The sequence below is a fragment of the Croceicoccus esteveae genome, assembly GCF_031846435.1.
In the GTDB taxonomy this organism is placed as follows: Bacteria; Pseudomonadota; Alphaproteobacteria; order Sphingomonadales; family Sphingomonadaceae; genus Croceicoccus; species Croceicoccus esteveae.
The window spans coordinates 457,239-510,676 of the sequence record NZ_JAVRHS010000002.1; the positions used below are offsets into that span (position 1 = coordinate 457,239).

The window sequence follows — 53,438 nt, forward strand, 5'->3', positions numbered from 1 at the left end:
AGCATCAGTGCAAAGGACGAGTCGCCTGCAATGTTGATCGTGGGCATCGGGTCCATCTGAAACGCGATCTTGAGAGGTTGGGGCACTGTGCAGGACCTTTACGGCAATGGGCGGTTCCAGGATGGGATCGGTTCTCGACCCGGTGTGGCCTTAGAACTGGCCTACGTTTTCCAGATGGCGCGGCCGCTGTCCGGGTGCAAGCAGGATCACATCGATGCGGCAATCATCGCCTGCATTCATGAACCGGTGCATTTCCGCTTCCGCCGCGGCGGCAACGCGCCCCAGCCGTCGTGAATCGATCGCAAGATCAAGGTCGGCAACAGCTGCTCTCCACTTTACTTCCACGAAGGCCACCATGCCTGCACGCCGTGCCACGATGTCGATCTCGCCAGCCTTGTTGCGAACCCGCCGGGCAAGGATCTGCCAGCCGTCAGCCTCGAGATGCCGCGCAGCCGCGTCCTCGCCATGGCGTCCCTCGCGCTCGGAACGCTGGCGCCTCACGCTTCCTTCATCTTCAGCGCGCGTTCGTAAAGGGTCTTGCGATCAAGCCCGTGCAGCCGCGCCAGATACGCCGCTGCCTGACTGGCCTTCTTGTCCAAAAGCTGCTCACGCAACATGGCATCAATGTCGAGATCAGCTGTGGATGGAGCGGCGGGCGGGCCGACCAGCAGGACGATTTCTCCTCTGGGTGGGTGCGCGGTGTAGTGTTCTGCAAGCGCCTGCGCGGTGCCAACGCGGCATTCCTCGAATTTCTTGGTGAGTTCGCGCGCCACAGCGACATCGCGCGCGGGCCATGCGCCTGCCAGCGCCAGCAGCGAGGACACCAGCCGCGGTGCCGTTTCGTAAAATATCAGCGTTGCCCGCAGCCCTGCCAGTTCGGTCATAATATCGCTGCGGGCCTTGTCTTTTACCGGCATGAACCCTGCAAACAGGAACCGATCGGTAGGCAATCCCGATAACGTCAGCGCCATTATCGCAGCGCTTGGTCCCGGCAGAGCGGTGAGTGCAATGCCCTGCTGATGCGCGGCACGCACCAGCCGGTATCCGGGGTCCGAGACCAGCGGTGTGCCGGCATCCGACACCAGCGCAACCGCCTGGGTAGCCATGAGGCCGAGCAGACGATCACGCGAGACATCATCGGCATGATCGTCGTAGCGGATCATGCGCTTGTGCAGACCCATATGATGAAGCAGCCTGCCGGTGACGCGCGTATCCTCGCATGCGATCACATCGCATCTCGCCAACGCATCTGCGGCACGCTGCGTGATATCACCAAGATTGCCAATCGGTGTCGCCACGATATACAGACCCGGCTCAAGACTTGTATCCGGCAAAGGGGTGCTGGATGCTTGTTCATCGGGCGCGGGGTATTGGGTCGCTGGATCCGGCATTCCGGCGTGATGCACGTGAACATCGGGGAGTTGCAAGAGATGATCGCACAGCCTGTTCTGCCAGATTGCCACAAGCACCGATCGATGATCGCCTGCAAAACGGTTAACGGGCTGCGCCACGCGTTCGTCGCCATGGGCGCGCTGCTCCTTGCAGGCTGCGCAGGCGTGATCCCGCAGAGCAAGCCTGCACCGCCCGTGGCGCCGCCTCCTGTTGACGTCGGGCCTTCTGCAGAACGACTGCCGGATGCCGACGAGGACAGGCATCGCATCGCGTTGCTGGTGCCGCTTTCGGGCAGCAATGGCGCGGTTGGTCAGTCGCTTGCCAATGCCACCACGATGGCCCTGCTCGATACCAACACGTCGAACATCCGCATCACGACCTATGATACTGCCGACAGCCCTGCGGCTGCCGCCAGCCGGGCAATTGCCGATGGCAACCGGCTGATCCTGGGGCCGTTGCTGTCAGACGATGTCGATGATGTGGTGGGGATTGCACGACCGGCGCGGGTTCCGCTCGTGAGCTTTTCCAATGATACGCAAGCTGCCGGAGATGGCGTCTACATCATGGGTCAGGTGCCGAAGCAGTCGATTGCCCGCACGCTGGGCTATGCTGCATCGAAGGGCGTGACCAGCGTTGCCGGATTGATGCCGCAAGGAGAGTACGGCAAGCGTGCGGCATCGGCCTTGCTTGATACATCGCGCGATCTCGACGTGCGGGTCACAACGATCGAGACTTACGATCGCAGCGATGCCTCGATCGCGGCGGCAGCAGCCAGAGTGAGCGCGGATGGAACTACCGGTGCCGTATTGGTGGCCGACGCCACGCGCATGGCCGTGCGCGCGGCCCCCCTGCTCAAGGCACAGCAGAAAGACGTGCGCATCCTCGGCACCGAACTGTGGAGCGGGGAAGCCGATGTCGTCCGGAGCGCCGCGTTGCGTGGCGCATGGTTTTCCGCCCTTTCCGACCAGCGTTACCGCCAGTTTTCGCAAAGCTATCGCACGCGCTTCGGCAATGCGCCGTTTCGCATTGCGACCTTGGGTTACGATGCCGTCCTTCTGGCCATCAATCTTGCGCGTGACTGGGAATTCGGCGAGGCATTTCCAATCGCCGAACTGCATGATGAAAACGGGTTTGTGGGCCTTGACGGCGCATTCCGTTTCAATCGGCAGGGGCAGGTCGAACGCATGTTCGAAGTGCGCGAGGTGACTGCGACCGGCATACAGATCGTGTCCCCGGCACCTGAACGGTTCTGATCACATCGGCTGCAATGGGCTTGCGGGCTTTCGCCTGATCACGCTTGATTGCGCCGCATAAAGGCGCTTACCTCTACCCGATGGCCAATGACGATCTGTTCAAGAACCCCCTTCCTCCTTCCGAGGACGACTATGACGGCTCCGCGATCGAGGTACTGGAAGGGCTTGAACCTGTTCGCCGCCGCCCGGGCATGTACATCGGCGGCACCGACGAACGCGCGCTGCACCACCTCGCCGCCGAGGTCATCGACAACGCCATGGACGAAGCGGTGGCGGGCCATGCCACCCGCATCGAAGTCACGCTGGAGGAAGGCGATGGCGGCATCGGGCGCCTGACCGTCAGCGACAACGGGCGCGGCATTCCGGTTGACGAGCATCCCCGCTATCCCGGCCAGTCGGCGCTCGAGGTGATCCTCACCACGCTGCATTCGGGCGGCAAGTTTTCAGGCAAGGCCTATGCGACCAGCGGCGGCCTGCACGGGGTCGGCGTCTCGGTCGTCAATGCACTGTCGGTCAACACGAGGGTGGAGGTTGCCCGCAACCGCGAGTTGTTCGCACAGGAATTTTCGCGCGGGCTGCCGACCGGTCCGCTGGAGCGCGTCGGCGCTGCGCCCAACCGGCGCGGAACGACGGTGGCGTTCACGCCCGATCCGGACATATTCGGCAAGCAGAAGTTCAAGGCGTCGCGATTGTTCCGCCTTGCCCGTTCGAAGGCGTATCTGTTTGCCGGGGTGGAAATCCGCTGGAAATGCTCACCCGCGCTGGCAGGGGACGATATCCCGCAAGAAGCTGTGTTCCAGTTTCCAGGCGGGCTTGCCGACCATCTGAAGGAACAGATCGGCACTCGCGAATGCGTCACGGCCGAGTTCTTCGCGGGGTCGCAGGACTTTCCCGCAACGGATGGCGTGCAGCAGGGCCGCGTCGAATGGGCGATTGCATGGCCGCTTTATGGCGAAGGCGCTTACAGCTGGTACTGCAACACCATTCCGACGCCCGATGGTGGCACCCATGAACAGGGATTGCGGGCTGCGCTGACCAAATCGCTGCGTGCCTTTGCCGAGCTGACAGGTGCGAAGAAGGCGCGGGACATGACGCCTGACGATGTCACCAACGGCAGCGAAATCATGCTGTCGCTGTTCATCCGCGATCCGCAGTTCCAGTCGCAGACGAAGGACCGGCTCACCTCCGCCGACGCGGCCCGGCTGGTGGAAAATGCCGTGCGCGACCATTTCGACCATTTCCTAACCGACAACATGGAACGCGGCAAGGCCCTGCTCGGCTATGTGCTCGAACGCATGGACGAACGGCTGCGCCGCAAGCAGGAGCGGGAAATAAAGCGCAAGAGCGCAACCAACGCACGCAAGCTGCGCCTGCCTGGCAAGCTCACCGACTGTTCGGGCGAAGGCAGCGGCGATACCGAACTGTTCATCGTCGAAGGCGATTCGGCCGGCGGCAGTGCCAAGCAGGCGCGCGACCGCAAGACGCAGGCGATCCTGCCGATCCGCGGCAAGATCCTGAACGTGGCCAGCGCCAGTGCCGACAAGATCCGCGGCAATCAGGAAATTGCTGACCTGCTGCTGGCGATGGGGTGCGGCAGCCGGCAGGACTGCAACCCTGACAATCTGCGTTACGACCGCATCATCATCATGACCGACGCCGACGTGGATGGCGCGCATATCGCGACCTTGCTGATGACGTTTTTCTTTCAGGAGATGCCCGAAATCGTGCGCGGCGGGCATTTGTTCCTGGCGCAGCCGCCGCTTTACCGGCTCACTGCGGGTAAGGAGAGCCGCTATGCTCGTGATGATGCCCATCGGGCAGAGCTCGAGCGCAGTGTCTTCAAAGGCAAGAAAGTCGATGTCGGCAGGTTCAAGGGGCTTGGCGAGATGAACCCGCAGCAATTGCGCGAAACCACGATGAGCCCTGCCAGCCGCAGCCTCATTCGCATTACCTTGCCACCTGAATATGAGCAGCGCGCCGCGGTCAAGGAGCTGGTCGATCAGCTGATGGGCCGCAACCCCGAACACCGCTTCAACTTCATTCAGAACCGCGCTGGCGAGATCGACCGCGACATGATCGATGCGTAGCAGGGCGGCACAAGTTGCAGCACCGCATTGCCTTGAACCAGTGCATCGGTATAGTTGCCGACAAAGTTTACCCGTGGCATTTTACCCGTAGCAAGGGCACGTTAGCTATGCGCATTACCAGTTTTACACGCATGATGGTCATGGGACTCGCCATGCTGGCCGCAGCATGCAGCGGCAACATTCCTCCGCTGGCAGAAGATGGTTATGACGCACCCGAATATCGGCTGGCCTCAGGCGACCGGCTGAACATCACGGTGTTTGGCGAAGACGCATTGAGCAAGGAATATCTCGTCACGGCTGCAGGTGCAGTGTCCTTTCCGCTGATCGGCGATTTGCCTGCGGTGGGCAAGACCAGCGCGCAACTGCAGAACGACATCACAGCGGGGCTCAGTCAGGGTTATCTCAACGACCCGCGTGTAAACGTCGAAATTCTGAATTTCCGGCCGTTCTTCATTCTTGGCGAGGTGAACAATTCCGGAGAATATCCTTACAGCAGCAATTTGACCGTGATGCAGGCGGTCGCGCTGGCAAAAGGCTTTACGTACCGAGCTGAAAAGGACCGGGTGTTCATCAGAAGAGCCGGCACCGATGAAGAGCGCACCTACAAGCTTAACTCGGGTCGGCCGGTATATGTTGCGCCGGGCGATACAATTCGGGTCGGCGAACGCTACTTCTGATCGTTTGTGCATGTGCCTGCGCGAAATGCAGGCACTGGCCGCGCGGTGCAGAATGGGCCTGGTACTCTGCGACAGCTTCCCTTCCGGCAGCGTGGAAGATGCGACACCAGCGTGCTGTCAGTCGAAGACAGGGGCCGGATGTAAAAGGTGAGTTGACCTTAGGGAAGACTAAGCTGATGCGGGGTTGTCGAAGCCTTTGCCAGTCTTCCGACCAAAGAAAGAAGCGCAAACCTGCTCATGTTATTCATGTAACAAACACGGGATGCACGCCTGCCAGTCACATTGAAAAGCCCGGCGCGAAACCCAATTGGCCTGCACCGGGCTTTGTCAGATGTCAGGCGGCGGCTTCCTTGCCTTTATGAACCTTGATCGGCTCCTTGAGCCCTTCGACCACGTCCTTGTCGACCACCACCTTGCTCACACCCTCAAGCGTTGGCAAGTCGAACATCGTGTCGAGGAGAATAGCCTCAACGATCGAACGCAGCCCGCGGGCTCCTGTCTTGCGCTTGATGCCCTTGTTGGCGATGGCGACAAGAGCATCGTCAGTAAAGGCAAGCTCCACTTCCTCGAGTTCGAACAGCTTCTGGTACTGCTTTACCAAAGCGTTCTTCGGCTCTTGCAAGATGCGCACCAGCGCAGTTTCGTCAAGATCTTCAAGCGTTGCGATTACTGGCAGTCGGCCAACGAATTCGGGGATCAATCCGAACTTCAGCAGATCTTCAGGCTCCGCCTTGCTCAGCAACTCGCCGACCTGCTTTTTTTCCGGATTGGCGACATGCGCGCCGAACCCGATTGAACGCTTGGCCATGCGATCAGAGATCAGCTTCTCAAGCCCTGCAAAGGCTCCGCCGCAGATGAACAGAATGTTGGTGGTGTCCACCTGCAGGAACTCCTGCTGCGGGTGCTTGCGGCCGCCTTGTGGCGGGACCGAAGCGGTGGTGCCCTCCATCAGCTTGAGCAGTGCCTGCTGCACGCCCTCGCCCGACACATCGCGTGTGATCGAAGGATTTTCGGCCTTGCGGGTGATCTTGTCGATTTCATCGATGTAGACAATGCCGTGCTGGGCCTTTTCCACATTGTAGTCACTGGCCTGCAACAGCTTGAGGATGATGTTCTCCACATCCTCGCCAACATAACCTGCCTCGGTCAGAGTTGTCGCATCCGCCATCGTGAACGGCACGTCAAAAGTGCGGGCGAGCGTCTGCGCCAGCAAGGTCTTGCCCGACCCTGTCGGACCCACCAGCAGGATGTTCGACTTGGCAAGTTCCACATCGTCGGTCTTGCCGGAGTATTTCAGCCGCTTGTAATGGTTGTGTACCGCAACCGCGAGAACCCGCTTGGCGCGGTCCTGGCCAATCACATAATCGTTGAGCGTGGTGAAGATTTCAACAGGCGTCGGAACGCCGCCGTCCTTCTTGCCCACCATACCCGCTTTGGTTTCCTCGCGGATGATGTCGTTGCACAATTCCACGCATTCATCGCAGATGAACACCGTAGGTCCTGCGATCAGCTTGCGCACCTCATGCTGCGATTTACCGCAAAAACTGCAGTAAAGCGTGCTCTTGGTGTCGGATCCGCTCACTTTGGTCATAATCTTTCCTGATTCAGCCGCCCTGGAGCGGGGCCTGTTCCATCCGGATCGGAACATGCCGAATCCGAACAGGATCGGGGAAACTTACCCGCTCGAACATGATAATCAACCATGCGCGTCCCTCAACGCCAAGCGCGTGCCCTGTTGAAACATTGCTCGATGCAGCACCACAGCATAAACGTACGTCTTTGCGTTTAACTCGGCGTCGCATTCTCGGCATCGGCGCGGGATACAAACACCTGATCGACGATGCCGAATTCCTTCGCTTCATCGGCCTCGAGAAAGGTGTCGCGATCCATCCTTCTCTCGATCTCGTCCAGCGGCTGACCGGTGTACTGCGCATAGAGGTCATTCATCCGCCGCCTGATCCGCAGGATCTCACGCGCCTGGATCTCGATGTCGGATGCCATGCCGCGCGCTCCACCCGATGGCTGGTGGACCATGATGCGCGCGTTGGGGAGCGCTATACGCATTCCCGGTTCACCCGACGCCAGCAGGAAGCTTCCCATTGATGCCGCCTGACCAATGCAGACCGTGCTCACGCGCGGTTTCACATATTGCATGGTGTCGTGGATCGCCATCCCGGCAGTAACCACCCCGCCGGGCGAGTTGATGTACATGGAGATATCCTTGGAGGAATCTTCCGATTCGAGGAACAACAGCTGCGCCACGATCAGCGACGCCATGCCGTCTTCGACCTGCCCTGTGACAAACACGATCCGTTCACGCAGCAGCCGGGAAAAAATATCGAAGCTGCGCTCGCCCCTGCTCGTCTGCTCCACAACTACAGGAACCAACCCGCCTGTCAGCGGATCGATCTGCATGCTTGCCTGTCCGTTTGCCATGTATTCCTCTGGTAATCCTTGGTGCCGCCTATGTCGCGATCATTGCCTCTATCTTCAAGACCATTAACACGCTCGTAAAACTGCGACTGGCAGCGGCAACAAAGCTGCGGTCAGAAGGAAAATTTCCGGCACAGCACAGCCGGCAGGCTGCACCCGGCACGTGGCCAGACCGCTGCCCATCCGGCTATGGCCTGCCGCCAATCACCCTATTCGGCAGTCTTCTTGGCAGCAGGCTTCTTGGTCGCGGCCTTCTTCTTGACCGGCGCGGCTTCGGCATCCTTGTCATCGCTCTCGGGCTTGGCGTTGCTGGCTGGCGTGTCGCCCTCGCCAGCAGGCTTGGCGGCTGACTTTTTAGCGCCGCCTTTCTGGGCAGCCGCGGGCTTCTTTGCCTTGGCATCGCTGTCTGATGCGTCTGCCTGCTCCTCGCCGGCAGGTGCATCCTTGCTGGCGTCGGCTTCATCTGCCTCAATCGCTGCCTGCAGTTCGTCGCGCGTGACTTCCCGTTCGGTAACTTCGGCCTTGTCAAACAGGAAATCGACTACCTTGTCCTCGTAGAGCGGTGCTCGCAACTGCGCTGCCGCCATCGGATCCTGCCGGACATATTGCACAAAGCGGTCACGATCTTCAGGGCGGTACTGCTGGGCCGCCTGCTGGATCAGCATGGACATTTCCTGTCCGCTGACCTCAACACCATTTGCCTGGCCGATTTCCGACAGCAGCAAACCAAGACGCACGCGTCGCTGCGCGATCCGACGGTAATCCTCACGCTCTGCGGCCAGCTCATCGAGGGCAGCCTGCGGGTCTTCCTCACGATTGGCTTCCTGCTCCAGCTGACTCCAGATCTGCTGGAACTCTGCCTCCACCATCGCCGGAGGAACCTCAAAATCATGTCCGGCTGCAAGCTGATCCAGCAAGGCGCGCTTCATCTGCGTACGGGTCATGCCGTCGGTTTCCTGCTGCAACTGCCCGCGCAGCAGTTCCTTCAGCTTATCAAGCCCTTCCAGCCCCAGCGACTTTGCAAAGTCATCATCGACCCTGGTCTGCGAAGGCACCTTCACTTCCTTGACGGTCACGTCGAAGGTCGCTTCCTGGCCCTTCAGATTTTCAGCCGGATATTCATCGGGGAACTTGACCGTGATGGTCTTTTCCTCACCTGCCACCACGTCCAGAAGCTGCTCTTCAAAGCCTGGAATGAAGCGTCCTGCACCCAGCTCAAGCGCCTGATCCTCGCCGGCGCCGCCTTCGAACGGCTCACCGTCAAGCTTGCCCACAAAGTCGATGATCAGCTGATCGCCGTCTTCGGCCTTCTTTGCTTCGGCTGCCGGCTCAAAGCTCTTCTGCTGAGTGGCGATCCGCTCCAGCGCTTCGTCCATCTGGGCATCCCCTACAGGAACCACGAGCTTTTCCAGCTTCAGCCCGTCGAGCGATGGCACCTCGACCTTGGGCAGCACTTCAAGCTCGATCCCGACCTCGGCATCCTTGCCCTGTTCATAGCCGTCGCCGAGCGCGACCGTCGGCTGCATCGCGGGGCGCAGCTTGTGCTCTGCGACAACCTTGTCGACGCTTTCACGCACGACGTTGTTCAGCGCGTCGGCGTGCAGCGCCTCGCCATGCATCTTCCTGACCAGATTGGCCGGCACCTTGCCGGGGCGGAAACCAGGCATTTTCACCTGCGGCGCGATGCGCTTTACTTCGGCCGCGACACGCGATTCGATCTCGCTGGCGGGAATTGTCACGTTGTAAGCGCGGGCAAGGCCTTCGTTCTTGGTTTCGGCAATCTGCATGGATGTCTCTTTCGAACAGGATCGTAAAAGCCGCAAGGATCAGCAATGGCATGCCAGCGCCTGAGGCTGGTGCGGGCGAAGGGACTCGAACCCCCACATCTTGCGATACCAGAACCTAAATCTGGCGCGTCTACCAGTTCCGCCACGCCCGCGACATACCTTATCCCTGCGGCAGGAAATCGGCAGTGCGCGTGTATCCAAGCTCCTGCCGAAGCGCAAGCTTGATGGCAGGGCTCATGGAACGTACCGCCCAAGCAGTGCGTTTCAAAATGATGACTAAGCAAACATCCGCAAACGCGAACAGCACGCCACCTGACCGCATCGATCCCGGCGCGCCGCCGGAGACCCCGGCTTCGCCTCCCCCGATCGAAGAACCGATGCGGCAGCCTGGCGAATTCGATCCTCCCGCGCCCGATACCACGGTGCCAGGCGGCACCCCGATGGAAACGCCGCCTCCGCCCGATTGAGCTTTGCCGGTGTTGTTCGCGTCACCGGCTCACATCCATGCGGCGATCGAGCCTCAGCCGGCGGCGAACAGCATTCTGGCGATCTGCATCATGTAAGACCCTTGCACGGTTGCCCCCCACATCTGCGGGGCCGCTCCCCCGATTTCTGGCGCGCGCAGCGCTACGGGGCATTCCATGCAGCGTGCCTGCACCCCGGGAGTAGCAAACAGCCGGTTTGTGTCTGCCGCGATCCGGGACACCATGGCGCTGCGACCGGCGGCCAGATGCGCAAACAGATCCGCGCCACCGCCGCGTCGGGATTGCTTTTCGGGCGCTGCCATGTCGACAAACAGGGAGGTCAGGAAATCGGGCTCCGGCGCCAGGAACCGGGTGTGATACGCCCCCTCCTTCAGCTCGGCGCGACCGGCAGCATAGGCAACCGCTTCTTCCAGCCCGCCAAATCGGTCGACAAGACCGAGCTGTCTTGCTGTTCCGCCGGCCCAGACCCGCCCTTCGGCGACAGGAGCAACCCGTTGCAGGGGCAAGCCGCGCGATGTCGCGACCAGGCTCAGGAACCGGCCGTAGACGCCTTCGATCTGCGCCTGCATCACCCGCTCGAGTTCCGGCGTGAAGCCACCAAGGATGTCAGGCTGTCCCGATAGCACCGTGGTCTGCACCCCATCGGCATTGATCCCGATCGCCCCCAAGGAGTCCTCCAATGTGGGAACGACGGCAAATACCCCGATGGATCCCGTGATCGTCGAGGGTTCGGCAAAGATCGCCTCGGCAGGGGTTGCCACCCAGTAACCGCCGCTCGCGGCGACATTGGCCATGGAAACAACGATCGGAATGCCTTTGGCCTTGTGCCGCAAGATAGCCTGACGGATCTGTTCCGAGGCCAGTACCGAACCGCCCGGGGAATCGACGCGCACGACCAGGGCGGCAAGCTCGTCGTCCAGCGCTTCGTCCAGCAGCGCGGCAATGCTTTCTCCTCCCGCCGCGCCCGGTCCTGCCTTGCCGTCGACGATCTCTCCGGCGATGGTGACCACGCCGATCGCCGCGCCATCGTTCTCCAGCGGGTTTGCAGCCAGCCAGGCATCATAGGCTGTGTGGGCATAGGCACCCGGCATTTCGGTAAGGACGGGATCGGGTCCTGCAATGCCGGCTACATGCGCACCGAAAGCTTCGCGCGTCCCGAGCTTGTCGACCAGCCCTGCCGTGAGCGCGGCGCGCGCGGGATCGCCGCCTGCCGCCTCGATAAGGCGGGCAGGCTCGCTGGCCGCCAGGTCGATCTGCGCTTGCGGACGGGCACGCTTCACCTCGTCCTGCCAGTTGGTCCACAAACTGTCGTACAAGGCGCGTGCGGCCTGTTCGGCGGCAGGCGATTGATCATTGCGCTCGAACGGCTCTACTGCGCTTTTGTAAGTGCCCACGCGATAGATGTGTACATTCACTTTCAACCGTTCAAGCAAGTCTCCGTAATAAAGGCTGGTGCCACCGGGGCCTGCGACCAGCGCGCCGCCCAAGGGGTCAAGCCAGACTTCATCGGCATGCGCGGCAAGCTGGAACGCATCATCGGCATAATAGATCGCATGAGTCAGCACCGGCTTGCCCGCAGCCCGCACCTTGTCCATTGCTTCGCCGATACGGGACAGATGCACGCTTCCGCCGCCCAGAAAATAATCGAGGTCGAGCACGACGAGCTTGATGCGCTCATCGCTGGCCGCCCCTTCTATGGCACGCACCACGTCAAGCGCCCGATGCTCCTGCACATTTGCGCGCGACGACAGCAGCAACGACAGCGGGTCGATGGTCTGCGGCTCTTCCACCACCACGCCGTCAAGCGCGACCAGCAGGGCACCATCGCGCACCAGCGCCGGTTTGGGAGAATAGCTGAGTGCAGCATAAAGCAGGCCGAAAAACAGAAGCAGGAGCAGCAGGACCAGACCATCCTTGATCCCGACCAGCAGTTTCCAGACCTTGCGTGCAAAAGCCATGTTGTATCCTTGAGCGGGAGCGGACGTGTACCCGGGGGCGAACCGGAAAGAAGCCTTTGCTGCGTGATGCCACCAGCCGGAGCGGGTTGCGCGCCTTATTAGGCAATTGCCGGTCTGCCCGCAAATGCGAATGACACAACAGGATGCTGACGGCGATGACGGTGGCTTTGCACGCTCCTTGCGCTGTTCAAGCCGCATTGATAGGAATTGCGGCAGATGCGCGACACGCCCCTGCCCGACCCTGCTCAACCGCCTGCTGTTCGTGCTGATCAGTATCCTGCCGGAAGGGCTGCTTTCCCGCACAAGGATCTTGTCGGCATCTCCAGCCTGGCGCCCTGGGAAATCCTTTATCTGCTGGATGAGGCGGAGCAATATGTCGCATTGAACCGCCAGCGCCACAAACATGTGGACACGCTGGCCGGGCTCACCATCATCAACGCTTTTTTCGAAAACAGCACCCGCACGCTTCTGTCGTTCGAGATTGCGGGAAAGCGGTTGGGCGCTGATGTCGTCAATATGCATGCCGCCACATCCAGCGTGAAAAAAGGCGAAACGCTGATCGATACGGCCACTACATTGAACGCGATGCGGGCCGACGCGATCGTCATCCGCCATGCCAGTTCGGGCGCGGTGCAGCTCATCGCGGACAAGGTCGACTGCCCTGTCATCAATGCAGGCGACGGGCGCCATGAACATCCCACGCAAGCCTTGCTGGACGCATTGACGATGCGCCACTGGATGCAGGGGCGCATCGTGCCGGATGGCACAAAGCCCCTGCACGAACAGGGCGCAGGAGGCTTTGCCGGGCTCAAGGTCGTGATCTGCGGCGACATCCTGCACAGCCGGGTCGCGCGTTCCAATATCCTGCTGCTGTCCGCACTTGGCGCGCAGATCCGCGTCTGCGCGGCGCCTGCGCTGATGCCGGCCGCCATGGAACGGATGCGAGTGGAACCGTTCAACAATTTTGACGCTGCCATTGCGGGTGTGGACGTGGTCATGATGCTGCGGCTTCAGCAGGAGCGAATGGCTGGCTCGTTCATTCCCTCGGCAGGGGAATATCGCGCACTCTACGGCCTGACGCCGGAACGCCTGGCGCTGGCTGCGCCGCATGCGCTTGTGATGCATCCCGGGCCCATGAACCGCGGCGTGGAGATCGATTCGGTCGTGGCAGACATGCTTGGCCGCTCGGCAATCACGCAACAGGTAGAGATGGGTGTCGCGATCCGCATGGCCTGCCTCGACGTTCTGACCCGACGGGCTCGGCATGTGCCGGGCTGGCGTTTGCCCGAGCGAGATCCGGCGGCGGGGAATGCAGCGGTGGGCGATCCGGCGGCTGCGGACAGGCCGCAGGACCCCTCATGAAGCCTGCACCCCCTCTGACGATCACGAATGGCCGGCTGCTGTGCACAGATGGCATCAGCGATGCCGCATCGCCGGTTGTTCTGCTTTGCCAAGGTGATCGGATTGTTGGCACCAGCCGCCAGATAGACAGCGGTGAGACCAGTGCAGCTGGCCATCGCGTATTCGACGCGCGTGGCATGGTGGTGATGCCCGGTATTGTCGATCTCGGCGTGTTCGAGATCGACAAGCCTGCCTTTCATTTCGGCGGTATCACCCGTGCCGCGCTGATGCCCGATCAGGCGCCCCCGCTCGATTACCCTGCCCGCGTGCGCTTTGCCGCTGCTTTTGGCAAACCTGACCTGTGGGTTCACCCCTTGGCGGCCGCAACCAGGGGCTTGGCTGGAACGCAGCTGGCGGAAATGGCGCTGATGAAGGAAGCAGGCGCCAGGGCGGTGGCAACCGGCCGCAGCTGGATAGCGGATAGCGGCGTGATGTTGCGCGTGATGCAATATGCAGCGATGCTTGACCTTCCCGTGATCACCCATGCCGAAGATACCGGGCTTGCAGGAGATGCAGTCGCAACAGCCGGCGAAATAGCGACGCGCCTTGGCCTACCTGCGGCGCCTGCCGAAGCAGAAGCGCTGGCAATTGCGCGTGATCTGATGCTGGCAGCGATGAGCGGCGTACATCTGCACATCAGGCAGGTGACGACACGCGCCGGGCTGGATCTGGTCCGCAAGGCGAAGGCCGGCGGAACGCGCGTCACCTGCGGCGTCACGCCTGCGCATTTCATGCTTTCTGATATCGCGATGGCGGATTTTCGCACCTTTGCCCGCCTGTCGCCCCCGCTGCGCAGCGAGGAAGACCGGCAGGCTGTGCGTGAAGCGCTTGCCGACGGCACGATCGACGTGATTGCATCGGGCCATGACCCACGCGGACCGGAAGACAAGCGCCTGCCTTTTGCCGATGCAGCGCCCGGTATGGCGGGTGCCGAAACGCTGCTTCCGCTCACCCTTGCACTGGTGAGGGACGGGTTGATCGGCCTGCCGCGCGTCTGCGCCCTGCTCTGCACCAATCCTGCCACCATTCTGGGCATTGCGGCAGGCGTGCTTGAGAAAGGTTACGAAGCGGATGTGGCCATCGTGGATGTGGACCGGCCGTGGATCGTCGATTCGGACCGCATGCAGGCGCAGGCAGGTAACACGCCGTTTGACCGGCAGCCGCTGCAGGGCCGCACAGCTGCTCTGTTCAAGGGCGGCATGCAGGTGGGGCAGTAGACCGGACGTGCATGGCAGGAAGAAAAGCGGCGTGACCCTTGCGCTCTGCATGGCGACGCTTGCCGCCTGCTCTCCTCCTCCCGGCGGCTCTGCCTCCGACGCTGTCGCGGTATCGCAGCAACAGACCCGACGCGACCCGGTCCTTACTGGCAGCAAGACAGCGGCTGTGGGGCAGGCAACGGCTGATCGCAGCGCCTTGGCGCAATTTGCCCGCTCCGAACTGCAGGTGGAGCGGTTCCAGTCAGCCCGCGCTGACCTTGATGGCGACGGCGTGGCTGAAACGCTGCTGTATGCACAAAGCGGCGGGTGGTGCGGCAGCGGCGGCTGTACATTGTTCGTGCTGCAACAGGAAAACGGGTTCTATCGCACCATCAGTCAGACAACCATCGTCCGCCCGCCCGTTCGCGTGCTCGACAGCAGCAGCAATGGCTGGCGCGATCTCGCCGTTCGCGTATCGGGGGGTGGTGCGGCAGGAAAAACGGTGCGGCTCTCTCACGATGGATCGGCCTACCCGCTCAACCCTTCAATCCTGCCTGCCCTGTCTTTGCCCGGCGGCACTGCCGGACAGACATTGATCGCGGAGTAAACTGACCTGGCGTTTGCCAACGCACACGAACCGGCCGGCAGATATGCAAAGCTGTAGATGGCTTCAGCGTTGCTTGCGCACCAAAAGGACAGGCGCCTCGACCGTGCGCACAAGTGCGGTGGTGGTCGACCCCACGATCAGGCTGCGCAGCGGCGAATGGCCATAAGCGCCCATCACCAGCATGGCGCCCGGTGTCCTTGCTACAATCGCGGGCAGCACTTCTTCCGGATCACCGCGCTCCAGCAGCCTTGTCACTGCAAAGCTGCCAGCAAGGCGCGCGCTGCCTTCATCGAGCAGGCGGCGGTTCACCGCATCATCGGCACCCACTGTCACCATCGTCGCCGGCAGCCCGGCAAAAGCCGGTGATTGCAGCAGGCGGTCGATAGCCAGATCGGCCGCCTCGCTGCCGTCATAGGCGATGACGATATGCCGAGGCGCGGATCCGTCGAGCCCGGCCACCAGCACTGGCCGGTCGCTGGCACGCACGACGCGCTCGACCTTGGACCCGATGTGCCCTTGCGCAAACCGGTGACTTGCCCCGCGCCGGCCGATGACTACGCAGCGCGCATGTACTTCGCGCTCCAGAATGGTCTCTACAATGCCACCGTGCCGATGCAGCAACCGGACCGACGGCGCGCCAGCAGCAAGCGCTGTTTCCCGCGCGGCCTCGAGCAGGAGTCGACCATGCTCGACTTCCAGGCGGGCTGAACGCTCCTCCATTTCGGTAAGCTCTTCAAGGAGGGCGCTCTTCACCCCGAGACCGATCGCACCCGACAGGTCCCGGCGGCGCGCTACCGCCGCGTGTCGCTGCACCACGCGCAGGATCTCGACCGGCAGGCCAAGCCGCTGCGCTGCCCATGCGGCCAGTTGCACGACTGGCGCTGAGTATGGCGAGTCGTCAATGCAGGCGAGGATGCACTCTTCATCCGCCGCCTCAACGTTGGCGAGATCGTTCGTCAATGCGCTCCTCCGGCAGCGGCGGCTTCCTTGTCGTGCGTTGCATAGCGTTCGATCATGCGCGCACTGTCGGGGTTGAGGCCGATGATGTCCACCTCTGCCCCTTCGCGGCGGAACCGGTGCACGACCTTGTCGAGAACGTCGACACCGGTGATATCCCAAAGATGCGCGGCAGAAACGTCGATCGTGATGCGGTCCAGCACTTCTGAAAAATCGAAGGCCGAAATGAAGCGGTCCGAGCTGGCAAAGAACAGCTGTCCACCGACGCTGTAAGTGCGATGACGGCCATCGGGAGACAGCTGCGATGCGACGTCGAACAGGCGCGTCACCTTGCCGGCAAAGAACAGTCCTGACAGGATCACGCCGACAAGCACGCCCTGCGCAAGGTTGTGCGTCCACACGACCACCGCGACGGTCACGATCATCACCACGCTCGACTGCCAGGGATTGAAGCGCAAATCGCGGATCGACCGCCATGAAAAGGTGCCGATCGACACCATGATCATGACTGCCACCAGGCTGGGCATGGGGATTTGCGCGACCCAGGGTCCAAGCACGATAATCAGGAACAGCAGCGTCACGCCGGCGGTCAGCGCGGACAGCCGGGTCGAGCCGCCCGACTTCACATTGATGACCGATTGCCCGATCATCGCGCAGCCGCCCATGCCGCCAAGAAAGCCGGTGAAGAAATTGGCGATGCCCTGCCCCTTCATCTCGCGCCGCTTGTCAGATCCGGTGTCGGTCAGTTCGTCCACGATCTGCGCGGTCAGCATCGATTCCAGCAGGCCAACCGCCGCCATGGTCAGCGAGAACGGCAGGATGATGCGCAGGGTCTCAAGCGTGAGCGGCACATCGGGCAGCGCGAAGAAAGGCATTGTGCGCGGCAGTTCACCCATGTCGCCGACGGTGAACACCCTTGTCCCGGTAAAGATCGTGAATGCGGTCAGCACGACGATGGCAATCAACGGCGATGGTACAAGCCGCGTCACCCGCGGCAGGCCATAGATTATCGCCAGCCCGGCAGCGACGAGCGCGTAGGTTTCCCAGCCAACGCCCACCAGCTGCGGCCATTGCGCCATGAAGATGAGGATGGCGAGCGCGTTCACGAACCCCGTCACCACTGAGCGCGAGACATATTGCATCAACAGATCGAGGCGCAGGAAACCGGCGATGATCTGGATGATGCCCATGAGTATGGTGGCAGCGAACAGATAGCCGACGCCATATTGCTGCACCAGCGGCACGACGATCACCGCCACTGCTGCCGTTGCGGCAGAAATCATGCCGGGGCGTCCGCCGGTAAAGGCAATGATGACGGCAATGGTGAAGCTGGCATAAAGGCCGATCGCGGGATCCACTCCGGCAATGATCGAAAAGCCGATCGCTTCGGGGATCAGCGCCAGCGCCACGACCAGCCCGGCCAGCACGTCCTTGCGCGGCGATGACAGCCATTCCCGGCTGATGGCGTCAAGAGAGGGCATGAAGATACCTTTGCAAGCAGCCGCGGTGAAGAGAGCCACCCTTCAGTCCGACTGAAACACAGCACCGGCCGACGGCCGGTCGAAACCAAAAGCGTGCGGAGCAGCCGTAAGGATCGCGTGCTGGCACCGCAAGGGTGTCGTGCCTTATCGCAACGTCGCTTCGGCAGGTGGGGTGCCGCTATCTGACGGCAAGGTCCAGATCCCCACATTGACGCCTATGGCGAGCGCCAGCACGAGCATCAGCGCCATGCGTTTCATGTCATTCTGCCTGAACGCAAGCCACGCACCAACCAGCAGGAGAATGCCAGCCAGCATTAAAACAGAAAGGACGAGGTTCAGCATCATTCCACATTAGCCACATGGCGGCGCCGTGACAAAGGGAAGAACGCACGCAAGCATCGCGCAGGAACAAAATGCAAGCCTTGAACGCTGGCACAGATGACAACCGGATCCATCCTGCAACCGGTCATATCAAGAAAGAACCATGTGCATGAGCATCTTCGGCAAGATCAAGGACGCCATATTCGGCGCTGACGACAATGATGATACGCAAACCGCCACTCGCACAGCGACAGCGCCGTCAACCCGCAGCGCTGTGCCGCCACCGGCTGCACAACCGCGCACGACCACTTTCAGCCGCGCACCGGTCAAGGAAGTCGATGTCGAGGAACGGCTTGGCAAAAGGGGTGAAGGCCAGGATCTGAACTGGCGCAGTTCGATTGTCGACCTGATGAAGCTGCTGGGGATCGATTCCAGCTATGACAACCGCAAGGAACTGGCCGAAGAACTGGGGCGCAGCGACTATTCAGGATCGGCGGAAGACAACATCTGGCTGCACAAGGCAACGATGAAGGAGCTTGCGAAAAACGGTGGCCGGGTGCCGGCGTCCATGCTGGACTGATGCTCTTGAATGCCGAACGCCCCGACCTGACCACAGGCCGGGGCGTTTGTACCTCGTTAAAATCGCCAGATCAGGCGGCGCTTGGCGCCGCCTTGCGCACGCCTTCGTCCACGTGATCCTCGAACTGGGCGAAATTGTCGACGAACAGCTTGACGAGCTTCTGGGCTGTGCGGTCGTACTCATCCTTGTCGGCCCAGGTCGAACGCGGATCAAGAATGCTGCTGTCCACGCCATTGACGGCAACCGGCACGTCGAAACCGAAGTTGGGGTCCTTGCGGAACTCGGCATCGTTCAGCGATCCGTCCAGGGCCGCGTTCAGCAACGCACGGGTTGCCTTGATCGGCATGCGGCTGCCAGTTCCATATTTGCCGCCGGTCCAGCCGGTGTTGACCAGCCAGCATGACACGCCGCCCTTGGCAATGCGCTCCTTCAGCAGGTTGCCGTATACCGAAGGATGGCGCGGCATGAACGGCGCGCCAAAGCAGGTGGAGAACGTTGCTTCGGGTTCGGTCACGCCGATCTCGGTCCCTGCCACTTTCGCGGTATAGCCCGACAGGAAGTGGTACATGGCCTGATCCGGTGTCATGCGCGAAATCGGGGGCAGCACACCGAAGGCATCGGCAGTCAGCATGATGACGTTGGACGGCACCGGGCCCATGTTGTCCGCAGAAGTGTTGGGAATTGCTTCCAGCGGATAGGCGCCGCGTGTGTTCTCGGCCAGGGCATTGTCATCGAGGTCGAGCGCGCGGGTATCCGGATCCATGACCACGTTTTCCAACACCGTACCGAAGCGCCGCGTCGTGTTGTAGATCTCCGGTTCCGCTTCCTCTGACAGGCGGATCATCTTGGCGTAGCAACCGCCTTCGAAATTGAAGACCGCCGTGTCCGACCAGCCATGTTCGTCATCGCCGATCAGCGTACGGCTGGCATCGGCGGACAGCGTCGTCTTGCCGGTGCCGGACAGGCCGAAGAACACCGCTGTCTTGCCATCGGGGCCGATATTGGCCGAACAATGCATCGGCATCACCTTGCGCGGGGGCAGCAGGTAATTGAGGATGCCGAACACGCTCTTCTTCATCTCGCCCGCGTAACGGGTGCCACCGATGAGGACGAGCTTTTCGGTGAAATTCACCGCCACGATCGTTTCACTGCGCGAGCCGTGCCGTTCGGGATCCGCCTGGAAGCTGGGCAGGTCGATGATGGTGTATTCCGGCGTAAACTTGGCCAGTTCGGCTTCTGTAGGACGCACCAGCAGCGTGCGGATGAACAGATTATGCCATGCCAGCTCGTTGATGACGCGGACGCTGACCCGGTATTCTGGCTGCGATCCACCAAACAGATCGGCGACATACAAGGTGTCCTGCTTGCCCACCGCCTTGAAGAAATCCTCCTTCAGATTGGCGAAATGTTCAGGCGTCATCGACACATTGGTCTTGCCCCACCAGATCGTGTCTTCTGTTTCGGCATCACGGACGATGAACTTGTCCTTGGCCGACCGTCCAGTGTGCGACCCTGTTTCCACCACCAGCGGGCCGGATGCGGCAAGCTTGCCTTCACCATTTGCCAGCGCATGTTCCACAAGCTGGGCGGTGCCGAGATTACCGTGGATGGTTGCGGAAGTTTCGATGCTCAACGCAGTGTTCAGCGGCACGCGTATTCTCCTAAGATCATTGCCCAAGACATGAAGGGGCAGACAGAACGGGCATTTGATGTCGATTGAACGGGTCGACACGCAGAACAGGTCGCAGCCGGATGAAAAAACATGGTGCTGCAAGGCGTTCTGCCTGCGTGCGATCATGCGCCGAACGGACGGATCCTGCTGCCGGACTCGGACCTGCGCATACCTTGAGGTGCAGCTTTGGTCAAATTGCACGTCGGAACGCCTGATTACGGGACATCTTGCAATTGGATTGGCAAAGCGTCTCAAGGCAAGCTCATGCAACCACAATTGCTGAACATGCATGGCATCCGCCTGGCCATTGCGGTAATCCTGCGCCGCGCGCATATGGCGCATGGCGAACGGATCGCTTGATCGACCGGCCGTGCAGTGGTGCAAGGCCAACGGCAACAGCAGTTCTTCAGGGAAAGCACATCGAATGCCGCACACTGTCGCCCTAGTCGATGACGATCGCAACATTCTTACCGGATTGTCCATCGCGCTGCAGGCAGAAGGCTTCGAGACACGCAGCTATCTGGATGGCGCGGCCGCGCTTGATGCGTTGCTCGACAATCCGCCAGACCTGGTGGTGTGCGACATCAAGATGCCGCGCATGGACGGACTGGAACTGTTGCGGCGCCTCCGGATGAAATCCACTCTGCCGGTGATACTGCTGACATCGCGAACGGATGAGCAGGACGAGGCGCTCGGCCTGTCGACAGGCGCTGACGATTACATCGCCAAGCCGTTCTCGCAACGTCTCCTCATTGCCCGTATCAATGCACTGCTGCGTCGCGAGGAGATGATCCGGCGTCGTCTGGCAGGCACGGAAGCTCCCGGCAGCGCAGAGAAAATCGTGCGCGGGCGCCTCGTGCTTGAGCCGGAGCGTCATTGTGTCAGCTGGGACGGGCATGCAATATCGCTGACGGTCACGGAATTTCTCATCCTGGAGGCGCTTGCGCAGCGGCCAGGGGTAGTGAAGACGAGAGACCAGCTGATGAACGCCGCTTACAAGGATGACGTTTTTGTCGACGATCGCACGATCGACAGCCATATCAAGAGGTTGCGCCGCAAGTTCAAAGATGTGGACGATGATTTTTCCGGCATCGCAACGCTGTATGGGGCAGGCTACAGCTTTGCAGGCGACTGATCCCCGGACGCCCGGCGACCAAGCGTCAGGTCGCGCTGACACGATTGCACCGGACCGGAATGCCAGCCACATCGATGTGAGCCTCAACCTTGCCGGACGCAAGGGTGCAGATACAAGCAGAACAGCAGCGCCGGCCAGTCCAAGCCCGCTGTTCTGGACCCGCGGCTTTTCACTCACCACACGCATTCTGGCGGTCAATATCCTCATCGTTGGACTGTTCGCCGGGGGGCTGTTTTTCCTTGATTCCTACCGCAAGCAATTGCTGGCAGAGCGCTTCAAGCTCGCACGCTCCGAAGTCGAGATCATTGCCAATGCTCTGGCAGAAGCCCCATCAAGCGAACATGCAGCCCTGCTTGCCAGGATCGGTGCCGAGCAGCAGTTGCGCCTGCGCACTTTCGATGCAAAAGGCGCGCTCCAGACCGACAGCTTCGTGATCGCAGAGCCCAGCTTTGCCTTTGCCGACCCGGCAGAAGCAGGAGCCGACGAGGCGTTTGCCCGCTGGCTTGATCGCGGCGTCGATTTTCTTGTCGGTGCGCCGCCGGTGCTGCCGTACGAACCTCAAGCAGACGCGGTTGATCGTGCCGTTCCGCACAAGAAGGATCAGTTTGCCGAAATCTTCGTTGCCGAACAGGCGGGATCAGGTGCCGTGCGGCTGCGCTACGCACCCGATCGCACACCCGTCATCACTGCGGCCGCACCTTACGGAGCGCAGGGTGAAACCGTACTGACGCTGCGCAATGCAACCGACATCACGCAGGCGATCCGCTCTGCACGGCAGACCTTGCTCATCGTGCTTGCGCTGGTCATTCTGCTGTCGGTGCAGATGTCGCTGTTCCTTGCGCGCACTATCGTTCAGCCGCTCAAGCTGCTGGCCGGGGCAGCGGCGCGGGTGCGGCTGGGCCGGGAGCGCGAAGTGGTGGTGCCGCGCCTGCCGGAACGGGGGGACGAGATCGGCCTGCTCGCGCGGGCATTGTCGGACATGACCGGTGCCTTGCGCGAACGCATCGACGCAGGCGAAGCCTTTGCCGCAGATGTCAGCCACGAGTTGAAGAACCCGCTGGCGTCGCTTCGCTCTGCGCTCGAGACGTTGACGAATGTCGACGATCCCGATCTCCGCTCCCAACTGATGGATATTGCCCAGCAGGACGTGCGAAGGATCGACCGGCTCATCACCGAAATCGCCGATGCAAATCGGGTGGATGCGGAACTGAGCCGTGCCACTTTCCTGCCGGTCGACCTGTTCGCACTCGCACAAAGCGTCATTGGCGGCCGCACCGCTGCCACGCGGATCGGAGAAGAGCGGCAACTCTCCTTTGCCGTCCGGGGTGCACCGGCAAGCGCAACGATGGTGACAGGCGATGCCGCAAGGCTTGAGCGGGTCCTGGAAAACCTCATCGACAATGCGGCCAGCTTCTCGCCGCCGCAAGGTTCGGTCGTGGTTGCTTTCAATGAGCGCCGCGACTGGGTTGAAATGACTGTGACGGACGATGGCCCCGGAATAGAGCCTGCGGACCGGGAAAGGATCTTCGAACGCTTCCATTCTCATCGCCCGGACGAGGACAGCTTCGGTTCGCACAGCGGACTTGGCCTTGCGATTGCCCGCGCGATCGTCATTGGCCACGGCGGCAGTATCCACGTGCGCGACCGCAAGGATGAAGCCCCCGGCGCCGAAATGGTGATTACCCTGCCAGCCATGACGACATGATGTGCACACCGGGCGCTGCGGATGGCAACCGGACGGTGCGTGACGAATGCGTACCCCACCAGGCGACAGCGCTTGCAATAGCGCGCCGTGCGATCCTGATAGAGGGGGACCCGGGAGCAGGCAAATCGTCGCTGGCACTGGGCCTGATTGATCGCGGCGCCGTCCTGATCGGCGATGATGGCGTGCTGCTGTGCCGGCGTAATGGTATGTTGTGGGCGGTGCCGCATCCCAACACGCGCGGCATGATCGAGGTTCGCAATGTCGGGATCATCACCTTGCCAGTGACAGAAGCGCCCGTCGCGCTGGTCATTCGCCTCGACGTGCAGGCACCGCGCTATGTCGAACAGGCACCGCAGGTGGTGCGCGCCGCGACCGTTCTGCCCTGCATCAGCCTTTCGCCCGATGCTGCAAACCTGCCGATCCGGACCGAATTGGCCCTGTCGCTTCATGGAAAATTGGCTAGAACGGTCGCCATGGGCAAGGACGGATCTGTACCAGCGGGCGGATCGCACGATCTCGGAAAAGGCTGATGGCCGACGACGCTCAGGTCAGAACTCGGGTGCTGTTGGTCACCGGCATGCTGGGAGCGGGCAAGACGACTGCACTGCGCACGCTTGAGGATCTTGGCTGGCAGCCGATCGACAATTTCCCTGCCCGCCTGTTGTCACAGCTTCTCCGCAAGCCGCCTCACGTGCCCGCCCCGGCGCCGCTGGCGATCGGGCTTGACGCACGCACACCCGAATTTGATCCTGCTGCTCTCATCATCGAAGTGCAGGCCATTGCCAAACAGGGTGTGGCTTCCTTTTCGACCCTGTTTCTGGATTGCGCGTCTGACGAACTGGAACGGCGCTATAATGAAACCCGGCGGCGCCACCCACTTGCCGCTCAGCGCCCTGTGGCGGCGGGTATTGCAACAGAACGCGATCTTGTGGAGCCGCTGCGGGGCTGGTCCGACATGATCATATCGACGACCCGCCTTTCGGCCCATCAGCTTGAAAAGACGATCCGGGCATCGTTCAGCCTTGAGATCGCGCAGCGTACCACCGTGACGGTCTCCAGCTTCGGCTTTTCGCGTGGCATGCCACCTGTCGCCGATCTCGTCTTTGACATGCGCTTCCTTGACAACCCTTATTGGGTCGATGCGCTGCGCCTGCTTGATGGCCGCGACGAGGCTGTGGCCGATCACATCCGCAATGATCCCGCCTGGTCGCAAGCATTTGCCCGCATCCGCGACCTCGTCCTGACTTTGCTGCCGCTTTATGAGGCGCAGGGCAGAAGCTATCTCAATATGGCATTTGGCTGCACCGGTGGCCGGCATCGCTCCGTGTTCAGCGCGCAAACCATGGCCTGCGTCCTGCGCGATGCAGGGTATCATCCCGTCACCCTGCATCGTGACCTTGACTTGCCTACCGGTGATCTCAAGGAGGACACAGGGTGATGCGGTGGACGGCAAGGCAAGGCCGCAGTATCGCTCCACCTGCACGGTGCAGGGCTTCAGACTGATGCTGTGGACAAATGCGAGAAGAGAAATGATCGGGCTGATACTCGTAACCCATGGCGACCTTGCGCAGGAGTTCGTCCATGCAATGGAGCATGTCGTCGGTCCGCAGGACAGGATTGTGCCGGTGTGCATCGGTCCCAATGACGACATGGAAGCGCGACGCGCGCAAATCAGGGAAGCGATCGTTCAGGTAAACGATGGCCGCGGCGTCATCATCCTTACCGATCTGTTCGGCGGAACGCCTTCCAATCTGGCCATATCGCTCCTGCAGGCAGGGACGGTGGAAGTGATCGCGGGGTTGAACCTGCCCATGTTGATACGATTGGCCGGGTTACGCAGGGATACGCCAATTACCGAGGCAATACTTGCCGCGCGGGAAGCCGGGCGCAATTACATCACCATTGCGTCACAATATCTGGACCAGGAGGCGTCAAGATGAGAGAGGCGACCCCGATCCCCACAGCGCGGCGTGTTGTCGAAGTTGTCAATCAGCGCGGCCTGCATGCCCGCGCCAGCGCGAGATTTGTCAATCTGGTGCAGGAATTGCCCGCCGGCACCAACGTGAAAGTGGTGCGTGACAACAACAGTGCTGCCGGCGGATCAATTCTTGGGCTGATGATGCTTGGCGCCGCCCGCGGCGATACCATCGAAATCGTGACCAGCGGCGCTCATGCGCAGGATGCGCTTGAGAAGCTTTGCGCATTGGTGGCCGATCATTTCGGCGAGAACTGATCGCGCGGATGTTGCTGCACTCATGATCGAGCCCATCACCGGCCTGTCCAACCCGGCTGTAAAATATCTGCGTTCTTTGCGCGACAAGAAGCATCGCCGGCGCGAGAGGCGTTTCATGGCCGAAGGGTTGCGCCTGCTTACAGATGCGCGTGTCACCGGGCATCTGCCTGTCATCCTCGCCATGGCGGCATCGCGTGACCCGCATCCCCTGCTCGACACTCTTATTGGCGAGGTTGCGGCAGGCGGTGGCAGGGTTCTGGAACTCTCCGAAGCAGCGCTGACCAAGGTTACCGGCAAAGACAATCCACAAGCCGTCTGCGGTGTCTTTGATGAATTTGATACAGCACTGAACCGGATCGACCGCAGTTCGTCATCGATTGTTCTTGTTACGCAGGCGATGCGTGACCCGGGCAATCTGGGCACCATGCTGCGAACGGCCGATGCTGTGGGGGCTGGCGGGCTGGTGCTTGTCGACGGTTGCGCCGATCCGTTTTCCGTTGAAGCGGTGCGCGCCAGCATGGGCGCGATCTTCACTGTACCCCTGGCAGTCGCCCCGTGGAGCGATTTTCGAGAATGGCTTCGCAGCGGCCCCGGCCAACTCGTCGGTGCATCGCTGCGCAATGCGCAAGAGTACCGCGGGGCTCCCTACCAAAGCCCCTGCTTCGTCATGGTTGGCAACGAGTCGCGCGGGCTTCCTCAGGATCTTGAAGACGAGTGCGACCTGCGCGTCACCATCCCCATGCATGGCCGCGCCGACAGCCTCAACGCCGCCATTGCAGGAGCCGTGCTTTCCTATGAGGCCGTTGCCGTGCTTTGTCGCGATAGGGGCTGATCCGGCATTTGCCCGTCACTTATCGACCTGTCACTCATCGACCTGTCGCTGATCTGCCTGTCGCTGATCTCCCCTTCACCGATCTCCCCTTCACTGGCAGTGGAACCGGGTTGTAGCTCGGCAGCGTCCTGATCCGGATCCGGGAAATTGCCCAGGCGGCGCGGGATCGAATTGAGCGGCGCAGCTTCGTGGAGCTCTCTTGCCGTGGTGTCGATCGACAACTCCTCGAACCGCTCCCCGGTTTTTCGCAAATTGGTGTCAAACGATCCCACCAGTGCGTCAAAATGCTGATTTGTGGATTGAAGGCTTTTACGCAGACTTGAAATATGGCGCGCCACAACAGACAGGCGATCGTAAAGCTGCTTGCCGAGTTCGGCGATTTCGGTCGCGTCCGCCTGCACTCCTGCCTGCCGCCACACGGTTGCGACAGTCAACGCAATGGACATGAAATTGAGTGGCGAGGCAAGCACCACTTGCCGCTTCAAGGCATAATCCAGTAGATTGTTATCCTGCGTCAGCGCGGCATAGAGCACATGTTCACCCGGAATGAACATGATCACGAAATCCGCCGAGCCCTTCACGAAATCCTGATATCGCTTCGCCGACAGCGCATCGATATGTGTCCGCACCTCACGCGCATGACCGCGCAGCAGTTCCTGCCGCTCCTCTTCGGTGTCGGCTTCATTGGCCCGCGCATAGGTGTTGAACACGTTCTTGACGTCAACGACCAGGCGCCGACCGCCTGGAATGTTGATTATGGCGTCCGGGCGCAAAGCCCCGTCATCCCCCGCAACGCTGAACTGGGCATTGAAATCCGCCTTGTCGTAAAGGCCGCAGCTTTCCAGCAGGTTTTGCAACTGCAATTCGCCCCAATCGCCCCGCGCCTTGGTCGCACCGCGCAGCGTGGTGGCAATGCGGTTCGCGCCTTCGAGCACCCGGTCCTGCCCCGCTCGAACCTCGCCAATAACGCCTTTGAGCTGCTCGAAACCCGAAGCGTTGTTCTTCTCGATTTCCTCCATGCGCTTGCGGTAACGGTCCAGCGTCTCACCAACCGGCGCCACTTTCTTTTCAAGCGCTGCCAGGCTTTCCTTGTTGAGCGCATCAAAATCGGTCTTTGCGCGCTCCATGAAGCGGTTCTGCGCTCCTGCAAGCAGCTTTTCCGCGATTTCGTTGAACTTGGTCTGCAGCTTTTCCTCCGCTTCTGCCAAGCGGCCGTATTCACGGGCAAAAGCTTCTTCCCGCTCCTTGTCACGCAAGCGCGCTGCCTGTTCTTTTTCCTCGGCTCCGCTTTGCTGCTGGGCGACCAGCCGTTCTGCCTTGTGGCGGGCAGCATCGCTTTCCAGAAGGCTGGCGCGCAGGTTGGCGATGTCGCTGCGCAGCGTTTCGGCGCTGTTGCTTCGTTCAACGGTTTCGCTGCGCAGGCCTGCAACCTGCGCCTGAGCATCGCGCAGACGTTCTTCGCGATCAAGCAGGCGCTGCTCCAGTTCGCCGGCCCGTGCCGCACGCTCGCTCATCGTTGCCAGCTCACCGATGGCGGCACGAAAGCGATCGTCCAGATCCCTGGCGCGCGTTTCCGCCTCGGCATGGCGGTCGCGCCAGGCGGCGCTGGACTTTGCTCCGACGAACCAGCCCGCCGCTGCTCCGATAAGAAGCGCGGCGATGATGATGATTGCAATGATCAGATCCATCGTTCCGAACATACAGTGAACGATGGGGGTCGCAAGACCTTTTGCCGACTAGCCCCCGAGGGCGTTGCGGCACCTGTTCTGCATCACGCCGCCTTGCGCAGCTTGTCGAGCTTCTTCAAGGCCATCTGCCGCTTCAGGCGAGAAAGATGATCTATAAACACAATACCTTCGAGATGATCCATCTCGTGCTGAAGACAGATAGCCATCAACCCGTCCAGATCTTCTTCATGCGTCTTGCCGTCAAGGTCCTGCCATCTGGCGCGGACGCGAGCCGGTCGTTCCACCTCGGCATATATCTCGGGAAGCGACAGGCAGCCCTCGGTATAACCCTGCCGCTCGTCCGACGGATCGGTTATTTCAGGATTGATGAAGACGCGCGGCAATTTCTTCACCGGTCGGTGGTCGTGACCGCAGCCATGATCATCGCAGTCCTGCGCTGGTGCGTCGCCATCCGGCTCCTGCAGATCGATCACCAGCACGCGCAGTGGCACACCGACCTGGATTGCCGCCAAGCCGATGCCGGGTGCGTCATACATGGTTTCAAACATGTCTTCGACCAGGGTTCTGAGCGTGTCGTCGAAGCTTTCGACAGGCCTGGAAACCTGTTTCAGCAACGGATCGGGTACTTCAATGATTTCGCGAATGGCCATAAGCTTCATGATAGTGCGCCTGGCTCGCCTCGACAAGCCACAGCCGAGTTAACATTCACGCGATCAGAAAAAATCAAACGGGCAGAAACAATCAGACGGGTCGGCGCGCGCGCAGGGCCTGTGCAAGCGTACCCTCGTCAAGATAATCCAGCTCTCCGCCCACTGGCAGCCCGTGTGCAAGCTGGGTTACCCGCACCGGCCGGTTTTCCAGCCGCTCGGCGATGTAATGTGCGGTCGTCTGCCCCTCCAGCGTCGCATTCATCGCCAGCACGACCTCCTCGATGTGGCTTTCGTCGCCACTTTCCCCGCCTGTCTGGCCGCGCATGTCGATCCGTTCAAGCAAGCGACCGATCGACAGATCCTCGGGACGCACACCATCAAGTGCGGACAGCCGCCCTCCCAGCACGTGGTATCGCCCTGCAAACAGCCGCGCCCGATCGAGTGCCCACAGATCGGCCACATCCTCCACCACGCAGAGCAGGCGACGGTCCCGGCGTGGGTCGGCGCAGATACCGCACGGATCACATGTATCGACATTGCCGCAAAGATGACATTCAACCAGAGTGGTGCGCACCGCTTCAAGGCTGTGCAACAGCTCCGGCAGCGCGTTTTGCCGGCGCTTGATCAGCCACAGGACAGCCCTGCGCGCAGAGCGCGGCCCCAGCCCCGGCAGTCTGGCCAGCGCGCCGGCCAATGCTTCGATCTCTTGCGATGCCATCGCGCCGCAGATAGGGATTGCCCCGCCGATAAGGAAGCCTGCACACCATGCGCATCATTTTCATGGGTACCCCCGCCTTCGCCGTGCCCACGCTGGAGGCGATCCTGAACGCTGGTCACGATGTCCTCGCCGTTTATGCGCAGCCGCCCCGACGGGCAGGTCGCGGCAAGAAGCTGCAGCCATCGCCGGTGCAGATCGTGGCGCAGGATAACGGTATCCCGGTGTGCACGCCGGTCACGCTGAAGGGCGCAGGAGAACAAGCGGAGTTTGCAGCGTTGGGAGCAGATGTCGCAGTGGTTGCGGCATACGGCCTCATCCTGCCGGCCGCCGTTCTTGCGGCACCAGTGCATGGCTGCATCAATGTGCACGGCTCCGTCCTGCCGAGGTGGCGCGGGGCAGCGCCTGTGCAACGGGCAATCCTGGCGGGTGATCAGACGACGGGCGTGACCATCATGCAGATGGAGAAAGGGCTGGACACCGGGCCGATGATCGTCACCCGCACCACTCGAACAGGACGCAAGGATGCAGGCACTTTGACAGAGGAGATCGCGCATATGGGTGCTGCGGCCATGGTCGAAGTGCTGGCGCAGCTGCCACATGTCCGGCGCGATCCGCAACCCACGCTGGGCGTGACATATGCACCCAAGATCGACAAAAGCGAGGCACGGCTCGATTTTGACCAAGGTGCAGAAGCGCTGGGGCGGCAGGTGCGTGCCTTTTCACCGCGCCCCGGTGCGTTCTTCGAACTGGCCGGAGAGCGAATCCGTGTACTGGAGGCAGAGGTGATCGGCCGCGAAGGCCCGGTCGCCACCGTGCTTGACGATGTGTTGACGATCGCGTGCAAGTTCGGTGCGCTGCGGCCTACGCTGGTGCAACGTGCGGGCAAGCCTGTCATGGACGTGGCCGACATGCTGCGCGGCAGACCGATCCCGGCAGGGACCGAGATCCGGTGACTCGCTTTGCGCTGACGCTGGAGTTCGACGGCACGCCTTTCATGGGGCTGCAAAGGCAGAAGCATGGCCCGTCAGTCCAGCAGGCCATCGAAACCGCCGCCGCCGCCATCACGCAGGAAGATGTGCGGATGCAGGCGGCAGGGCGGACTGATGCCGGTGTGCACGCGATTGCGATGCGCGCGCATATCGACGTGGAAAAACCGCTGAGCGCGTTTCAGATGATGGAGGCGCTCAACGCCCGGTTGCGCCCACAGCCGATCGCGGTAATCGGTTGCCAGATTGTGGCCGACGCATGGCACGCGCGTTTCTCCTGCATCGAGCGGCGCTATCTTTACCGCATCTGCAACCGCCGCGCGCCGCTTGCCTTGTCGGCTGGCCGTGCCTGGCAAGTCGCACCGCCACTCGATGAAGAGCAGATGCAGGCGGCTGCGCAAATACTGATCGGAACGCATGATTTTACCACCTTTCGCTCCGTCCACTGCCAATCGCAAAGTCCGGTCAAATCGCTGTCCCTGTTGCAGGTGGAGCGATCAGGAGAGGACATCATGATCCACGCCGCGGCGCGCAGTTTCCTGCATCATCAGGTCCGGTCGATGGTCGGTTGCGTCGCGCTGGTTGGCATGGGTCGATGGACGATAGACGATTTGGGAGCCGCACTTGCCGCACGCAATCGCCAGCGGCTTGGCCTCAATGCGCCTGCGCACGGGCTGTATTTCAAAGAAGCGGTCTATGCCGTCGCTGGCTGACCGTGTGTCTTTGCGCCGGTTGCGCGCGGCCGCCGCACCAACAGCAGCCAGGTGACGAGTGCCGCAAAGCCCCCGCCGACGAGATTGGCCGCAAGCTCGGCCAGGTAGATTGCCTCGCCGCCCAAATAGGGCTGCACAAGCCAGGCAATCGGCATCATCAACAGCAACACCCTGCCTGTCGATTGCAGCAATGCAAAGCCTGCCTTGTCAACCGCGTTCAACGCTCCGTTCGAGACGATCAGCAGGCCGTATCCAGCATAACCCCACACCCCGATCTCGATGTAGCGAGTCATTGCACCGATCACCGCTGCGTCGCCGGTGAAAATGCGGGCCAGCGGCCCACGCGCAAGAAAAAGGATAAGTGCAACGGCCAATCCATAGGCAAGGCAGAACCCGCCTGCCGCGATTGCAGCCTTGCGGATCCGTCCATATTCCTGCGCGCCCCAGTTCTGCCCGACGATCGCACCGATGGCTCCCGACAGACCAAGGAGCGGAACCACGGCAAAGCTCTGCAATCGTCCGGCTGCGCCGAAGCCTGCAACCGCTGCCTGGCCTTCGGCAGCAAGAAAACCGGTCAGCACCGCCAACCCGACCGGATTGATCGCATTTGAAAAAGCCGCCGGACCGGTAACCCGCGCCAGCGCCAGCGCGTCCTTTGTGGCAATGGTGCGCAGGGCAGCCAGAGACAGGCCGATGCGGCTCTTGAACAACAATACATAGGCAAGCGCCGCAGCACAGATGAAGCCGCCGGCAGATGCATATGCGGCCCCGCCAACTCCCAGTGGCGCGATCTGAACACCACCAGCCTCAGTTCCGACCAACGCAAGCTCGCCATGGATCAGAAGCGGATCGAGCACCCAGTTCACGGCCGCAAACAGGATGAGGATCGCCATGGAGCGTTTGGCCGCACCTTGGCCGCGCAAGGCGCCATTTGCTCCCATCATCATCAGTTGGATAGGGTAGAACAAGGCATAAGGCACCATATAGGCGTCGATAAGCGGGAGCAGATCATCCTGCGCCTGAAGCAGCTGGAAAAGCGGCATGCGCAGCAGGTAAAGCAATCCTGCCACTGCCACGCCCAGGCAAAGGGAACTTGCAACGCCGAGCATTGCCAGGCTGCGGGCATGTGCCGCATCACCCCTGCCCAGCGCCCTGCTGACAACGGAACTCACTCCGGCCATGACACCGACCCCAAGGCTGGAGAGCGCAGTCGTGACAGGAAAGATGAAGCTGACAGCGGCAAGCTCGGCAGCGCCCAACTGGCCAAGGTAATAGGCGTCAATTATGCCGACCGACATGATTGCGGCCACACCGACCATCAACGGTGCTGCCTGTCGAACCAGATGCAACAGTACCGCGCCTGCAGGCTCCTGCTCGCTTGCCCGCTTGTGCTGATCAACATCTGCACTCATCCTTGCGCAGATATCATGACAGCTGGCGCTACCGAGCGAGCGTCAACAAGCGGCGAATTCTCTGTGCGGCGATGTTTGTGCAGCGAGCCCGGATGCCTGCAGCCCGGCACATTCTTCTTGCAGATCAGGCTGCCCGCCCCACGACACTTTCGGGCAATTCGGTGCCGAACACCCGTTGATAATATTCCGCGACCAGCATCCGCTCTGTCTCGTCGCATTTGTTGAGAAAGGACAGGCGGAACGCAAATCCGACATCGCCGAAAATATGTGCATTCTGCGCCCAGCTGATGACTGTCCGGGGGGAAGCGACTGTTGAAATATCGCCGTTGATAAAGCCTTGGCGCGTAAGGTCAGCGACCTGCACCATCTTGCGCACCATGAGAGGATCGGCTCCCTCGACTTGCGCTTCGACGATGCGGACCTCGGTGGCTTCGGGCAGGTAGTTGAGCCCAACCACGATATTCCAGCGGTCCATCTGTCCCTGGTTGATCGCCTGCGTGCCATGGTAAAGCCCGCTGGTATCGCCAAGGCCGACTGTATTGGCAGTGGCGAACAGGCGGAACCACGGATTGGGCCGGATGACACGGTTCTGGTCCAGCAAGGTCAATTTGCCCGATGTCTCGAGCACGCGCTGGATCACGAACATCACATCCGGACGTCCGGCGTCATATTCGTCGAACACCAGCGCTGTCGGAGTCTGAAACGCCCACGGAAGCAAGCCTTCGCGAAACTCCGTCACCTGCAATCCGTCGCGAAGCACGATGGCATCTCGCCCGACGAGGTCAATCCTGCTGATGTGCGCATCAAGATTGATGCGGACGCACGGCCATTTCAACCGGGCGGCGACCTGTTCGATATGCGTCGATTTGCCAGTGCCATGATAGCCCTGCACCATCACACGGCGGTTGTGTGCAAACCCGGCAAGGATGGCCAGCGTGGTGTCGGGGTCGAACACGTAATTGGCGTCGAGGTCGGGCACCCGCTCGTCGGCGATACTGAAGGCGGGAACCTTCATGTCGATGTCGATGCCGAAGGTTTCGCGCACGTCAACCTGCACGTCAGGCGCGGCAAGCGCGGTTTCGTGGCTGTTGGTGTTCTGGATCAGATCGTTCATTGCAGATCAGCGGTTAGCCACAGCAGAGCCAAGCTGCAACCGCCAAAAGTCGTGCTTGCTTGAAAGGCCAAGGCCGATACGGACAGATCAGCCGAAACGGCTGCGCCGCAGGTGCTGATAGGCGGTGACCACCTGCTGCAGGCGATGTTCATGGCTGCGGTCCCCGCCGTTGCGATCGGGATGGTATCGACGCACCAGTTCAGAATAGCGGCGACGCAGTTGCGGACGGTCTGTATCGGGTGCCAGTCCCAGCACGTGCAATGCCTGCCGATCTTCGGCTGACAGGCCGCGATGCGCATTGGCCCGGTATCGCTGCTGCGGGTGGCGGTCCTGCGCCTTGCGTTCGCGCGCCAGCCGGGCACGCGCTGCAATCGCCTCGAGCGGATCATGGTAATCCGCCCAGCGCGGCACACTGTCGACGCTGGCATGTGCATCATATGCGCGACTGCTGCGCCAGCCCGCGACTGGCGATTGTGCATCCAGTATCTCGTCTGCGCTCATCCCCTTGAAAAAGTCATAACCGGCATTGAACTGCCGGACATGTTCAAGACAGAACCAGAGCCAGTCTCCCGGTCCGTCGAAGCTGGACCGGCGGGCACCGGGCGCGCGAAACTCGCCTGCCTCGGTGCAGCCGGGCGCCTGACATGTGGCGCCGGCATTTTCATGACGGCCGTGAAACTTGTGTCGGGACATGGTCATTGACATGAGATGCGTCCGTGCAGATTTGAAGCCTTGGCAGCGAAGAACAGCCTGTCCGCGGCATGACGCTGCGGTTTTTACGAAAGTCACCCGGTATGAATGCCTATGAACAAGCGCCCGGCACCATCGCTGCCGAGATCGAGAACCGCCTTGTCGCCGCGTTAAGCCCCGCACGACTGGTCGTTACCAACGACAGCGCTGCGCATTCTGGCCACACAGGTGACGATGGCACCGGCGAATCGCATTTTTCTATCCTGATCGAAGCCGAATCACTGGCAGGACTGTCGCGGCTGGATCGCCAGCGCGCCGTGAACAGAGCCTTGGGCGACCTGCCGGGTGAGCGGGTGCATGCCATGGCGATCCGGGCCGGTGCACCGGGGGAGTTTTCCTGAGCGACCTTGTAGCTCACGATGCCCCGCTCGGCTGCGGCTCACGCAGCATGGCTGGATTGCACCGCGTGGCTGGCGCGACTAAGGCCAGAACATGACCACAGCACCGTTGACCTTTGCCATTCCCAAGGGGCGTATCCTTGACGAAGCCCTCCCGCTGATGGCGCAGGCTGGCATCGTTCCCGAAGCGGGTTTCCACGACAAGGCCAATCGCGCGCTCAGTTTTGCGTGCGAAGACAGCACCATCAGGCTGATCCGCGTGCGGGCCTTCGATGTTGCCACCTTTGTCGCGCATGGCGCCGCGCAGGCAGGCATCGTAGGGTCCGACGTGATCGAGGAGTTTGGCTATTCCGACCTTTACGCGCCCGTCGATCTTGATATCGGGCATTGCCATCTTGCCATAGCAGAACCCGTGGACGCAGCCTGCGATCTTGCCAGTGCCAGCCATCTGCGAATCGCCACAAAATATCCCAACATCACGCGCCGCTGGTTCGAGGCAAGAGGTGTTCAGGCAGAATGCGTGAAGCTGAACGGCGCGATGGAGCTTGCCCCGTCGCTCGGTCTTGCCAGCCGCATCGTGGATCTGGTTTCTACCGGTCAGACATTGAAGGACAATGGCATGGTGGAGACGGCAACGATCCTGCCCGTATCGGCCCGGCTCATCGTCAACCGCGTCGCCTTCAAGACAGACAGCGCGCGGCTCGGTCCGCTTGTCGAACGGTTCCGCGCGCTTGCCACCCACCGGCAGGCAGCCTGATGCAGCGGCTGGAAAGCAGCGCTCCCGGCTTTGCAAAGGCTTTTGCCAGCATCGTTGCGGATCGACGGGATAGCGGCGCCGATGTCGCGCAGGATGTGGCCAGGATCATCGCCAACGTAAAAGCGCATGGCGATGAAGCACTTGCCGATTATACCAGCCGGTTTGACGATCACCGGCTGGAGACCGATGCCGACTGGCGTATTGCTCCTGAAGAATGCGCGCGCGCGCATGCCGCACTGGAGCCGGCGCTGCGCGCTGCGCTGCACCTCGCTGCCGACAGGATCGCTGCATACCACCGCGCGCAATTGCCCGAGGATCGCGACTACCGCGACGCTGACGGCGTGCGGCTTGGCGCAAGATGGCGCGCGGTAGACGCAGCCGGGCTTTATGTACCGGGCGGGAGGGCGGCCTATCCATCCTCCTTGCTGATGAACGCCATTCCTGCACGCGTTGCTGGCGTGTCCCGGCTCGTGGTGGCGACCCCGACCCCCAAAGGCGCGATCAATCCGCTGGTGCTGGCGGCTGCGCATGTCGCTCAGGTGGACGAGATCTGGCGCGTTGGCGGTGCACAGGCAATCGCTGCGCTGGCACATGGCACGCAGCGCATCGCCGCTGTCGATGTCGTGACCGGTCCCGGCAACGCATGGGTGGCGGAAGCCAAGCGGCAGCTTTATGGAACGGTCGGGATCGACATGGTGGCCGGGCCTTCCGAAATCCTCGTCATTGCCGATGGCGCAAACGATCCGGCGCATATCGCTGCTGACCTTTTGAGCCAGGCAGAACACGATCCCTTGGCGCAGGCCATCCTCATCACCGACAGCACGGCGCTTGCAGATGCGGTGGAGGCTGCTGTCATGGCTCAACTGCGTGGCCTTGCCTCAGCGCAGGTCGCGCAGCGCAGCTGGGAGGATCATGGCGTGATCATCACCATCGCCTCCCTTGCAGAGGCTGCGGAGCTTGCCAATGCGCTCGCAGCAGAGCATGTCGAGCTTGCCATTGCCGATCCAGAGCCGTTCCTCGACACGATCCGTCACGCAGGATCCGTGTTCATGGGGCGGCACACTCCCGAAGCGGTCGGAGATTACATTGCCGGCCCCAATCACGTCCTGCCCACCGGCAGGCGCGCGCGTTTCGCCAGCGGATTGTCAGTGCTGGATTTCATGAAGCGCACCAGCTTCATCGAGCTCGACGCACCGGCGCTGGCCGCCATCGGCCCTGCGGCCATTGCGCTTGCAGAAGCGGAAGGCTTGCCGGCCCACGCGCGCTCTGTCGCCATCCGGCTGCCACAAGGAGAACATCGATGAGCATTTCCCTACACCGCGCATTGGTGCCGCAGTGGGTGCAGCTTGCCCGCTCTGCACATTCCATGATCGGCAAGGCGCAGCAACATGTCGAGACAGGCGCAATATCGCAGGCCGAGCTTGTGAATGCCCGGCTGACTGACGATATGGCGCCGCTTGCCTATCAGGTGAAATCGATACGCAGCCATTCTGTTGGCGCAATCGAGGGCATACGTGCCGGCACATTTTCACCATCGTCGATGGACGGGCCTGCTACGCTTGACGAAGCAGCAGAACTGCTGGCGCAGACGATTGCCGAGCTGGAGGCAGTCGACCCGACCGAGTTCAACGCCTTGCATGACCGGCATGTAGAATTTCGGTACAATGATTTTGCGATGCCGTTTACGGGTGAAAACTTCCTGTTCTCGTTTTCGCAGCCCAACGTGTATTTTCACACAACGACTGCCTATGCGATCCTCAGGCATATGGGCGTCAAAATTGGCAAACTTGATTACCTCGGCCTTGTCTGGAAAAGGCAGTGACCGAACCTGCTGCCCGTGAAAGCTCCGGCAAGCGTTCCCGATCGCGCTCTGCTGCGCGCCTTGCAGCGGTGCAGGCCCTTTACCAGCTGGACATGGAGCATGCGCCGGTAACCCGTCTGCTGAACGAGTTTCATCAGCATCGGTTGGGCCGCGAGATCGAGGATGCCCAGTATGCCGACGCCGAAGTCGCGTTCTTCGACGATGTGGTAAAGGGAGTCGATGCCCGCCGCGAGGAAATCGACCGCACCATCGCGGCACGACTGGCCAAGGGTTGGGCGCTGGCGCGGCTCGACCGGACCATGCTGCAGATCCTGCGCTGCGGCACTTATGAACTGATCGCCCGGCCTGATGTGCCCCTGCCCAGCGTGATCACGGAATATCTCGATGTTGCTCACGCCTTCTTCGACCAGCGGGAAGCCAATTTTGTAAACGGCCTGCTGGACGCAATCGGCAAGGAAGTGCGCGGCTGATCGCGCATTTGTCATGACAGCCGAAGCTGCCTTCATCGAGGCCATGCGCACTCTGGCTTGCAGTGACGCAGCGCGCGGGCTGAACGATGATGCCGCAGTGCTCCAGGCCGACGGACCGCTGGTGGTGACACACGACATAATGGTGGAAGGCGTGCATTGGCTGCCCGGGCAAGATGCCGCCGATGTCGCATGGAAACTGGTGGCGACAAATCTATCCGATCTGGCCGCGAAAGGATGTGCGCCAGTGGGGCTGGTCCTTGGCTACATGCTTGGCGATACGGCGTGGAACGCGCGTTTCGTTCTTGGTCTGCGCGATGTGCTGCAACGATTTGATGCTCCGCTGATTGGCGGCGATACCGTGTCGCAGGCAAGTGCTGGTCCGCGCAGCCTCGGGCTTACCGCGATCGGCAGGCCGGCGCGAAACCCTCCACCGGCGCGAGCCGACGCGGCAGCGGGACAGCGCGTCTGGGTTACTGGTATCCTGGGGGCAGCGCTGGCAGGCTTCGAGGCGTTGCAAGCCGGCAACAACGATCCCGACCTGACCGCGCCATACCGCCGGCCGGTCCCGTTGATCAGCCAGGGGATTGCACTGGCTCCTGTGGTCGGCGGGATGATGGACGTTTCGGACGGCCTGTTGCTCGATGCCGGGCGCATGGCCATCGCAAGCGGTACTACCCTGGCAATCGACAGCGCCGCTGTTCCTGTGCATGCCGCGCTTGCAGATCGCCGCATGGAAGGGATGACCTGGGGCGACGATTACCAATTGCTGTTCACGCTTGACCCGCAGCTTCATGCGCCTGTCGCCGCCACTTGCATCGGCAGGGTCCTGCCACGCGGACCTGTGCCGCTGCTGATCGATGGCGCCGCTCCCGATGCTGCAATGCAGCTTGGCTTTTTGCATGAAGGCACAAGTGCGGCACTGAACAGGGACAAGTAAAGATCGCTTGCCAGATGGATGTGACCGTGTAGCTTCCATGGTGACAAAGCACCCGCGCAGACGGGGCGTGACAAATCTTTGGGGGGATGCGTTGTGGATCTTGTTCTGATCGCGATTGTTCTGGGCCTGCTGGCCATCATCTACGGCTTTGTCACCAGCAGGCAGGTACTGCGCGCCGATCCCGGCAACGCAAGGATGCAGGAAATCGCCGCAGCGATCCAGGAAGGGGCACAGGCCTATCTGAAGCGGCAATACACCACCATCGCCATCGTCGGTATCGTGGTTGCAATATTGGTGGCGATCTTCCTGGGGGCGGTTTCTGCAATCGGATTTGTCATCGGCGCCATCCTGTCGGGCGTGGCTGGCTTCATCGGCATGAATATATCAGTGCGGGCTAACGTCCGCACCGCCGCAGCTGCGCAGACCGGTTTGCAGCAGGGGCTTACCCTCGCCTTTCGTGCCGGCGCGATCACCGGCCTGCTGGTAGCGGGCCTGGCCCTGCTTGCCATTGCGGGCTTCTATTACGGGCTCACAACCCTTGGGGGTTACACTGTCGGCATGGGCGATCGGACTGTGGTCGACGGATTGGTTGCACTGGCATTCGGCGCATCGCTGATCTCGATCTTTGCCCGGCTGGGCGGCGGCATTTTCACCAAGGCGGCGGATGTCGGTGCCGATCTCGTCGGCAAGGTGGAGGCGGGCATCCCCGAAGATGACCCCCGCAACCCGGCTGTCATTGCTGACAATGTGGGCGACAATGTGGGCGATTGCGCGGGCATGGCGGCCGATCTGTTCGAGACCTATGTTGTCACCGTTGGCGCAACCATGGTGCTGACGGCATTGCTGCTGACAGGTGCGGGCGACGCATTGCCCGGCCTGATGGCCTTGCCGCTGCTGATCGGCGGCGTGTGCATCGTCACCAGCATCATCGGCACCTATTTTGTAAAACTGGGCAAGAGCAATTCGATCATGGGCGCCATGTACAAGGGCTTTCTGGTCACCGCCATTCTGTCCGTGCCAGCAATCTGGCTGGTGATGCAATGGGTGCTGGGCGACATGAATGCGCCGGTGGGCGGAGGTCTGCTGGAAGGCGTGCGCAACATCGACGCGGGCGCACCGCTGGCCGAGGAAGGTACCTCCTCCCTGGTGGGCGGGTTCACCGGCTGGGGGTTGTTCTGGTCCGCCATGGTCGGGCTGGCGATTACCGGACTGATCATCTGGATCACCGAATATTATACTGGCACGCAGTTCCGGCCCGTGCGTTCCATTGCCAAGGCTTCGGAAACAGGACACGGCACCAACGTCATTCAGGGGCTCGCCATCAGCCTGGAGGCAACGGCACTGCCCACCATTGTGATTGTCGCCGGCATTGTTGTTACCTATCAGCTTGCCGGCTTGATGGGCATTGCCTATGCGGCCACCGCTATGCTGGCACTGGCAGGTATGGTGGTTGCGCTTGACGCTTATGGCCCCGTTACCGACAACGCTGGCGGCATCGCGGAGATGGCGTCCATGGACGACACTGTCCGTGCGCGCACCGATGCACTCGATGCGGTTGGCAACACGACCAAAGCGGTGACCAAGGGCTACGCGATCGGGTCGGCCGGGTTGGCGGCACTGGTGCTGTTTGCAGCCTATACTACTGATCTCGCGGAATACTTCCCGCTGCTTGATGTCGATTTCAGTCTTGAAAACCCTTACGTCATCGTGGGTCTGCTGCTTGGTGCGCTGCTTCCCTATCTGTTCGCGGCGATGGGCATGACCGCCGTCGGCCGGGCGGCAGGCGATGTTGTAAAAGACGTGCGCGACCAGTTTGCTGCCGACAAGGGAATCATGGCTGGTACATCAAAGCCCGACTATGCCCGCACCGTCGATCTGGTTACCAAGGCGGCAATCAAGGAGATGATCATTCCCTCGCTCCTGCCCGTGCTGGCCCCGATTGTCGTCTTCTTCGTCATCACCGGAGTTGCTGGCGCGCAGAACGGGCTGGCGGCGCTGGGTGCCTTGTTGCTCGGCGTGATCGTCGGCGGCCTGTTTGTCGCATTGTCGATGACCAGCGGCGGCGGTGCCTGGGACAATGCCAAGAAGTACATTGAAGATGGCAATCATGGCGGAAAGGGCAGCGAAGCACACAAGGCGGCGGTGACAGGCGACACGGTGGGCGACCCTTACAAGGACACTGCCGGGCCTGCGATCAACCCCATGATCAAGATCACGAATATCGTCGCGCTGCTGCTGCTTGCGGCCATTGCCGGGTAGGCACTTGTGGGCTTGGTGACCTTTGGAGCAGCAGTAGCGATTGACGCGCTGCATTGTGCAGGGCACTGAAACGCGCCATGCAAGACAATGATGACGATCCGTTCGATGACACGATTTCAGCCGAACAAAGCGTAGCCCAGCTGGTGCAGCTGCTGACGCTCGAGCGTCACGATGAGAACAGTTTCACCGGCAGGCGCAAGATCGGTGGCAAAGGCCGGATTTTTGGCGGACAAGCGGTTGCTCAGGCGCTGGCCGCTGCGCAGGCCACTGTACCTGCCGGACGTGATGCCCATTCGCTGCACGCCTACTTCCTTCGCGGCGGCGACGAAGATTTCCCGGTCGACTATGCCGTAGCGCGCGACTTCGACGGGCGCAGCTTTTCCAATCGCCGGGTAATCGCATCGCAAAATGGCAAGCCGATCCTGAACCTTACCGCATCGTTCCACAAGGATGAGCAGGGGCTTGAGCATCAACTGCCGATGCCTGAGGTGCAGCAGCCCGAGGACATGCTGGCGGAGGCGGATTACTACCGCCTTTATACCGGCGCGGAACCGCCCCGGATCGCCCTGCTGCACAAGAGCCGAGGCTATGAGGTGCGGCTGCCAGCAGGAAAACCCGGCGACGGTTCGCCCCCTGAACCCTCCCACATGTGGTTCCGCACGCCGGCACCTCTTCCCGATGACCCGGCGATGCACAGGCTGGTGCTTGCCTATCTGAGCGATTACGGCCTGCTTGGCGCGGCATCAATCCCCCATCGGGTCGTGTGGCGTTCAGGCGAGATGGTGGGCGCAAGCCTCGATCACGCCGTCTGGTTCCACAAGGAAGTCCGTGCAGACCAGTGGATGCTTTATGTGCTGGATTCGCCGTGGGCAGGCAATGCGCTGGGGTTTTCGCGCGGGCGATTTTACAGCCATGATGGCCGGCTGGTCGCTTCCACAGCGCAGGAAGGGCTGATGCGGGTCAAGCAGCCCGCCGCTTGAGTTTTCGCGCCGGCAACAATCATGCTGCGGCAGTGTCAATGCAGCCGCCACGCCATGCCTGATACCTGGCCAACCGCACCTGTGCAGCATCTACCCCCGACTGCGCGCGTAGATGCGCTCGACCTTGCCCGCGGGATTGCCGTGCTCGGCATCCTGGTCATCAACATGCCCGGGTTTGCAGGTCCCTGGCCGACTGTGCTGAACCCTGACTGGAATGGCCAGGCATCACGTGTCGATCTTGTCAGCTTTTCGCTGGCCTGGCTGTTCTTCGAAGGCAAGATGCGGGCATTGTTCACGATCCTGTTCGGCGTGGGCATGGCAGTCTTCCTGCAGCGCCGCGGGATGGCCGCAGGTCGGTCGGCGCAGCTTCGCCGTCTCGCCTGGCTTGGTGTTTTTGGCTATTTGCATTTTCTCGTATTCTGGTGGGGAGACATCCTGTTCCTCTACGCAGCCGCCGGCATGATCTGCCTTGCATTCGCAGGGCAGCCGCCCGCTCGGCTGATCACCTTGGGTGCTCTGGGAATTGTGGCTTTTACGGCATACGGCCTGCTTGCAGTCGGCCCGATGCTGCTAACCGTGGATGCGGTTCACGCAGGCAGCGCCAGCCCTGAACAATTGGCATGGCTGAACGATTACATGCGCTATCTGGAGGCGGAAATCCGCACTGGCTTGGCGGAACAAATGCTTGGCATGGCAGACCAGATTGCCAGACGTCTGGCGGAACGGCCGTTATACCCTGTGAACGCGCTCCATCCCGCCAGCTTTGAAACAGTCCCGCTCATGCTGATGGGCATGGGTCTGGGCAAGGCGCGTTTTCATGCAGGCGGTGTCTCCAGGCCGGTGATGAAAGCGATCGTCGGGGTCGGCATCGGCACTGGCCTGTGCTGGGCTGCGGCGCAGCTTGTCTGGTTGCTGGCCATGGATCTGCCACTGGCAGGCTCAACCCTGCTGCCGTTTTATCTCGGATTGCCCGGACGTGCAGCAATGGCAATCGGCTATCTGGCCGCCGTCGTGCTCTGGTCCCAGGCGATGATGCAAGGTGTCGTCGGCCGTGCCCTGGCGGCAGCCGGACGTATGGCGTTCAGCAATTATCTGCTTTGCTCGATCATCATGACTTTCGTGTTGCACGGCTGGGGACTGGGCCTCGCAGCGCGTGACTGGAGTTATGCGCAGTTGATGGGCTTTGTCATTGCGGGCTGGATCGTAATGCTCGCCTGGTCGCAACCTTGGCTTCGCCGGTTTGGCACCGGGCCGCTGGAGTGGGTCTGGCGCCAGCTTGTCAGGCTGACGTAGCGGCGATCCGCGGAAGAATGGAACCTCGGAGGCAAAAACCTATTGCTAATGCGATATGCTCGCATTATGACGGAGATGCATCAGAGAGGGTCAAAGCATGATCGTTTGCATCTGCAATGCCATTCGTGAGAACCAACTACGCGACGCCGCGCGAGCCGGACCTGGCGATGTAGAGCATGTGTACCGCCAGCTTGGGTGCCATGCGCAATGCCGCCAATGCTTCGAGGAGGCTGGCGAAATCCTTCAAGAGGAGCGGTGCTGCGTCGCCTGACCGTGTTTGACGGCGGCCCGGGCTTGAACTGCATCTGTATTGCGCGCATGTTGCGGCGCATCTCATCCCGCAAATGCAGAAAGTTTCGCCATGAAAGGTGACGCCACCGTCATTGAATACCTCAACAAGGCACTCACCAACGAGCTTACGGCCATCAACCAGTACTGGTTGCACTATCGCATGTTCGATCATTGGGGAATGGCCCGTCTCGCTGAATATGAGCGCCACGAATCCATTGATGAAATGAAGCATGCCGATTGGCTGGCCGATCGCATCTTCATGCTGGACGGGCTGCCGAATTTTCAGGCGATCAACCGGTTGAAGATCGGTGAGACGGTCGAGGAGATCCTGAAAGCGGATCTGGCGATGGAACATGAGGCGATCCCTGTCCTGCGCGAAGGTATCGAGCAGTGCGAAAAAGTCAGCGATTTCGTCAGTCGGGAATTGTTGGTGCGCATCCTTGAAAACGAGGAGGAGCACGTTGATCACCTCGAGACGCAGTTCGAGATGATCGCGCGCATGGGGCTTAATAACTATGTCCAGTTGCAGTCCGCGCCCATTGACGACGAAAAGCACGAGGTAAACTTCTCCGGGAGAAATCGCGGCTAGATCTGCTGCTTGCGCAGCGCTGTCATTTCTTCTTCGCGAACGGATTGACAGGGCTGCGCAAACTCAGCCGCACCGGCACCGAGCCAAAACCCAGGTCGCGCCTGATGCCGTTTACCAGATAACGACGGTAGCTTTCCGGCAATTGGTCGAGCCTGGTGCCGAACAGCACGAAACCAGGCGGTCGGGTGCGCACCTGCGTAATATACCGCAGCTTGATCCGCTTGCCGCCAGGAGCCGGTGGCGGATTGGCAGCAAGGGCATCGTCGAACCAGCGATTGAGAGCGGCAGTGGGCACACGCGTGTTCCAGATCTCGCGCAGTTCGAACGCAGCTGACAGCATTGCGTCCAACCCCTTGCCCGTCCGGGCCGACACCGCGATCAGCGGAATACCACGCGCCTGTGCCAACCCATCTTCAAGCGCCGCACGAATTCCGTTGAACAGACCCGAAGGATCCTCGGCAATGTCCCATTTGTTTATGGCGACCATCAACGCGCGACCTTCTTCGATTACATGGCTCGCAATTTTCAGATCCTGATGCTCCAGCCCCTGCGTCGCATCGAGCAGAAGGACCACCACCTCGGCAAAGTCGACCGCATGCCGGGCATCGGCAACAGCAAGCTTTTCAAGCTTTTCAGTGACGCGCGCACGTTTGCGCATGCCGGCAGTGTCAATCAGGCTGAGGGGGCGCAGCTCTCCGCTTGCGCGGTCGCGCCACTCCCAGTCCACCGCGATGGAATCGCGCGTGATCCCCGCTTCCGGTCCGGTCAGCAGGCGGTCTTCCGCAAGCAGCCGGTTGATCAGCGTTGATTTACCGGCATTGGGACGTCCAACGATCGCCAGCTGCAACCTGCCAAGCGGCACATCTTCATCATCAATGCTGCTTTCGCCATCCGCCTGCAGCGGCTCTAGGTGAGGCCGCAACGCCTGAAAGAGATCCGCAACCCCCTCACCGTGTTCGGCAGATAATGCCACCGGCTCGCCCAGACCTAGCGAGTAACCATCAAAAATACCGCTGTCGCCTGCTCGGCCTTCAGCCTTGTTTGCCACAACCACGACAGGAAGGTCGCTGCTGCGTAACCAGCGCGCAATTTCCTCATCCAGCGGCGTCAACCCCGCACGCGAGTCGTAAACGAACAGCGCCAGTGCGGCACCATGGAGCGCTGCCTCTGTCTGCATGCGCATCCGCCCGGGAAGGCTGTCCGGATCCTCGTCCTCCCAGCCGGCTGTGTCGACAATGGAAAACTTCAGCCCAAGCAGTTCTGCGGGACCTATCCGGCGATCACGGGTTACTCCTGGCTGATCGTCTACCAGCGCCAGTTTCTTTCCAACCAAGCGGTTGAACAGAGTGGATTTGCCAACATTGGGCCGGCCGATGATTATGACTTGCGGGAGCATGGCATCAACTGGCCCGCTGCGCCATTTTGCGCAAGTGAATTGACAGGATCAATCCGTGCTGCTGGCCGGATCGTCACTTGCGTGAACAGAGCCATGATCTTGCACATCTTCATACCACGCCTCTACAGGGCCGTTCAGTCGGACGGTCAGAGGCCTGCCCTTGCGATCCATCGTCTTGCCGGCTTGCACCCGAACCCAACCTTGGGAAATGCAATATTCCTCGATGTCGCGGCGCTGCACCCCCTTGAACCGGATGCCGACGCCACGACCCAGCCGATCTGCATCGAAGAACGGGCTGTCAGGGTCAATCGCCAACCTGTCAGGTGGTGTTTGCTCGCTTTCGCTGCGTGATGTATGCTCGGTCATGAAGTGCAGCTCTAAATACACACGGGAGCTTGTCAATCACCGCACCGTCTGTCAAAGGCCAGACACGCTGAAATCGCCGGATCGGGTCCGGCCAAAGTCGACAGCGGGCGCGTAGCTCAGTGGTAGAGCACACCCTTCACACGGGTGGGGTCGCAGGTTCAATCCCTGCCGCGCCCACCATGTTTTCAATGACTTGGAAGAGATGGCCTGCGTTTTCATGAAAAAACATGGAAACTTTTGTGGGCATCTGCGAACAGCGGCGGTGACTTTCGCAAGCTGAGGGTTTTGCTTTCGGCTGTGCAGGCCTCGACTGGATTTCGGCTACGAACCAAAAGGTTAAGGCTTTTTCACGTTTCTCTGGCAGATGCCGCTGTCACGGAACGAGAACAAATATGCCAGTTCATCAACCTATCCTCCCGGCAAAGGCCGTCGCGCTTGTGGAAGCGAGAAATCTCGAAGGCGCGGGATCGCTTTTAGCCGACTTTGCTGCTGCCGGATTGATCAAAACCTATTCGCTCATGCGCGAAATAAGGCCAGTGGGGAGCCCGACCGAGACAGTTCCAGATTCTCAAATCCCCCCCCAAGGAGTGGGATCGAATTATCGAATCGGGCAGTGTCGACGTGGCCTTGAACGGCGGCACTGTTCGGCTGGAAGGATCGCAACTGAAGGGTGGCATACCTTCGGTCCAAATTACCGGCGTCAGTTTCTCTGAAGCGTCGCTGGTCAAAGTTCTGGATCGCTACTGCGCGCAGTCACTAATTTGCGCAACAAAGGCGCTCTCAATACCAATTCCCGAGACCCCCACGGAAGCTTCTTCTCTAATCTCTCGTGTTGGCGAACCGAACAAGAAGGAAGTGCCTCCGGTCAAGCCAGGTGACCTGACGGCATCGGTTGCGCAGGCCATGCAAGCAACCAGCCTGGGTCGCACTAAAATCGACCAATTGATGCGGGATGGAACACTCGTAAGAAGAAAGGTCGGAAATCGCACGTTGATCACGGTCGAAAGCATCGAGCGTTTGGTCGGCACGAAAGTTGATGTGTGATAATTCAAAGTCTTCATTAGGCATGGAAAATGCGACCGGGGGACAGTAGCCAGACGCAGAGCAATCGATCTGTGAGCCACGGCAGCTATACCCTTAATTCGGTCGTTCCGGTTACCGCCGCACAACCAAATAGCTGCCGTTCACTGAAATCAGAAATGAACCTGGATCTCAGACTCTCTTAACGGCAAAATAGCTTTCTCCCACGCCCACAACCGCAGCCGAAGATCGAAGCAATTCACTGGCCTGCGCCGCGGGGGCCGCACGAAAGTCATGACGTGGAGGGCTGCCCGCGACGCGCCAGTATCCGAAGCCCTGATCAAGGAGGATCAGAACACTTTCTCCGCTGGCAAATTCCATTTCGAGCTTCCGGCCGTGGCCCGAGTTTTCGACGACCTGCAGATCGACATCCAGATCGAACCGTCCGCCCAGAAACTTGGCAACCTCGGCTCGGTCTTCCTCGAACTCCCAGTCATGAAATATCCGATGGGGTGCGCGGTCCTTCTTCAATGGCTGGACAAGAACATCAACTTCAACGCGCCTCTCTCCCTTCAATTCAGCGGTAAGCGCTTCGCACGTCCGCAAAAACAGGAGCATTGGCAAGGGCGCATTGAGATAGCGGTCGGTATAAGCGATCCTCACAAGGGAGCCCGGCTTCCAGACACCTGCGGTTTTCAATTGCTGCTTCAGCTTAGATCCAAAGCGTTTGCCAAACTGGCCGACCGGGCATTGGCCAAACCCCTGCATGAGTTCGACCTGGTCACTAGCCGCGACCTGCCGCTCCATATCCTCAGGGTTGATCAAGCTGTAGGCAGCGCGATCACCTAAGGTGCCGGCGACTACGGCATGGGTATCGCCGACACCCCAACGCTCGCCTGGCTGCGCCGCGTTCACGTCGCGCGAGAAGAATCCTGTGGCGCGATCAGTTGAGACCAATTCGGCTAGTCGTTTGCTCTCGAAAGGTCCATTTTCTGCCTTGCCCAAGGCGAGCGCGAATTCGAAGCGCACCGACGCGTCACGCAGGAATCTCCGCTCAACCTCTTCCAAGTTCTCAAATGATTTGGGATCGAGGACAATTACCGCAGGCACTCCGCGTGCCGAGACTGCCGAAAAGAACGACCGCATCTTGGTCGAGGTCAGCTGAGCTAGGTCGAACGAGACCGGCAGGAAAACGGAGATGCTGTCTCCGCTGCGCGCCCTCAGCAAAATCGTGTTCGCCGCATCATTGATGGCCCTGGCATCGGCAACTGCCCGATCTTCTTCAGGCAGTTCGGCATTCGTCTCAAGGAATGTCCGCACTGCAGACAGAGCGGAACGCCTATCGAGGCGGCCTTGCTGCTTGTAGAGATCGGCGGCAAGCACGCAGGCCGAGCAACCCATCTCGCACTCTTTGGGGCAATCAAGCACGCGCCCGGCGCGCTCAAAAACGTGATAGATCTCGTCGAGTAATCGTGGTGCGTATCCCGCACCGCCCGACGCTTCATCGAACAGGTAGACCGATGGTGCCCTTCTGCCGAGCTTGCCATCTCTGGCGGCCACCGAGATCCCGAGTTCTCGCGGCTCGATACCCAACCAACGAGCGAGACCCTCGCGCAAGGCTGCACCCAGCGCCCAGGCCGCGCCGTCGCTTTCGAGCCGCGGCAGTTGCACCTCGACCACGTCGGTGAGAACTTCGTGGCCCAAGGCGAGGGAGGCTGTAATTGCGTAGCCTTCATCATTACCCAGACAGCGATCGATCGCTTTTTTGTCCCTAGGCGTAAGCGGCCTGTGATCCGTGAGAGCATCGGTCCCTGCATCTCCGGCACGTCCGCATTCGAGGCAAATCTCGTAGCCCTTGTCATCGGGGCCGCGCGAACGATGGTAGATAAATCCGTCGTGCGAAGCACGAATCCGGCCGCTCTCCGGCTGCAACAACGGCTGCCATAGAGCGTCGCCAACGCTGACCCTGGGAGTCTTCGGTTCGATATACACGGCCTGATCAGTGTCTGCATGGGGCTGCGCATTCCAGTCCACACGGAACCCGGCAGGTTCGAGAAACTGCTCAAAATTGATGTTTCGTTCACCGCAATGGTCACAGTGATCCGTCATCTGGTGGGCGCTTCCCGCACCGCCACAGTGATCGCACCACCACGCCCAGCGCAGGTTCTGGGGCTCGCGCTGACCGCTGTCTATTGGGCTCAGCCAGTTGAGAGTTACCCCGGCTGACTTCCAGACCAGACCGTCAACCACAACCTCGGCCCCAGGGGCATACTCGCGGATGGCTATGTCGGCATTCCGTGTCGGGCAATCGTAGCGCCGATCGCGAGCACCTTCTTCATCCGCCCGCTTGCGCTCCTGCTTCTTCTGGGTCTCAGCGCACAGGGTGTCGAACGGAACAACCGCGGTCGGGAAGCCACTGCCAGGGATGAGCGATCGATTCGCGAGTTCCTTCAGGAGAAACTCCTTGCACAGCCGCCGTGACTGGAACTCAATGGCCTTCTTTGCAGGGCCTTCGAGTGCGTCCGCATCCTCTTTGAGGCGTTGCCAGGTGCGCCGGAAGTTTGCTGTCTCCCTGGCGAACATTTCCGCCGTGTGCCCCCGGATCTCGGTGTCGTAATCAAGCTCGGTTCCCCTGAGGAGCCGTTGGAGGCCTTTATCCATGTCCGACGCTGTCGTCGGAAGCCCGAGCCACTCGCAAAAGGCGTCAACCGGAGCGATTCCTTCGAAGGGGCGCAGGTCCGAGCGGCATCCGAAGAAATCGCCGGTCTTTGTCCGGGCAAATTCACCACCCACTTCGCAAAACCACTGCGACAGCAGATAAGCGTTGGCGTGACGCTGGGCGATACGGTCGGAATCGAGTGACACGCGCGGAGAGGCCAGCTTGCGGCGAAGGTAGCCTGCCGGATCGGCAAAGGTTTCGAGGTCGAGCGGTGTGTTGCGGGCGATCGTGAGGCTTGTCGAGAAGCCCTGTCCGCGGCGGCCCGCGCGGCCGGCCCGCTGGTTATAGTTGGCGATCGAGGGAGGAACGTTGGTCATGAGAACGGCTTCGATCGAGCCGATGTCGACACCCATTTCCATCGTTGTCGAGCAGGCAAGCAGGTTGATGTCGCCTGCTTTGAACTGCTCCTCGAAATCTCTCAGCCGCTGCGGAGGCTGCTGCGCACTGTGCTCTTCGGCTCGCAGATACGGAGTCGCGAGCGCGGCCTGATCGTGCCAGTTCATCCAGATCCCGCGCTCGCGAAGGGTCGATACTTCTTCGTTCGCCTCGAGCCACGTCGCTATCTTCTGACGCTCCTCCGTCGAAAGTGGCCTTATCTCGGGAAGGCGTGGAAACTCCACCTCGCCAGCAAGCTGGCTAGCGAACATTTTCCCTGCGCTGACTAGATTGGGCGACTTACCAAAAACCAATCGCGGCAAGACACGGCGGGTCAGCGGGCACTGCCAGGCCTTGCCCACCGCCTCGACCTCGGCCGTCTTCTCGAGGCGCAGGCTGTAAGTCCCGCCAACTCCCGACAGAAGGGGCGCGAGCTGAACCCAGGCAGCTCGCATCAGCTGATTAATTTCATGACGCCCCCGTTCCGAGGAGAGATCGAGGTCTAAAGCCGCGTCCAGAAGGAGAATGGAGTCGGGCTGCCGCCCGTACGAATTGACTGTTGGCCAAGAGACGTCGCGCTTTGCGCCTGGGGGCTGATCGGGTCCAATCACATTGCGGGGGCGAGCGCGTCCTGGCATCCAGCGAGCATCACCGTCATCGACCTCAAGGGCGAACCGACCGCGCAGATAATCGACCAAATAATAAAGGAAATCACGCCAGTGCTCGATCGAATAGCCTTTCTGGCCCACGATCTCCGGCAGCTTGTCCTGATTAATTCTCTCGATATCCGGGAAGCGGAGCCGCGCAAGTCCGAGCGTTTCCATTGCGTTGGCATTTCGCGGTCGACGGGCGAGTTCCCGCAAAATCATGAAGCGGGCGAGCGCCTCACGGTTGTCATGGAAGCGTTCGCTGCGATCCAGATCCCAGACTTTAGCCATCATTCCAATGGCTGGCTCCGCGGCTAGCGCGGACACGAGGTCCTTCCACGGCACGCCTGCTGCACCTCCACCACCGAGTTCGACGTCAATCTTCGCGATGTCGTCCCTGAACGCCGGCATATCGGCCACGAGCCCCGCCAGAGCGGCTCTCTTGCTAAGCAGCTCCTCTCTGCGCTCTCCGGTCAGGTCACCGCCCTGGGCAGCCTTCTGCACGGCATGGTAGATAAAGCCGCGGACGAACCCGCGTTCGCCATTGTTTTCGATGTTCGCGGCAAAGCGCGCGGTCCCTTGCCTGCTGTCCGAGAAGCTGATCAGCTGGCGGCCGTTGAACGGCAGTGCATGCTCCGCCTGATGAGCCGAAACACCCTCAAGGAGGATCGGGGCAGCGTTCTGGGTGAGGAACGGCGTACCGAAACGGAAGGGAAAAACTGCGGGTCGGCCGCGCCGCTTGTTTCCCAGACACGACGGGCAGCGCCCTTCATCCAGCTGTGTTAGGTGGAAATGGCCAGTCTCTCCGGTGAATTCGCCATTAGTAACATCGAAGCCGGTGGCGCTTGCTTCGGCTTTCGGATTGATGGCTATCAGGCGCGGATGGCCGATCCCATCAGGCTGTTCGTCTTCCTCCGCATCATCATGATCCCGCTCCCGGTAGCTGTCTTCCCGGAATTCGTCGGCATCGTGATCGCTTCCGCGAGGCTGAATTCGGTCGCCCAAGTCATCGGCCGGCAGGAAAGGCTCGCCGCAATCGAGGCAATTCTGGATTTCAAACACCATCGACTGGCAATGCGGGCATTGGTCCCTCTGCTCGAACAAGATGGTGCCAAAGGGCCAGTCTTGGGGCCGCATTTCCCCGGAGCAGGCGAGATTAATGCAGGTCCACAACCCGCGAATTGCCCGCGTGAAGCTGTGCGCCCGCATCGGCAGGACGGGCTTCGCCTCGCTTGCGTTATGCGCGGACAAGTCGATCAGAACCTGTTCGGCGTTCGGGGCCAGCGTTCTGAGTGAGGCAAGGGTTTGCGGTTCCCGCTCCAGCCTTTCGGCGATCGTCTGCGCCGCCGGATCGTCGGACGCAGTCAGGACCTTCGAAAGGTCGACCGGCTGAGGCTTGCCCACGACGACATGCGCGCGATCGAGCGGAACGCCGACAATGTCGGCAAGAAATCTCTGGAGGTCTTCCTGCGCTTTCTCATCGTCGGCTGATCCGATCGTGGCGGACGTTGCGACAAACCGAACGTGCTCTGGCGTTACGTCGAAAGCGTTCATCACCCTCCGCAACAGGAGCGAAAGCTCTGCCGCAGCCGAGCCGATGTAGCTGTGCGCTTCGTCGATCACGATCCAGCGCAGCTGGCCCCGCGATGCCTCGAGGATCGGACGATCCTCACGCCGGATCGTCATATATTCGAGCATCGTCTGGTTTGTGACGAGGATTGGCGGCGGGTTGGCGCGAAGGGTTTCGCGGTAGAGGACCTGATGAGGAATCTCGTGCTCGGCCTTGTCGCGGTTGGACTTTCGCGCCGTTCCCATCAGACCGTTGTAGAGAGCAAAACGCACATCACCGCAAAGCGGCTTTGTCCAAGCTGTCAGACGTTTCTCCTGGCTCGCGATAAGAGCATTGAGCGGATAAAGCATCAGGGCCCTAACCCCGGTCAGCGCACCTTCCGTTTCGGCCTTGCGAACAAGGTCATCGAGCATCGGAACAAGGAAGCATTCGGTCTTTCCCGAGCCAGTACCGCTAGACACCAGAACGGATTGCGGGTCGTCAGCGCTCAAAAGCTGCCAAGTCTTTAGCTGGTGGGCATAGGCCGGGTAATCGAAGCGCAGATCGGCGAGCGACGTCTGGGTGATTGCATCAATCGTGCGCGCGTGCAGGAGCGTCTGCAGCTGATCAGGCCGCTTGCCCGATGAAACGTAACCGGGGGCCGCCTGAAAGAGCTGCTCGGACAGAAGCCCGCCGTTAGCAGGCTCTGCTCCAGCGAGATTCCTCCGGAGAAATGCATTGAGGCCTTCGTGCCGGATGCCTGCCCGCGAAACGATTGCTTCGGCAAGACCAGTCCGCAGCCGCTGGTGAACCTCCATAGGCGACAACCGGGAAAAGGGAGAGGTATCACTGGCGGCCATTCTTGAGCTCCGAAAGGGCATAGCCATAGGCTTTTGCGAAATAGTCAGGGTGGCGTCGTTCGACGTCCTTCACGGTGAGGGTTTGCTCCTTGTCGAGAACGACGCGGTCATAGGCCGACAGCGCGGCGGCAAAGGGGGCATCGAAAACCCGCATCAGTGCCTCGACGAAATTTTCGCCGGGCAGCAGGTCGCCGAAATCGCGGCGGAAAGGATTGAACCCGCCGGCATCCATGTTGATGCCCTCGCTTGTGTGGCTGGTGAAGTGGTGGCGGACCTCATCCCAAGCCAGCGGCGAGTAGTTGCGACACATCAGGGGGGCCAGTTGTGGCGCTCGGGCGGCAATCTCGTTCTGGCGTTCGGAGATGTTTGCCAATGCCCACTGAGGATCAGCGAGTTTGCTGACCAGAAATGCGCCCTGCGCTTGGAAGGCCGTGTCCCAGGCTCCGATCGGCAGAAGCGTCCAACTCGAACACAGCCCGTCGAACAGCTCGAGGATCGCAGAGAGATGCTGCTCCTCGCAGCGATAGAGAAGCAGGGGCGCGAGAGG

The 53,438-nt window shown here is 61.0% G+C and carries 49 protein-coding genes, 2 tRNA genes and 1 pseudogene (1 of these 52 only partly in view); 30 read left to right on the plus strand and 22 right to left on the minus strand.

Features of this window, described 5'->3' with window-relative positions:
- The 3 genes from gshB to rsmI all read right to left on the minus strand — a co-directional run.
- Positions 1-86, minus strand: partial view of a glutathione synthase gene (gshB, locus tag RM533_RS05065; RefSeq protein WP_311340103.1) — the start only. It extends 874 nt beyond the left edge of the window; the window shows 86 of its 960 coding nt (coding positions 1-86); the start codon lies at positions 84-86; its stop codon lies beyond the left edge, outside the window.
- 64 nt (positions 87-150) lie between these two features.
- On the minus strand, positions 151-501 hold the full coding sequence (locus tag RM533_RS05070; protein WP_311340104.1) for a YraN family protein: 351 nt from the start codon (positions 499-501) through the stop codon (positions 151-153).
- Entirely contained in the window at positions 498-1,391 is an 894-nt protein-coding gene (gene rsmI / locus RM533_RS05075; RefSeq protein ID WP_311340105.1) for a 16S rRNA (cytidine(1402)-2'-O)-methyltransferase, read from the minus strand. Before rsmI ends, RM533_RS05070 begins: the two co-directional genes overlap by 4 nt.
- Positions 1,392-1,475: 84 nt before the next feature.
- Between rsmI and RM533_RS05080 the strand changes: the two genes are divergently transcribed.
- The 3 genes from RM533_RS05080 to RM533_RS05090 all read left to right on the plus strand — a co-directional run bounded on the left by RM533_RS05080 (position 1,476) and on the right by RM533_RS05090 (position 5,409).
- On the plus strand, positions 1,476-2,645 hold the full coding sequence (locus RM533_RS05080; protein ID WP_311340106.1) for a penicillin-binding protein activator: 1,170 nt from the start codon (positions 1,476-1,478) through the stop codon (positions 2,643-2,645).
- Between the two features lie 80 nt (positions 2,646-2,725).
- Positions 2,726-4,732, plus strand: coding sequence for a DNA topoisomerase IV subunit B (parE, locus tag RM533_RS05085; protein WP_311340179.1), 2,007 nt, complete (start codon positions 2,726-2,728; stop codon positions 4,730-4,732).
- Positions 4,733-4,839: 107 nt separating this feature from the next.
- Positions 4,840-5,409, plus strand: a complete 570-nt coding sequence (locus RM533_RS05090; protein WP_311340107.1) for a polysaccharide biosynthesis/export family protein — start codon at positions 4,840-4,842, stop codon at positions 5,407-5,409.
- 334 nt (positions 5,410-5,743) lie between these two features.
- Here RM533_RS05090 and clpX read toward each other — a convergent pair whose 3' ends face one another.
- The 4 genes from clpX to RM533_RS05110 form a co-directional block, all read right to left on the minus strand.
- Positions 5,744-7,000 (minus strand): ATP-dependent Clp protease ATP-binding subunit ClpX, encoded by a 1,257-nt coding sequence (clpX, locus tag RM533_RS05095; RefSeq protein WP_311340108.1) that lies wholly within the window; start codon positions 6,998-7,000, stop codon positions 5,744-5,746.
- Positions 7,001-7,194: 194 nt separating this feature from the next.
- On the minus strand, positions 7,195-7,845 hold the full coding sequence (gene clpP, locus RM533_RS05100; protein WP_311340109.1) for an ATP-dependent Clp endopeptidase proteolytic subunit ClpP: 651 nt from the start codon (positions 7,843-7,845) through the stop codon (positions 7,195-7,197).
- A 206-nt stretch (positions 7,846-8,051) separates the two neighbouring features.
- Entirely contained in the window at positions 8,052-9,629 is a 1,578-nt protein-coding gene (tig, locus tag RM533_RS05105; protein ID WP_311340110.1) for a trigger factor, read from the minus strand.
- A gap of 67 nt (positions 9,630-9,696) precedes the next feature.
- Positions 9,697-9,781: transfer RNA gene (locus RM533_RS05110), tRNA-Leu, on the minus strand.
- Between the two features lie 120 nt (positions 9,782-9,901).
- Here RM533_RS05110 and RM533_RS05115 point away from each other — a divergent pair.
- Entirely contained in the window at positions 9,902-10,096 is a 195-nt protein-coding gene (locus RM533_RS05115; RefSeq protein WP_311340111.1) for a hypothetical protein, read from the plus strand.
- Between the two features lie 53 nt (positions 10,097-10,149).
- Here RM533_RS05115 and sppA read toward each other — a convergent pair whose 3' ends face one another.
- On the minus strand, positions 10,150-12,072 hold the full coding sequence (gene sppA, locus RM533_RS05120) for a signal peptide peptidase SppA (protein ID WP_311340112.1): 1,923 nt from the start codon (positions 12,070-12,072) through the stop codon (positions 10,150-10,152).
- Between the two features lie 216 nt (positions 12,073-12,288).
- Between sppA and RM533_RS05125 the strand changes: the two genes are divergently transcribed.
- From RM533_RS05125 to RM533_RS05135, 3 genes are read left to right on the plus strand one after another with little or no spacing between them, the layout of a single operon-like run.
- Positions 12,289-13,434, plus strand: coding sequence for an aspartate carbamoyltransferase catalytic subunit (locus RM533_RS05125; protein ID WP_311340113.1), 1,146 nt, complete (start codon positions 12,289-12,291; stop codon positions 13,432-13,434).
- Positions 13,431-14,690, plus strand: a complete 1,260-nt coding sequence (locus RM533_RS05130) for a dihydroorotase (protein ID WP_311340114.1) — start codon at positions 13,431-13,433, stop codon at positions 14,688-14,690. Before RM533_RS05125 ends, RM533_RS05130 begins: the two co-directional genes overlap by 4 nt.
- A 31-nt stretch (positions 14,691-14,721) precedes the next feature.
- Positions 14,722-15,276: a hypothetical protein gene (locus RM533_RS05135; RefSeq protein ID WP_311340115.1), complete on the plus strand. Its 555-nt coding sequence runs from the start codon at positions 14,722-14,724 to the stop codon at positions 15,274-15,276.
- 63 nt (positions 15,277-15,339) lie between these two features.
- Here the strand turns inward: RM533_RS05135 and RM533_RS05140 are convergent, their stop codons facing one another.
- The 3 genes from RM533_RS05140 to RM533_RS05150 form a co-directional block, all read right to left on the minus strand.
- Positions 15,340-16,236 (minus strand): universal stress protein, encoded by an 897-nt coding sequence (locus tag RM533_RS05140; RefSeq protein WP_311340116.1) that lies wholly within the window; start codon positions 16,234-16,236, stop codon positions 15,340-15,342.
- Positions 16,233-17,714 carry a SulP family inorganic anion transporter gene (locus RM533_RS05145; RefSeq protein ID WP_311340117.1) on the minus strand — a complete coding sequence of 494 codons (1,482 nt, stop codon included), beginning with the start codon at positions 17,712-17,714 and terminating at the stop codon, positions 16,233-16,235. The genes RM533_RS05140 and RM533_RS05145 overlap by 4 nt, the downstream gene beginning before the upstream one ends.
- A gap of 144 nt (positions 17,715-17,858) precedes the next feature.
- Entirely contained in the window at positions 17,859-18,056 is a 198-nt protein-coding gene (locus RM533_RS05150; RefSeq protein ID WP_311340118.1) for a hypothetical protein, read from the minus strand.
- A gap of 148 nt (positions 18,057-18,204) precedes the next feature.
- On the opposite strand from RM533_RS05150, the gene RM533_RS05155 reads away from it, so the two are divergent.
- Positions 18,205-18,615: a DUF3597 domain-containing protein gene (locus RM533_RS05155; protein ID WP_311340119.1), complete on the plus strand. Its 411-nt coding sequence runs from the start codon at positions 18,205-18,207 to the stop codon at positions 18,613-18,615.
- A gap of 70 nt (positions 18,616-18,685) precedes the next feature.
- Here RM533_RS05155 and RM533_RS05160 read toward each other — a convergent pair whose 3' ends face one another.
- On the minus strand, positions 18,686-20,266 hold the full coding sequence (locus tag RM533_RS05160; RefSeq protein WP_311340120.1) for a phosphoenolpyruvate carboxykinase: 1,581 nt from the start codon (positions 20,264-20,266) through the stop codon (positions 18,686-18,688).
- Between the two features lie 445 nt (positions 20,267-20,711).
- On the opposite strand from RM533_RS05160, the gene RM533_RS05165 reads away from it, so the two are divergent.
- The 7 genes from RM533_RS05165 to RM533_RS05195 all read left to right on the plus strand — a co-directional run bounded on the left by RM533_RS05165 (position 20,712) and on the right by RM533_RS05195 (position 26,192).
- Complete coding sequence (locus tag RM533_RS05165) at positions 20,712-21,422, plus strand: response regulator transcription factor (RefSeq protein ID WP_311340121.1); 711 nt, start codon at positions 20,712-20,714, stop codon at positions 21,420-21,422.
- The gene (locus RM533_RS05170; RefSeq protein ID WP_311340122.1) at positions 21,391-23,127 is read left to right on the plus strand and encodes an ATP-binding protein; all 1,737 of its coding nucleotides are present in this window, start codon (positions 21,391-21,393) and stop codon (positions 23,125-23,127) included. Before RM533_RS05165 ends, RM533_RS05170 begins: the two co-directional genes overlap by 32 nt.
- Entirely contained in the window at positions 23,124-23,657 is a 534-nt protein-coding gene (locus RM533_RS05175) for an HPr kinase/phosphorylase (protein WP_311340123.1), read from the plus strand. Before RM533_RS05170 ends, RM533_RS05175 begins: the two co-directional genes overlap by 4 nt.
- Positions 23,657-24,565, plus strand: coding sequence for an RNase adapter RapZ (gene rapZ, locus RM533_RS05180; protein WP_311340124.1), 909 nt, complete (start codon positions 23,657-23,659; stop codon positions 24,563-24,565). The genes RM533_RS05175 and rapZ overlap by 1 nt, the downstream gene beginning before the upstream one ends.
- Before the next feature lie 91 nt (positions 24,566-24,656).
- Positions 24,657-25,067 (plus strand): PTS sugar transporter subunit IIA, encoded by a 411-nt coding sequence (locus tag RM533_RS05185; protein ID WP_311340125.1) that lies wholly within the window; start codon positions 24,657-24,659, stop codon positions 25,065-25,067.
- Between the two features lie 14 nt (positions 25,068-25,081).
- Positions 25,082-25,360, plus strand: a complete 279-nt coding sequence (locus tag RM533_RS05190) for an HPr family phosphocarrier protein (protein ID WP_432265035.1) — start codon at positions 25,082-25,084, stop codon at positions 25,358-25,360.
- 22 nt (positions 25,361-25,382) lie between these two features.
- Entirely contained in the window at positions 25,383-26,192 is an 810-nt protein-coding gene (locus tag RM533_RS05195) for a TrmH family RNA methyltransferase (RefSeq protein ID WP_311340127.1), read from the plus strand.
- On the opposite strand, the gene RM533_RS05200 is transcribed toward RM533_RS05195, so the two are convergent.
- The 3 genes from RM533_RS05200 to recR form a co-directional block, all read right to left on the minus strand.
- Complete coding sequence (locus RM533_RS05200; RefSeq protein ID WP_311340128.1) at positions 26,153-27,880, minus strand: DNA recombination protein RmuC; 1,728 nt, start codon at positions 27,878-27,880, stop codon at positions 26,153-26,155. The two genes, RM533_RS05195 and RM533_RS05200, sit on opposite strands and share 40 nt — an antisense overlap.
- A gap of 83 nt (positions 27,881-27,963) precedes the next feature.
- Positions 27,964-28,530 carry a peptide deformylase gene (locus RM533_RS05205; RefSeq protein ID WP_311340180.1) on the minus strand — a complete coding sequence of 189 codons (567 nt, stop codon included), beginning with the start codon at positions 28,528-28,530 and terminating at the stop codon, positions 27,964-27,966.
- Positions 28,531-28,621: 91 nt separating this feature from the next.
- Positions 28,622-29,248 carry a recombination mediator RecR gene (recR, locus tag RM533_RS05210; RefSeq protein ID WP_311340129.1) on the minus strand — a complete coding sequence of 209 codons (627 nt, stop codon included), beginning with the start codon at positions 29,246-29,248 and terminating at the stop codon, positions 28,622-28,624.
- Between the two features lie 47 nt (positions 29,249-29,295).
- On the opposite strand from recR, the gene fmt reads away from it, so the two are divergent.
- Together fmt and truA are read left to right on the plus strand one after the other, a co-directional pair.
- Positions 29,296-30,201 carry a methionyl-tRNA formyltransferase gene (gene fmt / locus RM533_RS05215; protein WP_311340130.1) on the plus strand — a complete coding sequence of 302 codons (906 nt, stop codon included), beginning with the start codon at positions 29,296-29,298 and terminating at the stop codon, positions 30,199-30,201.
- Positions 30,198-30,947, plus strand: coding sequence for a tRNA pseudouridine(38-40) synthase TruA (gene truA / locus RM533_RS05220; RefSeq protein WP_311340131.1), 750 nt, complete (start codon positions 30,198-30,200; stop codon positions 30,945-30,947). Before fmt ends, truA begins: the two co-directional genes overlap by 4 nt.
- Here truA and RM533_RS05225 read toward each other — a convergent pair.
- From RM533_RS05225 to RM533_RS05235, 3 genes are all read right to left on the minus strand, one after another.
- Positions 30,929-32,359, minus strand: coding sequence for an MATE family efflux transporter (locus RM533_RS05225; protein WP_311340132.1), 1,431 nt, complete (start codon positions 32,357-32,359; stop codon positions 30,929-30,931). The genes truA and RM533_RS05225 overlap by 19 nt on opposite strands.
- Positions 32,360-32,483: 124 nt before the next feature.
- Entirely contained in the window at positions 32,484-33,473 is a 990-nt protein-coding gene (locus RM533_RS05230; RefSeq protein ID WP_311340133.1) for an AAA family ATPase, read from the minus strand.
- An 87-nt stretch (positions 33,474-33,560) separates the two neighbouring features.
- Positions 33,561-34,166 carry a J domain-containing protein gene (locus RM533_RS05235; RefSeq protein WP_311340181.1) on the minus strand — a complete coding sequence of 202 codons (606 nt, stop codon included), beginning with the start codon at positions 34,164-34,166 and terminating at the stop codon, positions 33,561-33,563.
- Positions 34,167-34,234: 68 nt separating this feature from the next.
- On the opposite strand from RM533_RS05235, the gene RM533_RS05240 reads away from it, so the two are divergent.
- The 11 genes from RM533_RS05240 to bfr all read left to right on the plus strand — a co-directional run bounded on the left by RM533_RS05240 (position 34,235) and on the right by bfr (position 43,959).
- Positions 34,235-34,564 (plus strand): BolA family protein, encoded by a 330-nt coding sequence (locus RM533_RS05240; protein ID WP_311340134.1) that lies wholly within the window; start codon positions 34,235-34,237, stop codon positions 34,562-34,564.
- Positions 34,565-34,655: 91 nt separating this feature from the next.
- A complete protein-coding gene (gene hisG / locus RM533_RS05245; protein WP_311340135.1) occupies positions 34,656-35,318 on the plus strand; it encodes an ATP phosphoribosyltransferase in 663 nt (220 codons plus the stop codon).
- Positions 35,318-36,622: a histidinol dehydrogenase gene (gene hisD / locus RM533_RS05250; RefSeq protein WP_311340136.1), complete on the plus strand. Its 1,305-nt coding sequence runs from the start codon at positions 35,318-35,320 to the stop codon at positions 36,620-36,622. The genes hisG and hisD overlap by 1 nt, the downstream gene beginning before the upstream one ends.
- Positions 36,619-37,140 (plus strand): DUF1993 domain-containing protein, encoded by a 522-nt coding sequence (locus tag RM533_RS05255; protein ID WP_311340137.1) that lies wholly within the window; start codon positions 36,619-36,621, stop codon positions 37,138-37,140. The genes hisD and RM533_RS05255 overlap by 4 nt, the downstream gene beginning before the upstream one ends.
- A complete protein-coding gene (gene nusB / locus RM533_RS05260; RefSeq protein ID WP_311340138.1) occupies positions 37,137-37,610 on the plus strand; it encodes a transcription antitermination factor NusB in 474 nt (157 codons plus the stop codon). Before RM533_RS05255 ends, nusB begins: the two co-directional genes overlap by 4 nt.
- A gap of 13 nt (positions 37,611-37,623) precedes the next feature.
- Positions 37,624-38,547 carry a thiamine-phosphate kinase gene (gene thiL, locus RM533_RS05265; RefSeq protein ID WP_311340139.1) on the plus strand — a complete coding sequence of 308 codons (924 nt, stop codon included), beginning with the start codon at positions 37,624-37,626 and terminating at the stop codon, positions 38,545-38,547.
- A 93-nt stretch (positions 38,548-38,640) separates the two neighbouring features.
- Positions 38,641-40,806 (plus strand): sodium-translocating pyrophosphatase, encoded by a 2,166-nt coding sequence (locus tag RM533_RS05270; protein WP_311340140.1) that lies wholly within the window; start codon positions 38,641-38,643, stop codon positions 40,804-40,806.
- A gap of 77 nt (positions 40,807-40,883) precedes the next feature.
- Positions 40,884-41,786, plus strand: coding sequence for an acyl-CoA thioesterase (locus RM533_RS05275; RefSeq protein ID WP_311340141.1), 903 nt, complete (start codon positions 40,884-40,886; stop codon positions 41,784-41,786).
- Between the two features lie 54 nt (positions 41,787-41,840).
- Complete coding sequence (locus RM533_RS05280; RefSeq protein ID WP_311340142.1) at positions 41,841-43,079, plus strand: DUF418 domain-containing protein; 1,239 nt, start codon at positions 41,841-41,843, stop codon at positions 43,077-43,079.
- A 97-nt stretch (positions 43,080-43,176) separates the two neighbouring features.
- Entirely contained in the window at positions 43,177-43,350 is a 174-nt protein-coding gene (locus RM533_RS05285; protein WP_311340143.1) for a (2Fe-2S)-binding protein, read from the plus strand.
- Positions 43,351-43,440: 90 nt separating this feature from the next.
- Complete coding sequence (gene bfr / locus RM533_RS05290; protein ID WP_311340144.1) at positions 43,441-43,959, plus strand: bacterioferritin; 519 nt, start codon at positions 43,441-43,443, stop codon at positions 43,957-43,959.
- A gap of 22 nt (positions 43,960-43,981) precedes the next feature.
- On the opposite strand, the gene der is transcribed toward bfr, so the two are convergent.
- Both der and RM533_RS05300 read right to left on the minus strand, forming a co-directional pair.
- A complete protein-coding gene (gene der, locus RM533_RS05295) occupies positions 43,982-45,355 on the minus strand; it encodes a ribosome biogenesis GTPase Der (RefSeq protein WP_311340145.1) in 1,374 nt (457 codons plus the stop codon).
- Between the two features lie 48 nt (positions 45,356-45,403).
- Positions 45,404-45,721, minus strand: a complete 318-nt coding sequence (locus tag RM533_RS05300; RefSeq protein WP_311340146.1) for a DUF3297 family protein — start codon at positions 45,719-45,721, stop codon at positions 45,404-45,406.
- Between the two features lie 105 nt (positions 45,722-45,826).
- Between RM533_RS05300 and RM533_RS05305 the strand changes: the two genes are divergently transcribed.
- Both RM533_RS05305 and RM533_RS05310 read left to right on the plus strand, forming a co-directional pair.
- Positions 45,827-45,901 (plus strand) — tRNA-Val (locus RM533_RS05305).
- Positions 45,902-46,342: 441 nt separating this feature from the next.
- Positions 46,343-46,765 (plus strand): hypothetical protein, encoded by a 423-nt coding sequence (locus RM533_RS05310; RefSeq protein WP_311340147.1) that lies wholly within the window; start codon positions 46,343-46,345, stop codon positions 46,763-46,765.
- A gap of 168 nt (positions 46,766-46,933) precedes the next feature.
- Here RM533_RS05310 and RM533_RS05315 read toward each other — a convergent pair whose 3' ends face one another.
- Positions 46,934-52,891 carry a DEAD/DEAH box helicase gene (locus RM533_RS05315; RefSeq protein ID WP_311340148.1) on the minus strand — a complete coding sequence of 1,986 codons (5,958 nt, stop codon included), beginning with the start codon at positions 52,889-52,891 and terminating at the stop codon, positions 46,934-46,936.
- Positions 52,878-53,438, minus strand: a pseudogene (locus RM533_RS05320) (STY4851/ECs_5259 family protein); the annotation flags it as partial. The pseudogene RM533_RS05320 and the gene RM533_RS05315, both read right to left, overlap by 14 nt.

What these genes read in the sequence shown, in the direction of transcription:
- RM533_RS05280 (WP_311340142.1), top strand. Translation starts at nt 41,841, where the DNA reads ATGCCTGATACCTGGCCAACCGCACCTGTGCAGCATCTACCCCCGACT.
- RM533_RS05285 (WP_311340143.1), top strand. Translation starts at nt 43,177, where the DNA reads ATGATCGTTTGCATCTGCAATGCCATTCGTGAGAACCAACTACGCGAC.
- der (WP_311340145.1), bottom strand. Translation starts at nt 45,355, where the DNA reads ATGCTCCCGCAAGTCATAATCATCGGCCGGCCCAATGTTGGCAAATCC.
- RM533_RS05300 (WP_311340146.1), bottom strand. Translation starts at nt 45,721, where the DNA reads ATGACCGAGCATACATCACGCAGCGAAAGCGAGCAAACACCACCTGAC.
- clpX (WP_311340108.1), bottom strand. Translation starts at nt 7,000, where the DNA reads ATGACCAAAGTGAGCGGATCCGACACCAAGAGCACGCTTTACTGCAGT.
- parE (WP_311340179.1), top strand. Translation starts at nt 2,726, where the DNA reads ATGGCCAATGACGATCTGTTCAAGAACCCCCTTCCTCCTTCCGAGGAC.
- RM533_RS05080 (WP_311340106.1), top strand. Translation starts at nt 1,476, where the DNA reads ATGATCGCCTGCAAAACGGTTAACGGGCTGCGCCACGCGTTCGTCGCC.
- RM533_RS05150 (WP_311340118.1), bottom strand. Translation starts at nt 18,056, where the DNA reads ATGCTGAACCTCGTCCTTTCTGTTTTAATGCTGGCTGGCATTCTCCTG.
- hisD (WP_311340136.1), top strand. Translation starts at nt 35,318, where the DNA reads ATGCAGCGGCTGGAAAGCAGCGCTCCCGGCTTTGCAAAGGCTTTTGCC.
- clpP (WP_311340109.1), bottom strand. Translation starts at nt 7,845, where the DNA reads ATGGCAAACGGACAGGCAAGCATGCAGATCGATCCGCTGACAGGCGGG.
- rsmI (WP_311340105.1), bottom strand. Translation starts at nt 1,391, where the DNA reads ATGCCGGATCCAGCGACCCAATACCCCGCGCCCGATGAACAAGCATCC.
- tig (WP_311340110.1), bottom strand. Translation starts at nt 9,629, where the DNA reads ATGCAGATTGCCGAAACCAAGAACGAAGGCCTTGCCCGCGCTTACAAC.
- RM533_RS05170 (WP_311340122.1), top strand. Translation starts at nt 21,391, where the DNA reads ATGGGGCAGGCTACAGCTTTGCAGGCGACTGATCCCCGGACGCCCGGC.
- RM533_RS05145 (WP_311340117.1), bottom strand. Translation starts at nt 17,714, where the DNA reads ATGCCCTCTCTTGACGCCATCAGCCGGGAATGGCTGTCATCGCCGCGC.
- RM533_RS05090 (WP_311340107.1), top strand. Translation starts at nt 4,840, where the DNA reads ATGCGCATTACCAGTTTTACACGCATGATGGTCATGGGACTCGCCATG.
- sppA (WP_311340112.1), bottom strand. Translation starts at nt 12,072, where the DNA reads ATGGCTTTTGCACGCAAGGTCTGGAAACTGCTGGTCGGGATCAAGGAT.
- RM533_RS05155 (WP_311340119.1), top strand. Translation starts at nt 18,205, where the DNA reads ATGAGCATCTTCGGCAAGATCAAGGACGCCATATTCGGCGCTGACGAC.
- RM533_RS05255 (WP_311340137.1), top strand. Translation starts at nt 36,619, where the DNA reads ATGAGCATTTCCCTACACCGCGCATTGGTGCCGCAGTGGGTGCAGCTT.
- RM533_RS05200 (WP_311340128.1), bottom strand. Translation starts at nt 27,880, where the DNA reads ATGGATCTGATCATTGCAATCATCATCATCGCCGCGCTTCTTATCGGA.
- thiL (WP_311340139.1), top strand. Translation starts at nt 37,624, where the DNA reads ATGACAGCCGAAGCTGCCTTCATCGAGGCCATGCGCACTCTGGCTTGC.
- RM533_RS05195 (WP_311340127.1), top strand. Translation starts at nt 25,383, where the DNA reads ATGATCGAGCCCATCACCGGCCTGTCCAACCCGGCTGTAAAATATCTG.
- RM533_RS05235 (WP_311340181.1), bottom strand. Translation starts at nt 34,166, where the DNA reads ATGTCCCGACACAAGTTTCACGGCCGTCATGAAAATGCCGGCGCCACA.
- bfr (WP_311340144.1), top strand. Translation starts at nt 43,441, where the DNA reads ATGAAAGGTGACGCCACCGTCATTGAATACCTCAACAAGGCACTCACC.
- RM533_RS05165 (WP_311340121.1), top strand. Translation starts at nt 20,712, where the DNA reads ATGCCGCACACTGTCGCCCTAGTCGATGACGATCGCAACATTCTTACC.
- RM533_RS05315 (WP_311340148.1), bottom strand. Translation starts at nt 52,891, where the DNA reads ATGGCCGCCAGTGATACCTCTCCCTTTTCCCGGTTGTCGCCTATGGAG.
- RM533_RS05185 (WP_311340125.1), top strand. Translation starts at nt 24,657, where the DNA reads ATGATCGGGCTGATACTCGTAACCCATGGCGACCTTGCGCAGGAGTTC.
- RM533_RS05230 (WP_311340133.1), bottom strand. Translation starts at nt 33,473, where the DNA reads ATGAACGATCTGATCCAGAACACCAACAGCCACGAAACCGCGCTTGCC.
- RM533_RS05130 (WP_311340114.1), top strand. Translation starts at nt 13,431, where the DNA reads ATGAAGCCTGCACCCCCTCTGACGATCACGAATGGCCGGCTGCTGTGC.
- fmt (WP_311340130.1), top strand. Translation starts at nt 29,296, where the DNA reads ATGCGCATCATTTTCATGGGTACCCCCGCCTTCGCCGTGCCCACGCTG.
- hisG (WP_311340135.1), top strand. Translation starts at nt 34,656, where the DNA reads ATGACCACAGCACCGTTGACCTTTGCCATTCCCAAGGGGCGTATCCTT.
- RM533_RS05175 (WP_311340123.1), top strand. Translation starts at nt 23,124, where the DNA reads ATGATGTGCACACCGGGCGCTGCGGATGGCAACCGGACGGTGCGTGAC.
- RM533_RS05275 (WP_311340141.1), top strand. Translation starts at nt 40,884, where the DNA reads ATGCAAGACAATGATGACGATCCGTTCGATGACACGATTTCAGCCGAA.
- RM533_RS05125 (WP_311340113.1), top strand. Translation starts at nt 12,289, where the DNA reads ATGCGCGACACGCCCCTGCCCGACCCTGCTCAACCGCCTGCTGTTCGT.
- RM533_RS05225 (WP_311340132.1), bottom strand. Translation starts at nt 32,359, where the DNA reads ATGAGTGCAGATGTTGATCAGCACAAGCGGGCAAGCGAGCAGGAGCCT.
- rapZ (WP_311340124.1), top strand. Translation starts at nt 23,657, where the DNA reads ATGGCCGACGACGCTCAGGTCAGAACTCGGGTGCTGTTGGTCACCGGC.
- RM533_RS05240 (WP_311340134.1), top strand. Translation starts at nt 34,235, where the DNA reads ATGACGCTGCGGTTTTTACGAAAGTCACCCGGTATGAATGCCTATGAA.
- RM533_RS05205 (WP_311340180.1), bottom strand. Translation starts at nt 28,530, where the DNA reads ATGGCCATTCGCGAAATCATTGAAGTACCCGATCCGTTGCTGAAACAG.
- recR (WP_311340129.1), bottom strand. Translation starts at nt 29,248, where the DNA reads ATGGCATCGCAAGAGATCGAAGCATTGGCCGGCGCGCTGGCCAGACTG.
- RM533_RS05115 (WP_311340111.1), top strand. Translation starts at nt 9,902, where the DNA reads ATGACTAAGCAAACATCCGCAAACGCGAACAGCACGCCACCTGACCGC.